This window comes from Kluyvera sichuanensis (genome assembly GCF_040930405.1).
In the GTDB taxonomy this organism is placed as follows: domain Bacteria; phylum Pseudomonadota; class Gammaproteobacteria; order Enterobacterales; family Enterobacteriaceae; genus Kluyvera; species Kluyvera sichuanensis.
Genome location: NZ_CP162271.1, coordinates 2,619,538 through 2,677,208 on the forward strand (window position 1 = coordinate 2,619,538; position 57,671 = coordinate 2,677,208).

53 protein-coding genes, 5 tRNA genes and 1 pseudogene (2 of these 59 only partly in view) are annotated in these 57,671 nt (G+C 57.3%); 23 read left to right on the forward strand and 36 right to left on the reverse strand.

The annotated features are described in order from the left end of the window. The 6 genes from proW to emrB all read left to right on the forward strand — a co-directional run. Positions 1-584, forward strand: the 3' portion of a protein-coding gene (gene proW / locus AB2B48_RS12715) for a glycine betaine/L-proline ABC transporter permease ProW (protein ID WP_368299321.1). Its footprint begins 478 nt before the window's first position; the window shows 584 of its 1,062 coding nt (coding positions 479-1,062); its start codon lies off the left edge, out of view; it ends in the stop codon at positions 582-584. A 65-nt stretch (positions 585-649) separates the two neighbouring features. Continuing rightward, the gene (proX, locus tag AB2B48_RS12720; RefSeq protein ID WP_368299322.1) at positions 650-1,645 is read left to right on the forward strand and encodes a glycine betaine/L-proline ABC transporter substrate-binding protein ProX; all 996 of its coding nucleotides are present in this window, start codon (positions 650-652) and stop codon (positions 1,643-1,645) included. 171 nt (positions 1,646-1,816) lie between these two features. Beyond that, positions 1,817-2,998 (forward strand): MFS transporter, encoded by a 1,182-nt coding sequence (locus tag AB2B48_RS12725; RefSeq protein ID WP_368299323.1) that lies wholly within the window; start codon positions 1,817-1,819, stop codon positions 2,996-2,998. A gap of 135 nt (positions 2,999-3,133) precedes the next feature. After that, positions 3,134-3,664: a transcriptional repressor MprA gene (gene mprA, locus AB2B48_RS12730; RefSeq protein WP_185668712.1), complete on the forward strand. Its 531-nt coding sequence runs from the start codon at positions 3,134-3,136 to the stop codon at positions 3,662-3,664. 114 nt (positions 3,665-3,778) lie between these two features. Then, entirely contained in the window at positions 3,779-4,951 is a 1,173-nt protein-coding gene (emrA, locus tag AB2B48_RS12735; RefSeq protein ID WP_220440946.1) for a multidrug efflux MFS transporter periplasmic adaptor subunit EmrA, read from the forward strand. Between the two features lie 16 nt (positions 4,952-4,967). Then, complete coding sequence (gene emrB, locus AB2B48_RS12740) at positions 4,968-6,506, forward strand: multidrug efflux MFS transporter permease subunit EmrB (protein WP_185668710.1); 1,539 nt, start codon at positions 4,968-4,970, stop codon at positions 6,504-6,506. Between the two features lie 83 nt (positions 6,507-6,589). Here emrB and AB2B48_RS12745 read toward each other — a convergent pair whose 3' ends face one another. From AB2B48_RS12745 to mltB, 21 genes are all read right to left on the reverse strand, one after another. Further along, on the reverse strand, positions 6,590-9,409 hold the full coding sequence (locus tag AB2B48_RS12745; RefSeq protein ID WP_368299324.1) for a glycoside hydrolase family 3 protein: 2,820 nt from the start codon (positions 9,407-9,409) through the stop codon (positions 6,590-6,592). Further along, entirely contained in the window at positions 9,409-10,773 is a 1,365-nt protein-coding gene (locus AB2B48_RS12750) for a glycoside-pentoside-hexuronide (GPH):cation symporter (protein ID WP_333012637.1), read from the reverse strand. Before AB2B48_RS12750 ends, AB2B48_RS12745 begins: the two co-directional genes overlap by 1 nt. A 312-nt stretch (positions 10,774-11,085) precedes the next feature. Further along, the gene (luxS, locus tag AB2B48_RS12755; RefSeq protein ID WP_185668708.1) at positions 11,086-11,601 is read right to left on the reverse strand and encodes an S-ribosylhomocysteine lyase; all 516 of its coding nucleotides are present in this window, start codon (positions 11,599-11,601) and stop codon (positions 11,086-11,088) included. A 260-nt stretch (positions 11,602-11,861) separates the two neighbouring features. Next, the gene (gshA, locus tag AB2B48_RS12760) at positions 11,862-13,406 is read right to left on the reverse strand and encodes a glutamate--cysteine ligase (protein WP_368299325.1); all 1,545 of its coding nucleotides are present in this window, start codon (positions 13,404-13,406) and stop codon (positions 11,862-11,864) included. Between the two features lie 79 nt (positions 13,407-13,485). Continuing rightward, positions 13,486-13,914 carry a YqaA family protein gene (locus AB2B48_RS12765; protein ID WP_185668706.1) on the reverse strand — a complete coding sequence of 143 codons (429 nt, stop codon included), beginning with the start codon at positions 13,912-13,914 and terminating at the stop codon, positions 13,486-13,488. Then, positions 13,911-14,477, reverse strand: coding sequence for a fructose-1-phosphate/6-phosphogluconate phosphatase (yqaB, locus tag AB2B48_RS12770; RefSeq protein WP_185668705.1), 567 nt, complete (start codon positions 14,475-14,477; stop codon positions 13,911-13,913). Before yqaB ends, AB2B48_RS12765 begins: the two co-directional genes overlap by 4 nt. A gap of 123 nt (positions 14,478-14,600) precedes the next feature. Further along, positions 14,601-14,915 (reverse strand): BON domain-containing protein, encoded by a 315-nt coding sequence (locus tag AB2B48_RS12775; protein WP_035897502.1) that lies wholly within the window; start codon positions 14,913-14,915, stop codon positions 14,601-14,603. A 166-nt stretch (positions 14,916-15,081) separates the two neighbouring features. Next, positions 15,082-15,158, reverse strand: a tRNA-Arg gene (locus AB2B48_RS12780). A gap of 91 nt (positions 15,159-15,249) precedes the next feature. Continuing rightward, positions 15,250-15,326 (reverse strand) — tRNA-Arg (locus AB2B48_RS12785). Between the two features lie 62 nt (positions 15,327-15,388). Next, positions 15,389-15,465 (reverse strand) — tRNA-Arg (locus AB2B48_RS12790). A 91-nt stretch (positions 15,466-15,556) separates the two neighbouring features. Continuing rightward, a tRNA-Arg gene (locus AB2B48_RS12795) sits at positions 15,557-15,633 on the reverse strand. A gap of 3 nt (positions 15,634-15,636) precedes the next feature. After that, positions 15,637-15,729, reverse strand: a tRNA-Ser gene (locus AB2B48_RS12800). Positions 15,730-16,047: 318 nt separating this feature from the next. Continuing rightward, positions 16,048-16,233, reverse strand: a complete 186-nt coding sequence (gene csrA, locus AB2B48_RS12805; protein ID WP_000906486.1) for a carbon storage regulator CsrA — start codon at positions 16,231-16,233, stop codon at positions 16,048-16,050. A 240-nt stretch (positions 16,234-16,473) separates the two neighbouring features. Continuing rightward, positions 16,474-19,101 carry an alanine--tRNA ligase gene (alaS, locus tag AB2B48_RS12810; RefSeq protein ID WP_368299326.1) on the reverse strand — a complete coding sequence of 876 codons (2,628 nt, stop codon included), beginning with the start codon at positions 19,099-19,101 and terminating at the stop codon, positions 16,474-16,476. Between the two features lie 250 nt (positions 19,102-19,351). Further along, positions 19,352-19,852, reverse strand: a complete 501-nt coding sequence (gene recX / locus AB2B48_RS12815) for a recombination regulator RecX (RefSeq protein WP_185668072.1) — start codon at positions 19,850-19,852, stop codon at positions 19,352-19,354. 69 nt (positions 19,853-19,921) lie between these two features. Beyond that, positions 19,922-20,980, reverse strand: a complete 1,059-nt coding sequence (recA, locus tag AB2B48_RS12820; protein ID WP_035892538.1) for a recombinase RecA — start codon at positions 20,978-20,980, stop codon at positions 19,922-19,924. 80 nt (positions 20,981-21,060) lie between these two features. Continuing rightward, positions 21,061-21,558, reverse strand: coding sequence for a nicotinamide-nucleotide amidase (gene pncC, locus AB2B48_RS12825; protein WP_368301961.1), 498 nt, complete (start codon positions 21,556-21,558; stop codon positions 21,061-21,063). 138 nt (positions 21,559-21,696) lie between these two features. Further along, a complete protein-coding gene (locus AB2B48_RS12830) occupies positions 21,697-22,575 on the reverse strand; it encodes a metal ABC transporter substrate-binding protein (RefSeq protein ID WP_368299327.1) in 879 nt (292 codons plus the stop codon). A 17-nt stretch (positions 22,576-22,592) separates the two neighbouring features. Then, a complete protein-coding gene (locus AB2B48_RS12835) occupies positions 22,593-23,447 on the reverse strand; it encodes a metal ABC transporter permease (RefSeq protein ID WP_185668070.1) in 855 nt (284 codons plus the stop codon). Further along, the gene (locus AB2B48_RS12840) at positions 23,444-24,154 is read right to left on the reverse strand and encodes a metal ABC transporter ATP-binding protein (RefSeq protein WP_185668069.1); all 711 of its coding nucleotides are present in this window, start codon (positions 24,152-24,154) and stop codon (positions 23,444-23,446) included. The genes AB2B48_RS12835 and AB2B48_RS12840 overlap by 4 nt, the downstream gene beginning before the upstream one ends. Positions 24,155-24,348: 194 nt before the next feature. Further along, positions 24,349-25,419, reverse strand: a complete 1,071-nt coding sequence (gene mltB / locus AB2B48_RS12845) for a lytic murein transglycosylase B (protein WP_185668068.1) — start codon at positions 25,417-25,419, stop codon at positions 24,349-24,351. A gap of 391 nt (positions 25,420-25,810) precedes the next feature. On the opposite strand from mltB, the gene AB2B48_RS12850 reads away from it, so the two are divergent. The 7 genes from AB2B48_RS12850 to gutQ all read left to right on the forward strand — a co-directional run bounded on the left by AB2B48_RS12850 (position 25,811) and on the right by gutQ (position 30,736). Next, the gene (locus AB2B48_RS12850; protein WP_368299328.1) at positions 25,811-26,374 is read left to right on the forward strand and encodes a PTS glucitol/sorbitol transporter subunit IIC; all 564 of its coding nucleotides are present in this window, start codon (positions 25,811-25,813) and stop codon (positions 26,372-26,374) included. After that, positions 26,371-27,357, forward strand: coding sequence for a PTS glucitol/sorbitol transporter subunit IIB (locus AB2B48_RS12855; RefSeq protein WP_185668066.1), 987 nt, complete (start codon positions 26,371-26,373; stop codon positions 27,355-27,357). Before AB2B48_RS12850 ends, AB2B48_RS12855 begins: the two co-directional genes overlap by 4 nt. Positions 27,358-27,367: 10 nt before the next feature. Next, the gene (srlB, locus tag AB2B48_RS12860) at positions 27,368-27,730 is read left to right on the forward strand and encodes a PTS glucitol/sorbitol transporter subunit IIA (protein ID WP_368299329.1); all 363 of its coding nucleotides are present in this window, start codon (positions 27,368-27,370) and stop codon (positions 27,728-27,730) included. A 17-nt stretch (positions 27,731-27,747) separates the two neighbouring features. Then, complete coding sequence (gene srlD, locus AB2B48_RS12865; protein WP_368299330.1) at positions 27,748-28,527, forward strand: sorbitol-6-phosphate dehydrogenase; 780 nt, start codon at positions 27,748-27,750, stop codon at positions 28,525-28,527. A gap of 49 nt (positions 28,528-28,576) precedes the next feature. Then, positions 28,577-28,936, forward strand: a complete 360-nt coding sequence (gene gutM, locus AB2B48_RS12870) for a transcriptional regulator GutM (protein ID WP_185668063.1) — start codon at positions 28,577-28,579, stop codon at positions 28,934-28,936. A 68-nt stretch (positions 28,937-29,004) separates the two neighbouring features. Continuing rightward, positions 29,005-29,778 (forward strand): glucitol operon DNA-binding transcriptional repressor SrlR, encoded by a 774-nt coding sequence (gene srlR / locus AB2B48_RS12875; RefSeq protein WP_185668062.1) that lies wholly within the window; start codon positions 29,005-29,007, stop codon positions 29,776-29,778. After that, entirely contained in the window at positions 29,771-30,736 is a 966-nt protein-coding gene (gutQ, locus tag AB2B48_RS12880) for an arabinose-5-phosphate isomerase GutQ (protein WP_368299331.1), read from the forward strand. The genes srlR and gutQ overlap by 8 nt, the downstream gene beginning before the upstream one ends. Here gutQ and norR read toward each other — a convergent pair. Further along, positions 30,733-32,256 (reverse strand): nitric oxide reductase transcriptional regulator NorR, encoded by a 1,524-nt coding sequence (norR, locus tag AB2B48_RS12885; protein WP_368299332.1) that lies wholly within the window; start codon positions 32,254-32,256, stop codon positions 30,733-30,735. The two genes, gutQ and norR, sit on opposite strands and share 4 nt — an antisense overlap. A gap of 191 nt (positions 32,257-32,447) precedes the next feature. Between norR and norV the strand changes: the two genes are divergently transcribed. Next, positions 32,448-33,896: an anaerobic nitric oxide reductase flavorubredoxin gene (gene norV / locus AB2B48_RS12890; protein ID WP_220439908.1), complete on the forward strand. Its 1,449-nt coding sequence runs from the start codon at positions 32,448-32,450 to the stop codon at positions 33,894-33,896. Then, positions 33,893-35,026: an NADH:flavorubredoxin reductase NorW gene (gene norW / locus AB2B48_RS12895; protein ID WP_368299333.1), complete on the forward strand. Its 1,134-nt coding sequence runs from the start codon at positions 33,893-33,895 to the stop codon at positions 35,024-35,026. The genes norV and norW overlap by 4 nt, the downstream gene beginning before the upstream one ends. Before the next feature lie 192 nt (positions 35,027-35,218). Here the strand turns inward: norW and AB2B48_RS12900 are convergent, their stop codons facing one another. The 5 genes and pseudogenes from AB2B48_RS12900 to AB2B48_RS12920 form a co-directional block, all read right to left on the reverse strand. Then, positions 35,219-36,235: a HoxN/HupN/NixA family nickel/cobalt transporter gene (locus AB2B48_RS12900; RefSeq protein ID WP_220439910.1), complete on the reverse strand. Its 1,017-nt coding sequence runs from the start codon at positions 36,233-36,235 to the stop codon at positions 35,219-35,221. A 10-nt stretch (positions 36,236-36,245) separates the two neighbouring features. After that, positions 36,246-38,471, reverse strand: a complete 2,226-nt coding sequence (hypF, locus tag AB2B48_RS12905) for a carbamoyltransferase HypF (RefSeq protein ID WP_368299334.1) — start codon at positions 38,469-38,471, stop codon at positions 36,246-36,248. 4 nt (positions 38,472-38,475) lie between these two features. Further along, positions 38,476-40,626: pseudogene (fdhF, locus tag AB2B48_RS12910) on the reverse strand (formate dehydrogenase subunit alpha). A gap of 35 nt (positions 40,627-40,661) precedes the next feature. Beyond that, positions 40,662-41,207 carry an electron transport protein HydN gene (gene hydN, locus AB2B48_RS12915; RefSeq protein ID WP_185668054.1) on the reverse strand — a complete coding sequence of 182 codons (546 nt, stop codon included), beginning with the start codon at positions 41,205-41,207 and terminating at the stop codon, positions 40,662-40,664. A gap of 144 nt (positions 41,208-41,351) precedes the next feature. Continuing rightward, entirely contained in the window at positions 41,352-42,365 is a 1,014-nt protein-coding gene (locus AB2B48_RS12920; protein ID WP_368299335.1) for a LacI family DNA-binding transcriptional regulator, read from the reverse strand. Between the two features lie 262 nt (positions 42,366-42,627). Between AB2B48_RS12920 and ascF the strand changes: the two genes are divergently transcribed. Further along, the gene (gene ascF / locus AB2B48_RS12925; protein WP_368299336.1) at positions 42,628-44,085 is read left to right on the forward strand and encodes a PTS cellobiose/arbutin/salicin transporter subunit IIBC; all 1,458 of its coding nucleotides are present in this window, start codon (positions 42,628-42,630) and stop codon (positions 44,083-44,085) included. Between the two features lie 19 nt (positions 44,086-44,104). Beyond that, positions 44,105-45,529 (forward strand): 6-phospho-beta-glucosidase, encoded by a 1,425-nt coding sequence (locus AB2B48_RS12930; RefSeq protein ID WP_368299337.1) that lies wholly within the window; start codon positions 44,105-44,107, stop codon positions 45,527-45,529. Positions 45,530-45,682: 153 nt separating this feature from the next. On the opposite strand, the gene hycI is transcribed toward AB2B48_RS12930, so the two are convergent. The 9 genes from hycI to hycA form a co-directional block, all read right to left on the reverse strand. Further along, entirely contained in the window at positions 45,683-46,156 is a 474-nt protein-coding gene (hycI, locus tag AB2B48_RS12935; RefSeq protein ID WP_185668050.1) for a hydrogenase maturation peptidase HycI, read from the reverse strand. A 21-nt stretch (positions 46,157-46,177) separates the two neighbouring features. Continuing rightward, positions 46,178-46,588, reverse strand: coding sequence for a formate hydrogenlyase maturation HycH family protein (locus tag AB2B48_RS12940; RefSeq protein ID WP_065357866.1), 411 nt, complete (start codon positions 46,586-46,588; stop codon positions 46,178-46,180). Continuing rightward, positions 46,585-47,352 carry an NADH-quinone oxidoreductase subunit B family protein gene (locus AB2B48_RS12945; RefSeq protein WP_035892565.1) on the reverse strand — a complete coding sequence of 256 codons (768 nt, stop codon included), beginning with the start codon at positions 47,350-47,352 and terminating at the stop codon, positions 46,585-46,587. Before AB2B48_RS12945 ends, AB2B48_RS12940 begins: the two co-directional genes overlap by 4 nt. Then, positions 47,352-47,894: a formate hydrogenlyase complex iron-sulfur subunit gene (locus AB2B48_RS12950; RefSeq protein ID WP_035892566.1), complete on the reverse strand. Its 543-nt coding sequence runs from the start codon at positions 47,892-47,894 to the stop codon at positions 47,352-47,354. Before AB2B48_RS12950 ends, AB2B48_RS12945 begins: the two co-directional genes overlap by 1 nt. Positions 47,895-47,903: 9 nt before the next feature. Next, positions 47,904-49,613, reverse strand: coding sequence for a formate hydrogenlyase subunit HycE (gene hycE, locus AB2B48_RS12955; RefSeq protein ID WP_185668049.1), 1,710 nt, complete (start codon positions 49,611-49,613; stop codon positions 47,904-47,906). Between the two features lie 16 nt (positions 49,614-49,629). Further along, positions 49,630-50,553 (reverse strand): respiratory chain complex I subunit 1 family protein, encoded by a 924-nt coding sequence (locus AB2B48_RS12960; RefSeq protein ID WP_368299338.1) that lies wholly within the window; start codon positions 50,551-50,553, stop codon positions 49,630-49,632. A gap of 2 nt (positions 50,554-50,555) precedes the next feature. Then, complete coding sequence (hycC, locus tag AB2B48_RS12965) at positions 50,556-52,382, reverse strand: formate hydrogenlyase subunit 3 (protein WP_220439919.1); 1,827 nt, start codon at positions 52,380-52,382, stop codon at positions 50,556-50,558. Beyond that, positions 52,379-52,987: a 4Fe-4S dicluster domain-containing protein gene (locus AB2B48_RS12970; RefSeq protein ID WP_185668046.1), complete on the reverse strand. Its 609-nt coding sequence runs from the start codon at positions 52,985-52,987 to the stop codon at positions 52,379-52,381. Before AB2B48_RS12970 ends, hycC begins: the two co-directional genes overlap by 4 nt. 82 nt (positions 52,988-53,069) lie before the next feature. Further along, positions 53,070-53,537 carry a formate hydrogenlyase regulator HycA gene (gene hycA, locus AB2B48_RS12975; protein WP_185668045.1) on the reverse strand — a complete coding sequence of 156 codons (468 nt, stop codon included), beginning with the start codon at positions 53,535-53,537 and terminating at the stop codon, positions 53,070-53,072. A 213-nt stretch (positions 53,538-53,750) separates the two neighbouring features. Here hycA and hypA point away from each other — a divergent pair, with 213 nt between their 5' ends. From hypA to flhA, 6 genes are all read left to right on the forward strand, one after another. Beyond that, a complete protein-coding gene (gene hypA / locus AB2B48_RS12980; RefSeq protein ID WP_185668044.1) occupies positions 53,751-54,101 on the forward strand; it encodes a hydrogenase maturation nickel metallochaperone HypA in 351 nt (116 codons plus the stop codon). 3 nt (positions 54,102-54,104) lie between these two features. Continuing rightward, positions 54,105-54,977 carry a hydrogenase nickel incorporation protein HypB gene (gene hypB / locus AB2B48_RS12985; protein ID WP_185668043.1) on the forward strand — a complete coding sequence of 291 codons (873 nt, stop codon included), beginning with the start codon at positions 54,105-54,107 and terminating at the stop codon, positions 54,975-54,977. Next, a complete protein-coding gene (locus AB2B48_RS12990; protein WP_035892574.1) occupies positions 54,968-55,240 on the forward strand; it encodes a HypC/HybG/HupF family hydrogenase formation chaperone in 273 nt (90 codons plus the stop codon). Before hypB ends, AB2B48_RS12990 begins: the two co-directional genes overlap by 10 nt. Then, a complete protein-coding gene (gene hypD / locus AB2B48_RS12995) occupies positions 55,240-56,361 on the forward strand; it encodes a hydrogenase formation protein HypD (protein ID WP_333012765.1) in 1,122 nt (373 codons plus the stop codon). The genes AB2B48_RS12990 and hypD overlap by 1 nt, the downstream gene beginning before the upstream one ends. Next, positions 56,358-57,368 carry a hydrogenase expression/formation protein HypE gene (gene hypE / locus AB2B48_RS13000; RefSeq protein ID WP_185668041.1) on the forward strand — a complete coding sequence of 337 codons (1,011 nt, stop codon included), beginning with the start codon at positions 56,358-56,360 and terminating at the stop codon, positions 57,366-57,368. The genes hypD and hypE overlap by 4 nt, the downstream gene beginning before the upstream one ends. A 116-nt stretch (positions 57,369-57,484) precedes the next feature. Continuing rightward, positions 57,485-57,671, forward strand: partial view of a formate hydrogenlyase transcriptional activator FlhA gene (gene flhA, locus AB2B48_RS13005; protein WP_368299340.1) — the start only. The gene runs 1,895 nt beyond the window's last position; 187 of the gene's 2,082 nt are visible here — the first part of the coding sequence; the start codon lies at positions 57,485-57,487; the stop codon falls past the right edge of the window.

Genomic DNA, 57,671 nt, shown 5'->3' on the forward strand with positions numbered 1-57,671 from the left:
TGATAGGCCTGCCGCTCGGCATATGGCTGGCGCGCAGCCCACGGGCGTCAAAGATTATCCGGCCGCTGCTCGATGCGATGCAGACCACGCCAGCGTTCGTTTATCTGGTGCCGATCGTCATGCTGTTCGGTATCGGTAACGTACCGGGCGTGGTGGTGACCATTATCTTTGCCCTGCCGCCGATTGTGCGTCTGACCATTCTCGGGATTAACCAGGTACCGGCCGACCTTATCGAAGCGTCGCGCTCCTTTGGTGCCAGCCCGCGCCAGATGCTGTTCAAAGTGCAGTTGCCGCTGGCGATGCCGACCATTATGGCCGGTGTGAACCAGACGCTGATGCTGGCGCTGTCGATGGTGGTTATCGCCTCGATGATCGCCGTTGGCGGTCTGGGCCAGATGGTACTGCGCGGTATCGGTCGTCTGGATATGGGCCTTGCCACCGTGGGCGGCGTCGGGATCGTGATCCTCGCGATTATTCTCGACCGCCTGACCCAGGCCGTAGGCCGCGATTCTCGCAGCAAAGGCAACCGTCGCTGGTTCAATACCGGCCCGGTTGGCCTCCTGATGCGCCCCTTCTCTAAGTAACCATCGTATTGGCCCGGCAGCCGTCGGGCCAATGCTCCGCAACAATCACTATTAAAGGAACAACGATGCGACACTCATTCGTCTTAGCTACCGCTTTCACTACGCTGGTTTCAGCCAGCACCTTCGCCGCCGACCTCCCAGGGAAAGGCATTACCGTTCAGCCGGTACAGAGTACCCTCTCCGAAGAGACCTTCCAGACGCTGCTGGTCAGCCGCGCGCTGGAAAAACTGGGCTACACCGTCGATAAGCCAAACGAAGTCGACTACAACGTGGCTTACACCTCACTGGCTGCGGGTGATGCCACCTTCACCGCCGTCAACTGGATCCCATTGCATGATGATATGTACGCTGCCGCCGGTGGTGACAAGAAATTCTATCGTGAAGGCACGCTGGTTAACGGCGCGGCGCAGGGTTATCTGATTGATAAAAAAACCGCCGACCAATACCACATCACCAATATTGAGCAGCTGAAAGATCCTAAGATTGCCAAGCTGTTTGACACCAACGGTAACGGCAAAGCCGACCTCACCGGCTGTAACCCTGGCTGGGGCTGTGAAGCGGTGATTAACCACCAGATGGACGCCTATGAGCTGACGAAAACCGTCGAGCACAACCAGGGTAACTATGCGGCAATGATGGCCGATACCATTACCCGCTTCAAAGAAGGTAAGCCGATTCTGTACTACACCTGGACGCCTTACTGGGTAAGCGATGTGCTGAAACCGGGTAAAGATGTCGTCTGGCTGCAGGTGCCGTTCTCTTCCCTGCCGGGCGTGCAGAAAAATATCGATACTAAGCTCGCGAACGGCGCAAACTACGGCTTCCCGGTCAGCACCATGCACATTGTGGCCAACAAAGCCTGGGCCGAGAAAAACCCGGCGGCGGCGAAGTTGTTTGCCATCATGAAGCTGCCGCTGTCCGACATCAACGCACAGAACGCCATGATGCATGACGGCAAAGCATCAGAAGCCGACGTGCAGGGTCAGGTCGACGGTTGGATCAAAGCCCACCAGCAGGTATTTGATGGTTGGGTGAAAGAGGCGCTGGCCGCGCAGAAATAAATAAATCGTTGCACCGACGCCGGGCTACATCATATTAGTAGCCCGGCCGAGCAACGCGACGCCGGGAAGGCTCGGCGTCCACCAAAAAGCACAATCCGCTACGCATCATTTCCCCCCTCCCCCGCACCTTTCGTTATTATCGACCCTATCTTTCCTTACTTTCTCAATACCATGACTAAACCTGCTCACGGGCTTAGCCCGGCTTTGATCGTTTTAATGTCGGTCGCCACCGGCCTTGCCGTAGCCAGTAACTACTACGCGCAGCCGCTGCTGGAGACCATCGCCCGCCACTTCTCGCTTAGCGCTGGACAGGCCGGTTTTATCGTCACCGCCGCCCAGCTCGGTTATGCCGCCGGGCTGCTGTTCCTGGTACCGCTTGGCGATATGTTCGAGCGCCGTTCGCTTATCGTTTTCATGACCCTGCTGGCCGCAGGCGGCATGCTGATCACCGCCAGCAGCAGCTCGCTCGGCATGATGATCCTCGGCACCGCGCTGACCGGGCTGTTCTCCGTTGTCGCCCAGTTGCTGGTGCCGATGGCTGCCACTCTCGCCGCGCCGGAAAAACGCGGCAAAGTCGTCGGCACAGTGATGAGCGGGTTGCTGCTGGGGATACTGCTGGCGCGCACCGTTGCCGGGCTGCTGGCAAGCCTCGGCGGCTGGCGCACCGTTTACTGGGTGGCCTCCGCGCTGATGGTACTGCTGGCCTTCGCGCTGTGGCGCGGGCTGCCGAAGCTCAAGCAGGAGACGCATCTTAACTATCCACAGCTGCTCGGTTCTATCTTTAGCCTCTTCGCCAATGACAAGCTGCTGCGCACCCGCGCGCTACTCGGCTGCCTGACCTTTGCCAACTTCAGCATTCTGTGGACGTCGATGGCATTTCTGCTCTCCGGCGCGCCGTTTAACTATTCTGAAGGTACTATCGGCCTGTTTGGCCTTGCAGGTGCCGCTGGTGCGCTGGGCGCACGTCCGGTCGGCGGGCTGGCGGATAAAGGTAAAGCGCATCTGACCACCACCTGGGGTCTGGTGTTGCTGCTGCTATCCTGGGTGGCTATCTGGTACGGACATACGTCCGCTATTGCGCTGATAATCGGGATTCTGGTGCTCGACCTGATGGTGCAAGGCGTGCATATCACCAACCAGACGGTGATTTACCGCGTACAGCCGGATGCCCGTAATCGCCTCACCGCAGGCTATATGACCAGCTACTTTATCGGCGGCGCGGCGGGCTCGCTGCTCTCGGCCTCCGCCTGGCAGCATGCAGGATGGCTGGGCGTGTGCCTCGCAGGCAGCCTGATGGCCGTCGCTAACCTGTTAGTCTGGTGGCAGGGTTATCATCGTCAGGAAGCGGAATAGCGGCGCTGCTGCCGGGTATACGTATCCGGCAGCGTTATGTCATAGACTAACCACATAAATTACGGACAATAATTCATTTACTTTATTTGTCACTATCGTTACTATATCGACTGTAACTAATGAGGTAATGCCCAGATGGATAGTTCGTTTACGCCCATTGAACAAATGCTGAAATTCCGCGCCAGCCGCAGTGAAGAGTTCCCTTTCCAGGAGATCCTTCTCACCCGCCTTTGCATGCACATGCAGGGCAAGCTGCTGGACAATCGTAATAAAATGCTGAAGGCTCAGGGGATTAACGAGACGTTGTTTATGGCGCTAATCACGCTGGAGTCTCAAGAAAATCACAGTATTCAGCCTTCCGAGCTCAGCTGTGCGCTGGGTTCATCACGCACCAACGCCACACGTATTGCCGATGAACTGGAAAAACGCGGCTGGATTGAACGTCGTGAAAGCGACAATGACCGCCGTTGTCTGCACCTGCAGTTGACCGAAAAAGGTCATGAGTTCCTGCGCGAGGTGCTGCCTCCTCAGCATCACTGTCTGCATCAGCTTTGGTCTTCACTGAGCCTGGCTGAAAAAGACCAGCTCGAACATATCACCCGCAAGCTTCTCACCCGTCTGGATCAGATGGAAGAAGACGGTTCCGTACTGGATGCCCTGCGCTGATACCACCGCGTTAAAAAAGTAGATGAAAGGCCAGCAGATAACTTCTGCTGGCCTTTCTGGTAGGAAAAACAGGTCGGCTAAGCCGAAACAAATAATAAGAATGTGGAGAATCACATGAGCGCAAATGCGGAGACTCAAGCCCCGCAGCAAACCGCCAACAAGAAAGGCAAACGTAAACGCGCCCTCATCTTGTTGACCTTGCTCTTTGTTATTATTGCCGTAGCCTATGGGAGCTACTGGTTTTTGGTGTTGCGTCATTATGAAGAAACCGATGACGCTTACGTGGCAGGTAACCAGGTTCAAATCATGGCGCAGGTATCTGGCAGCGTGACCAAAGTCTGGGCTGATAACACCGACTATATTAAGCAGGGCGACGTGCTAGTCACCCTCGATCAGACCGATGCTCAACAGGCCTTTGAGAAAGCGCAGACTCAGCTTGCCTCAAGCGTCCGTCAGATGCGTCAGCTGATGATCAACAACAAGCAGCTGCAGGCGAATATCGATATTCGCAAAACCACGCTGGCTCAGGCGCAAACCGACCTTAACCGTCGAATTCCGCTGGGCAACGCCAACCTGATTGGCCGCGAAGAGCTGCAGCACGCCAAAGATGCCGTCACCAGCGCACAGGCCGCTCTGGACGTGGCGATTCAACAGTACAACGCTAACCAGGCGATGATCCTCGGCACTAAGCTTGAAGATCAGCCTACGGTTCGTCAGGCGGCGACCGAAGTCCGTAACGCATGGCTTGCCCTGCAGCGTACCAAAATCGTCAGCCCGATGAGCGGCTACGTTTCTCGTCGTTCCGTACAGCCGGGCGCGCAGATTAGCCCAACCACACCGCTGATGGCCGTTGTGCCTGCCAGCAACCTGTGGGTAGACGCGAACTTCAAAGAGACCCAGCTTGCGCATATGCGTATTGGCCAGCCGGTCACCGTCGTCAGCGATATTTACGGCGATGATGTGAAATACACCGGTAAAGTGGTCGGTCTGGATATGGGTACCGGTAGCGCCTTCTCCCTGCTGCCGGCACAGAACGCCACCGGCAACTGGATCAAAGTGGTACAGCGTCTGCCGGTGCGTATCGAACTGGATGAGAAACAGCTGGAACAACACCCGCTGCGTATTGGTCTGTCTACGCTGGTGAAAGTGGACACCTCCAACCGCGACGGTCAGATGCTGGCTAACCAGATCCGCACCAGCCCGGTTTACGAGAGTAACGCGCGTGAAATCAGCCTCGACCCGGTTAACAAGCTGATCAACGATATCGTCCAGGCCAACGCCAACTAATGCTGGGGTGCGCGTAATGCAACAGCAAAAACCGCTGGAAGGCGCGCAGCTGGTCATTATGACCATTGCGCTGTCGCTAGCCACCTTCATGCAGGTGCTGGACTCCACCATCGCCAACGTGGCGATTCCGACCATCGCCGGTAACCTTGGCTCATCGCTGAGCCAGGGGACATGGGTCATCACCTCGTTTGGGGTGGCGAACGCCATCTCCATTCCGATTACCGGCTGGCTGGCAAAACGCGTCGGCGAGGTGAAGCTGTTCCTGTGGTCAACCGTCGCCTTCGTCATTGCGTCGTGGGCGTGCGGGGTATCCAACAGCCTGGGCATGCTGATTTTCTTCCGCGTGATTCAGGGGGTGGTTGCCGGGCCGCTGATTCCACTGTCGCAAAGCCTGTTGCTTAACAACTACCCACCGGCCAAGCGCGCCGTTGCGCTGGCGCTGTGGTCAATGACGGTGATTGTGGCGCCAATTTGCGGGCCAATTCTGGGCGGCTATATCAGCGATAACTATCACTGGGGCTGGATCTTCTTCATCAACGTGCCCATCGGTGCCCTGGTCGTGCTGTTAAGCCTCCAGAGCCTGCGCGGTCGTGAGACGAAAACCGAGCAGCGGCGTATCGATGGTATTGGCCTGGCGCTTCTGGTGCTGGGTATTGGTAGCCTGCAGGTCATGCTCGACCAGGGTAAAGAGCTCGACTGGTTTAACTCAACGGAGATAGTCGTACTGACGGTGGTGGCGGTGGTATCGCTAAGCTTCCTGATTGTCTGGGAGTTAACCGACGATAACCCGATAGTCGATCTGTCGTTGTTTAAGTCGCGAAACTTTACCATCGGCTGTCTGTGTATCAGCCTTGCCTATATGCTCTACTTCGGCGCCATTGTTCTGTTGCCGCAGCTATTGCAGGAGGTCTACGGGTACACCGCAACCTGGGCAGGTCTGGCGTCCGCGCCGGTCGGGGTGATTCCGGTGCTGCTGTCGCCGATTATCGGTCGCTTTGCCCACAAGCTGGATATGCGCCGTCTGGTCACCTTCAGCTTTATTATGTATGCCGTCTGTTTCTACTGGCGTGCCTATACCTTCGAACCGGGGATGGACTTCGGCGCGTCGGCATGGCCGCAGTTTATTCAGGGCTTCGCCGTGGCGTGCTTCTTCATGCCGTTGACCACCATCACGCTCTCCGGGCTACCGCCTGAGCGTCTGGCGGCTGCCTCGAGCTTGTCGAACTTTACCCGTACGCTAGCCGGTTCTATCGGCACCTCGATAACCACCACGCTGTGGACCAACCGCGAGGCGTTGCACCATGCTCAGCTAACGGAGTCCGTGACGCCGTTCAACCCGAACGCCCAGCAGATGTACGATCAGCTGCAGGGTATGGGCATGACGCAGCAGCAGGCTTCCGGCTGGATAGCCCAGCAGATCACCAACCAGGGGCTGATTGTCTCCGCCAACGAAATCTTCTGGGTTTCGGCCGGGATATTCCTCGTCCTGTTGGGTCTGGTATGGTTCGCCAGACCGCCGTTTGGCGCGGGTGGCGGAGGCGGAGGCGCCCACTAATGAAAAGCCAGCTCGGTTGAGCTGGCTTTTTTTTGGCCTGAATGACCGTCTTATCTGGCCTACGAGTAGCCCGGACGAGGCGTTTACGCCGACTCCGGGGAAGCAACTCGGCGAAACTCCAGCCAGTCAATCGCCAGCCCAGGTTTAATCTCCTCGGTCTGCACCTGGTAATATCCCGGCAGCAACTGTACACGGCACAGCTTCTGAGTCACCGTCTTCCCCATCGTGCCACGGGTCTGTACGGTGGCGACAAACTTACCGTTGAACAACAAATTAGTCGCCGTCTGCGCCAGCGGCATTGCCGGGGAGTTAACGCTTACTAACAGGTCATAAACCCCTTCACGCTCGATATGGATAGCCAGCGTGTCGCTATAGCGTAGCCGCGATTCCGGCGCGATGTTGATGGCATCCTCGATGTACAGCGAGGCATCGGCCGCCATCGTTGGCACGTTCACCTTCGGCACCTCGCCGCGTTTCACCACCTGGGTATGCAGCATAAACGACAGAATATTACGCGCGCAGCGCTGCAGTTCGCCCAACGTTAGCGATCCCTCAGCCAGCGCGGACAGAGTGTTATCGTTCCCGGCGTTAATTTCCGCGCCGTTGTTGTTGATGACCATATAGAGATCGTTCTGCGCGCGGATCATCGCCGCCGTATTGTTGACCGTCGCTTCACCGCCGCCGATCGCATCGTTCATTTTGGCCCACCAGTCGGTCATCACGATGCCGTTAAAGCCCCAGTCATCGCGCAGTATCGTGGTGTTCAGGCAGTAGTTTGATGCCGACCAATGGCCGTTAACCGGGTTATAGGCCGTCATCACCGCCATCGCACCGCCCTGCTTCACCGCGTACTCAAACCCCTTGAGATAGATTTCACGCAGTGCACGCGCGGACACCACTGCATCGGCCTGAGCCCGCGCATGCTCCTGGCTATTGCAGGCAAAATGCTTCAGCGTAGCGATCCCGCCGCCGCTGCGTATTCCTCTGACCATCGCCGCAGCCATCATGCCGGTCAGCAGCGGGTCTTCGGAGAAGTACTCAAAGTTACGCCCGTTGAGCGGGTGACGATGAATATTCATCCCCGGCCCCAGCAGCAGGTCTATCTGGTTTTGCTGTAGCTCCTTGCCTTCCATCACATACAGACGCTCTACCAACACCGGGTCCCAGGTGGAAGCCAGCAGCGTACCGCTGGGCATCAGCGTGGCGTGGGCGCCGTTATCCATGCGGATCCCCGACGGGCCATCCGCCGTGGCCGCCAGCGGAATCCCCTTTTCCAGCAGGCTATCGCCGGTACCGCCAAACGCGGAAGCGACGCCCGGCGTCACCTTATGGCTGCACATCCCCTCGCCGCGCACCAGGCACGCCAGCTCCTCTGCGCTTAGCTGAGCGATAAACGCCTCCATGCTGACGCGACCATCAACCACATCAACCAGCTTAAAGCCTTTATCGCCGGTGATGGCGAGCGCTGGCGGAAGGCGATCGTGAATACGCTCGCGCAGAGAGATTTTACGCCGGGGCACCTCTTCCCACTCCGCCTGCCAGACACCGGGCTGCGCGCGTTTACCCGGACGCAGTCGCGAAAAGGAGACCGTCGGTGCCAGCGCCTGTTCGTGACAGGAGAGTACCCGTAGCAGCGGCTGGGTATAGCCCTCTTCCCCCTGCACGCGAACCGCCTGTAGTTGATTCACACAGTTGCCTCCCCAGAACCGATACAACCCTGGCTCCAGCACCCAGCAGTGAGGATTGCCGGTCACACCGCTGTCGTCCCAGGATGCCAACCGCTCCAGCGGCACGGTCAGGGTCAACGTTTCGCTCTCTCCTGGCTGCAAGATCCGGGTTTTGGCAAACGCCACCAACGCACGCGTCGGCTTGCCCAGCGCCCCCTGCGGCGCTTCGAGATAGATTTGCACCACTTCACTGCCCGCAAATCGTTCGCCAACGTTATCAACCTTCGCCGTTATCTGGAAAAACAGTGGGTTATCTACCATGCGCTCGGCATGCAGCGAATGAATAGCAAATCGGGTATAGGAGAGCCCAAAACCAAAGGGATAAAGCACCTGCTGCGGGCAAAAGGTTTCAAAGTAGCGATAGCCAACGTAGATATCTTCCTGATAGATATTCTGCTCGCTATTGCCCCAGCAGGCCGAAGAAGGATAGTCATCCAGCGAACGGGCGATCGTATCCGTCAGCTTACCGGAGGGCGTCACCTCGCCGCAGAGCAAAGCAGCAACGGCCCGACCGCCATCCGGTCCGCCGTGCCAGGCGTACAGAATTGCGCCGAGATGCGGGCGCAGCAGCGGGTCTTCCGCCCACGACATATCCATGATGGAGGAGACGTTCAGCACCACGATAACGTTGCTGAAGTAGCGGCATACCGTGCGCAGCATGGCATACTCCAGCTCGGTTAAGCGATAGCCCCCCGGTACGTCGGCGTTGTCTTTATCTTCACCTGCGGTACGCCCAATCACCACCATTGCTTTATTCGAGACCCGCTTCGCCTGGGCCACGACATCATCATCAAGCGGCATCTCCTGTTGATGCCAGGGCTCCTGTGCCCACCCGCCGCCGCCGTTATCAAACGGATGCGTCATCACCCATTGTTCATAGCGCTGTGCCAGCAGGCCATTGACTCGCGCGCCGCAGCGCTCGCGCATCGCCTCCAGCAGGTTGCAGGTGGCGATCACATTGACCGCGCCCCCCGATCCGGTACCGCTGCGGTAGTAGTTGATTTGCGTGCGGCCAAAAATGGCGACACGGTCCAGGTCCTCCAGAGGCAAGGTCTCCGGCCTGTTTTTGAGCAGCACGGCACCCTGTGCCGCCACGTTCATTGAGAATTCGGCAAACCCCTCCAGGGGCTTGCCTGGCAGACGCTGATGCATACGGGTGGATTCCTTGATTGCCATTACGCTTCTGAATGCGCGAAGGTGCCGTTTTTCAGATCATCAACAACATGGTTCATCCGGTCTTCATTTAAGCGGTAGAACTTAATTGAGAATGCCGTTAGCACATAAAACAGTGCCGGAACCAGCGTGAATAACAACATGACACCCTGCGCCGCCGAATCTGATTGTGAGGTCACGCCTGATTCGTAATGGAAATAAGCCAATACCCAGCCAAGAATCGCGCCCCCCACGGCAACGCCCAGCTTAATTACAAATATATTAGCGGCCACATTCATACCGGTAATTCTACGACGCGTTTTCCATTCGCCGTAATTATTGGAATCGGTAATCATTGACCATTGCAGCGCACCGTTGCCACCCTGAATAATAGAAATAATGATATGAATGGCGAATATAGCGATCCACATTTGCGGTGGCACGAAGAAACAGATAACGCCAAATCCAGCGGTGATTAAATTCACCCAGAATGAGAGTTTCACTTTACAAAAACGGGTGCCAAACGGTTTAGCCAGCACCGAACCCGCCATCGAGGCAAACATCCCGCCCAGCATAAACAGCGTGATGATATCAGCCCCTTTATTGAGCACGGTATTGATGTAGTAAACCACCGCGCCGCCGCGCAGCACCACGGCAACCAGCATCATAAAGTTGTACACCGAGAGGACCAGCCACTGATCGTTTTTGAACAGGATCTTCACATCGCGGGCAATATTGAGGTTCTCTTCTTTAATCGGCTGGACGCGTTCTTTGGTGGTAAAGAAGCAGACAATAAACATCAGGCAGCCAATCACGCCAAACAGCGCCATTGATACCTGAATGCCGGTAGCCCGGTCGCCAGGATAGAGGAAATCCGCCAGCGGCAGGATAAACGCCGTTCCCAGCGCACCGCCGATAGGGGTGATGGCAAAACGCCAGGACTGCAGCGACAGGCTCTCACGCGGGTCGGAGGTTAGCGCTGCCCCCAATGAGCAATACGGGATGTTAATCGCGGTGTACATCAGTGTCATAAATATATAGGCCACAACCGCGTAAACGACTTTACCGCTATCAGAGAACGAAGGGATGGAATAAACCAGCACGCAGCTCACCGCGAACGGAACGCAAATCGCCAGTAGCCACGGACGAAAGCGCCCCCAGCGCGTTGCGGTGGCGTCAGCAATCGCCCCCATAATCGGGTCAGTAATAGCGTCCAACAGTCGAACCAGCAGGAACATCGTCCCCATGACCGCCGGCGGCAGACCATAAATATCGGTATAAAAATAAGCAAGAATGGCAACCGAAGAGTCGAACACAATATGGCTGGCGGCATCCCCAAGGCTATAGCCAATCTTCTCTTTGATAGAAATCCTATCCCCTGTAGACATATAAACTCCCGTTTTTGGTTTTACGTTATGAAACCGGTTTCTGCGGGAGCTATTTTTTACAGTTCTCAGGTTGGGATCTATTATGTTTTTCAGCTATCTCATTATGTTTTTCGCTTTATGTGATCGCGAAACGGATCTAATAAATAGGGAAAAGGTTTTTTGTTTTATGGCTCACAAATTAAAAATCGTCACACTTATTTTAATTATGAATTACTTTGTTGCAGAGAAACCACAAATATAACAATGGTGGGGAATAAAAAACCCGGAGCGTTCCGGGTTTTATCAGTCTGCTGAATACACAAACGACACAAACTAGATGTGCAGTTCTTTCAGCGTCTCTTTTGGCAGCGCCAGTTCATCATTGCTATTGATGCGTACACCACGGTCGATAATGTGGCGCGCAATCTCCTGCGCTTCGCTGAGGGAGTGCATCTCATAAGTCCCGCACTGGTATACGTTCAGCTCAGGGATCTGATTTTGATCCTGCACTTTCAGCACGTCTGCCATTGCCGCTTTCCAGGCATCGGCTACGCGCTGCTCGTCCGGCGTACCAATCAGGCTCATGTAGAAACCAGTACGGCAGCCCATTGGCGAGATATCGATAATCTCAACGCCGTTACCGTTCAGATGGTCACGCATAAAGCCAGCAAACAGGTGCTCCAGGGTGTGGATCCCTCTTTCTGGCATCACTTCCTTGTTCGGAATGCAAAAACGCAGGTCAAAAACCGTGATCGCGTCGCCGTGCGGGGTGTTCATTTTCTTCGCCACGCGAACGGCAGGGGCTTCCATACGGGTATGATCGACTGTGAAGCTATCTAACAACGGCATTTCGTAACCTCCGATATCACCTTCATGCTCACGCGTGCTGCACTTTTTTTCTATCCACCAAATAACCTAACCACTTGAATAGATACAACTTTATGCAATTCACCGCGCTCCGCTTCAGGATAATGTGATTTTTTTAAAAATAAACTGAACTCTTTGTTCCCATGCCAGTCTTAGTATATGAAAGACGCGCATTTGTTATCATCATCCCTGATTCAGAGATGTATATTTTGGCCACAGTGATGTGGCCTTTTTCTTTTGTATCAGGCGTGTCTCGCCAGCAGTGCTTCAAACGGTTCGTTATCCGCCTCTTCAATCTGCTGCTGACGTGCTCGGGAGGCATCGCGCTCCTTCGCAAAATCCTCTTCGCTCAGAATCTCCAGCGGCTCCTCACGCAGCATCGTACGATACTGTTCGGCCAGCGCCTTGCCCGTACCGCCAATGCCCTCATCAAGCATAGAACGCAGAATACGCGCCGAGAAGGTTAAATCTGGATTATCAAAGCAGGCGACCAGCTCATCACATACCTTCTGGTATGCCGTTCCGCCGTTGATGCCGTCCAGCGTCTGCGCCACGCGCTTAAGATCGTGGAACAGATCTTTACCCACTTTCGTCAGCGGGAACTGCGCCGTTTCACAGCCAATGCCCAGCGTCAGGCCAGGCTTACGCCCTTCCAGAATCACGCGATTCCAGTTCGTGCGCGTACACAGCAGCTCATCGCTGCTCATCTCTGGCGCATCCGCCAGCACGCACCAGACCATAAACAGGTCAAGGAAGCGAATCTGCTGCTCGTCGACGCCAACTGGCGAGAACGGGTTGATATCGAGTGAGCGAACTTCAATGTACTCGATACCACCGCGCAGCAGCGCATCGGAAGGCGTTTCGCCGTCGCGCGTAACGCGCTTAGGACGAATTGGCGCGTACAGCTCGTTTTCAATCTGCAGAATGTTGCTGTTGATCTGCAGGTGCTTACCGTCCTTCTCAAGGCCGATACGGGCATACTCTTCCGACGGGGTTTTAATCGCGCGCTTTAATCCTGCCACATATTCGTGCAGTTCGTTAAACGTAATTCCGAGATTGCTTTGCGATTTATTGGTATAGCCAAGGTCGCTAAGGCGCAGAGAGGTGGCGTACGGCAGGTAGTACATGCCGCATTCCGTTTTCTCAAACGGCAGCGTGGTCGGTTTGCCCTGCAGGAACGAAGAGCAAATTGCCGGTGACGCCCCGAACAGATACGGGATCACCCAGCCAAAGCGGTAGTAGTTGCGAATCAGACGGAAATAGCCGGCTGAAATCGCCTCTTTATCGTCTGTGCCACACTTCGCCTGCCAGAATGCCATTGGCAGCGAGAAGTTGTAGTGTACGCCAGAGATGGTCTGCATCAACGCGCCGTAGCGGTTCTTCAGACCTTCACGATACAGCGTTTTCAAGCGGCCGATATTCGACGTGCCGTACTGCGCCAGCTCAATCTCCTGACCCGGTGCAATGTAGCAAGGCATGCTCAGCGGCCACATGCGTTCGTCGCCCAGCTGACGTGCGGTGTAGCGATGCACGTCACGCAGCAGCGTCAGCATATGGTCGATGTCGCCGTCGACCGGAGTAATAAACTCCAGCAAGGCTTCTGCAAAGTCCGTGGTGATCCATTTGTGGGTCAGGGTTGCGCCAAGCGCTTCCGGGTGACCGGTTGTTGCCAGAGAACCATCTGCATTAACACGCAGCGTTTCGCGCTCAAGTCCGCGGTGGATCCCCTGAAGAGCCTGAGGATGTTTTTCCAGCCAGGACAGCGCCTGTGATACGTCCGGGATCAAATTGACCTCCCGCCTGTCGAATTCATTTTATTAAGCATAATTGTCATCGTGGAGATGCGATATTCCACCTGCCATCCAATTAGTGCCACCACGTCATGCCCTGAAGCGTCAGCGCCGCGACTGCGACGTAACGTAACGCTTTCCCCAGGCATAAAAAAAAGAGTACTGGTCCCCAGGAAATACGCATCCACCCTGCCAACAGGCACAGCAAATCGCCGATAACCGGCATCCAGCTCAGCAGTAGCGTCGCCGCGCCGTAGCGTCGGAGCCAACCCACTGCCTTTTCCTGCCATCGCGATGTTTTGCGTAATGGAAAAAAACGACCAAGAATAACGTTAGTAGCCCCGCCAAGGCTATTACCCATTGTTGCTATTACTACCAGAAGCCAGGGCTTACTCGCGCCAGAAAGCAGCAGCGCGACCAGCACGGCTTCGGAGTTACCCGGCAGCAGCGTTGCACTGAGGAAGCTGCTTGCAAACAGCGACCCCAGCGCCAGAAATTCACTCACAGCAGACGTACGTCAACGGCGTCCATTCCTGCCGCCGCAGCGGCCTGAAGCCCAAAATCGGCATCTTCAAACACCACGCAACGCTCAGGCGGCACGCCGATCAACTCGGCGCACAATAAGAACGTATCCGGCGCGGGCTTATGCTGTTTAACATGATCGGCGGCGACAACGGCCGCAAAATAGTGACGCAGTCCCAGATGCGCAAGCAGCGCTTCAGCCACGGCGCTTTCGCTACCGGTGCCGACCGCCATAGGACGACGGCCATGCCACTCCTTCACCACCTCAATAAGCGGTAATGGCGTGACCGAATCCAGCAGCATCGATTTTACCGCCGCGGTTTTTTCACGTGCGAGAAGATGGGGATCTAAATCGGCCTCATGGCTTTCAATAATCGCCTGGGCAATGCGCCAGGTCGGAGAGCCATTCAGGGCAACCATCGCCTGTTCGTCGAACTGCATTCCATATCGTCCCAGCACGTCACGCCACGCTTTACGATGCGTAGGTTCCGTATCAAGAATGGTGCCATCCATATCAAAAATCAATCCAGCATAGCGTTCGTACATTGTCTTCTCACCCTTCGCCAACGTAGTGTTACTTTATCGTAAAAGGGGCTGATTGTCGCTGCCCGCCGCAGAGACGACAAAGGCACCGATAGGGTGCCTTTTTGCATGTTACTAGCTGAGGGGTTATTTAATCTGCATATCGTTTTCAACAACCCGCACGCCCTGTACCTGGCGCGTTACTTCTACCGCACGTTTTGCATCAGCTGCCGACGACACAAAGCCGCTCAGCTGCACGCGACCTTTAAAGGTCTGTACGTTTATTTCGCTGGATTTTATCTGCTTATCGCTGAACAGCGCGGTTTTCACCTTAGTGGTTACGACCGTATCATCGATATAACCACCGGTACTTTCCTTGGTTGAAGAACCCGCACAACCAGACAGCGAGATAGCTACCAGAAGCGCTGCACAAGACGCAGCCATTGCTTTGAACCATTTCATGGATTTCTCTCCTTGCACTCAGGTCACCAGAATAAGGGTGTCACAGAGATAAATTATAGTGGAAAGAATGAGTTGCCAATCAGAAAAGTGTGAAGAAGATTTTTTTGAGTAAAAAGAGAAAGATTAACTGGGGGAGAAATTTGAGAGAATGGATATTTCGAGATAATGGTGCATCCGGGAGGATTCGAACCTCCGACCGCTCGGTTCGTAGCCGAGTACTCTATCCAGCTGAGCTACGGATGCATCGGGAAACTTACTTTACTGCAGATTTGATATCGCTGCTAAGGCGCTATCGATTTTCTGTAACAACGCTAATGCGTTATCTCAGAGAAGATGGTGCATCCGGGAGGATTCGAACCTCCGACCGCTCGGTTCGTAGCCGAGTACTCTATCCAGCTGAGCTACGGATGCATCGGGAAATTTGCTTTACTGCCGATATTGATACCGCTATAAAAACGATATCAAGTAAGAGATGGTGCATCCGGGAGGATTCGAACCTCCGACCGCTCGGTTCGTAGCCGAGTACTCTATCCAGCTGAGCTACGGATGCATCGGGAAACTTACTTTACTGCAGATTTGATATCGCTGCTAAAGCAATATCGATTTTCTGTAACAACGCTAATGCGTTATCTCAGAGAAGATGGTGCATCCGGGAGGATTCGAACCTCCGACCGCTCGGTTCGTAGCCGAGTACTCTATCCAGCTGAGCTACGGATGCAAATGGCGGTGAGGCGGGGATTCGAACCCCGGATGCAGCTTTTGACCGCATACTCCCTTAGCAGGGGAGCGCCTTCAGCCTCTCGGCCACCTCACCAACAACACCTCTTGCGAGTGCTTCGAAGAACTTGTTTCTGCTCATCGTCGCTGTGTGGCGCACATATTACTTTCTGGGACTTATAAGTCAAACAATTTTCCGCAGATTTTTTTCGTTTGCACATTTCACACGCAATAAGCTGTTAAAAAAGACAGAATGCACGTTTTATCAACAGATAAATTGCGTTTTTGCCGGTATAGCAGCAAAAAAGAAAATGGGCGCAGAAGAGCTGGGTTGAGGAAAAAAGGAAGAAAAACGAGAGTAAAACGAAGAAAACTGCGAGAGGTGCGTCTCACCCGCGGGGTGAGACGCGAGAACTTAGTAACTGGACTGCTGGGATTTTTCAGCCTGGATACGCTGGTAGATCTCTTCACGGTGAACAGAGACTTCTTTAGGGGCATTTACGCCGATGCGCACCTGGTTACCCTTCACCCCTAAAACTGTCACAGTGACCTCATCTCCAATCATGAGGGTCTCACCAACTCGACGAGTCAGAATCAGCATTCTTTGCTCCTTGAAAGATTAAAAGAGTCGGGTCTCTCTGTATCCCGGCATTCTCCATCATATAACGCCAAAAGGTCAGCTATGACAAACACCTTCGTGTAAGCGGTCACGGCATCACACTCTGTTAAATGTAAGTTTAGCCGATCTACATGACTTCAACCTGACTTTATCGTTATCAGTACCGCATATGCAAGGTGCCTTAACATTTAACGTTAAGGCACCCGCATGCGTTTATTGTTATTACAGTTTAGCGCTGACCCAGCCTTTCACACTGGACAGTGCAGCAGGGAGCGCAGCCGCGTCGGTACCACCAGCTTGCGCCATATCCGGACGACCGCCCCCTTTGCCGCCCACCTGCTGAGCGACCATGCCAACCAGCTCCCCTGCTTTCACACGGTCGGTCACATCCTTAGACACGCCTGCAATCAGAGAAACCTTACCTTCTGCGACCGTCGCCAGTACGATAACCGCAGAACCTAGCTGGTTCTTCAGATCGTCGACCATAGTACGCAGCATCTTCGGCTCAACGCCGGCAAGCTCGCTCACCAGAAGGTTAACGCCGTTAATATTCTCAGCTTTACTGGAAAGGTTTGCGCTTTCCTGTGCCGCGGCCTGCTCTTTCAGCTGCTGCAGCTCTTTTTCCAGCTGACGCGTACGTTCAATAACGGTACGCACTTTTTCGGTGACGTTGTGGCTGTCGCCTTTCAGCAGCTGCGCAATATCGCTCAGGCGATCGCTTTCAGCGTGCAGCGTGGCAATTGCACCTTCACCAGTGACAGCTTCGATACGACGAACGCCTGCCGCAGTGCCGGATTCAGACACAATGCGGAACAGACCGATATCACCGGTACGAGAAGCGTGAGTACCACCGCACAGCTCGGTAGAGAAGTCGCCCATGCTCAGAACGCGAACGTGGTCGTCATATTTCTCACCGAACAGCGCCATCGCGCCCTTCGCTTTCGCCGCTTCGAGATCCATGATGTTGGTTTCGATTGGCAGGTTGCGACGAATCTGGGCGTTGACCAGATCTTCAACCGCACGAATCTCTTCCGGCTTCATGGCTTCGAAATGAGAGAAGTCGAAGCGCAGAACCTTATCGTTCACCAGCGAGCCTTTCTGCGCAACGTGCGTGCCCAGAACCTGGCGCAGCGCCGCGTGCATCAAGTGCGTTGCAGAGTGGTTCAGACGGATGCGTGCACGGCGTGCAACATCAACGTCAGCCTGCACACCATCGCCCACTTTCAACGCGCCGGTAGCCAGCTTGCCGAGGTGACCAATTGCCTGGCCGTATTTCTGGGTGTCGCTGACCGCAAAGCTAAAGCCCGCGCCTTTCAGTTCGCCCTTATCGCCAACCTGACCGCCGGACTCTGCATAGAACGGAGTCTGATCAAGCACCACAACCGCTTCCTGGCCAGCAGCAATAGCGTCTACCGCTTTGCCGTCAACGAACAGCGCAGTCACTTTGCCGTTCAGTTCCAGGTGGTCATAGCCTTTAAATTCTGAAGCACCATCAACGCGAATCATCGCGTTGTAGTCTGCGCCAAAACCGCTGGACTCACGCGCACGACGGCGCTGCTCTTCCATCGCGGCTTCGAAGCCAGCTTCGTCAACCTTGATGTTGCGCTCACGGCAAACGTCTGCCGTCAGGTCAACCGGGAAGCCGTAGGTATCGTACAGACGGAAAGCGGTTTCGCCGTCCAGCGTATCGCCGGTCAGTTTTGCCAGCTCTTCGTCGAGCAGCGCCAGACCGCGCTCCAGCGTACGAGCAAACTGCTCTTCTTCGGTTTTCAGTACCTGCTCAACCTGCGCCTGCTGACGTTTCAGCTCTTCGCCTGCTGCACCCATCACTTCTACCAGCGGGCCAACCAGCTTGTAGAAGAAGGTGTCTTTCGCGCCCAGCATGTTGCCATGGCGGACGGCGCGACGAATGATGCGACGCAGCACGTAGCCGCGGCTTTCGTTAGACGGCATCACGCCATCGGCAATCAGGAACGCACAAGAACGAATGTGGTCCGCAATCACGCGCAGAGACTTGTTGCTCAGATCGGTCGCGCCGGTCGCTTTCGCCACCGCGTCGATCAGTTTACGGAACAGGTCGATGTCATAGTTGGAGTTCACGTGCTGCAGCACAGCGGTGATACGCTCCAGACCCATACCGGTGTCCACGGACGGCTTCGGCAGCGGTTCCATGGTGCCGTCAGCCTGACGGTTGAACTGCATGAAGACGATGTTCCAGATCTCAATGTAACGGTCACCGTCTTCTTCTGCGGAACCCGGAGGGCCACCCCAGATGTGGTCGCCGTGGTCATAGAAGATTTCGGTGCACGGGCCGCAAGGACCGGTATCGCCCATCTGCCAGAAGTTATCCGAAGCGTACGGCGCGCCTTTGTTGTCGCCGATACGGATGATGCGCTCACGCGGGATACCGACTTCTTTTTCCCAGATTTCGTAAGCTTCGTCATCGCTCTCATAGACGGTGACCCACAGACGCTCTTTCGGCAGGGCAAACCAGTTCTCACCGGTCAGCAGTTCCCACGCGTACTGAATAGCGTCGTGTTTAAAATAGTCGCCGAAGCTGAAGTTACCCAGCATTTCGAAGAAGGTGTGGTGACGTGCGGTGTAACCGACGTTTTCCAGGTCATTGTGTTTACCGCCCGCACGCACGCAACGCTGCGCGGTGGTCGCGCGAGAATAATTACGCTTGTCGAGACCGAGGAACACATCTTTGAACTGGTTCATCCCGGCATTGGTAAACAGCAACGTAGGGTCGTTATTCGGCACCAGGGAGCTGCTGGCAACTATCTGATGGCCTTTACTATGGAAAAAGTCGAGAAACGCCTGACGGATCTCAGCGGTGCTCTTGCTCATAATTATCCTGACATCAAGCTACACTTCATCCTTCAAACCGCGAGGCAACGGCTGTTTTCACCTCCGAACACGTACTGAAGTACCTGCCTGGAGCTTCTCTCGCCCATCGTTCTGATGCGGCTTGAATGATTTTGTGTATTAAGGAATATTCGTCACCGACGCGGATTGCTTTAAAAACAACCCGCCTCCGGACGGAAAAAGTGGGAATAAGATAAGTTTTCTTTAAAGGGAAGTAAAATCCCCAGTGCGGTCAATCAGCAAAATTTCGCCATATTTCCTGGATATCTTCCATCAGGTAGCCGCGATAGAGCAAAAAACGCTGGATTTTGACCTTTTCCGCAAAAGTGGTCGGCAACGGTTCACCGTATTTTCTTACCGCCTGATCGCGCGCCAGTAAAGCCCAATCAATGTCGCACTCGCGCATGGCCTGCTCGATGGCTTCGCGGGCAATGCCCTTCTGCCCCAGCTCCTGACGGATCCGCGCCGGGCCATATCCTTTGCGGCTGCGCCCGGCCATAAACTGCTGCACAAAGCGGCTATCGTCGAGGTAGCGGTTTTCAAAGCACCAGGCCACCACCTTTTCAACCTCTTCCGGCGGCGCGTCGATAGGCTCAGGACCATTTTTGCCCATCACTGGGGCGGTAAGTTTACGTCGCAGCTCCTGTTCGCTGTGATCACGCATTGCCAGAATGCGAATGGCGCGATCCAGCAGGCGAGCATAGGCGGAACGACGCGGTGAGTTTTCGGTCATGATGTTTTACCGTCGTAATAAATGCAAAAAGGGCTGCATAAGCAGCCCTTCGTCTCAGTTCAGAGATTATCAGAAGTCTTCGTTGGTTTCTTCGACGCTGTTGTTATCAACGGCGAAGTCCGGCGTAGAGTCCTGGTTGTTGAGCAGCAGCTCACGCACTTTCTTCTCAATTTCTTTCGCCGCAGCCGGGTTCTCTTTCAGCCAGGAGATAGCGTTCGCTTTACCCTGACCAATTTTGTCGCCGTTGTAGCTGTACCAGGCACCCGCTTTTTCGATCAGCTTCTCTTTCACGCCGAGGTCGACCAGCTCGCCGAAGAAGTTGATGCCTTCACCGTAAAGGATCTGGAATTCAGCCTGTTTAAACGGTGCAGCAATTTTGTTCTTCACGACCTTCACGCGGGTTTCGCTACCCACCACGTTGTCGCCCTCTTTTACCGCGCCGATACGGCGGATATCAAGACGTACGGAAGCGTAGAACTTCAGCGCGTTACCACCGGTAGTGGTTTCCGGGTTACCGAACATCACGCCGATTTTCATACGGATCTGGTTGATGAAGATCAGCAGGGTGTTGGACTGCTTCAGGTTACCGGCCAGTTTACGCATCGCCTGGCTCATCATACGTGCCGCGAGGCCCATGTGAGAGTCACCGATTTCGCCTTCGATTTCCGCTTTCGGCGTCAGCGCCGCAACGGAGTCAACGACGATAACGTCTACGGCACCGGAACGCGCCAGCGCGTCACAGATTTCCAGAGCCTGTTCGCCGGTGTCCGGCTGGGAGCACAGCAGGTTGTCGATATCAACGCCCAGCTTGCGAGCATAAACCGGGTCCAGCGCGTGTTCAGCATCGATAAACGCACAGGTTTTGCCTTCACGCTGTGCTGCGGCAATAACCTGCAGCGTCAGGGTAGTTTTACCGGAGGATTCTGGCCCGTAAATTTCGACGATACGGCCCATTGGCAGGCCGCCAGCGCCCAGCGCGATATCCAGTGAAAGCGAACCGGTAGAGATAGTTTCCACGTCCATGGAGCGGTCTTCACCCAGACGCATGATGGAGCCTTTACCGAATTGCTTTTCGATCTGGCCCAGCGCTGCAGCCAACGCTTTCTGTTTGTTTTCGTCGATAGCCATTATTACTCCTGTCATACCGGGTGTTACCGGATAGTGAATTCTGTTCTGTTGAGGCAATTATACTGTATGGTCATACAGTATCAAGTATTTTGTAGAAATTGTTGCCAGAGGAGATTGAGCGCATAAGCGGTCGCCTGTCGACGCACCGATTCACGGTCGCCGTCAAAGCATTCACGCTGGGTAACGCCTTGCCCGGTGGCGCTTGCTACGCCGAACCAGACCGTGCCAACCGGCTTTTCCACGCTGCCGCCGTCCGGCCCGGCAATGCCGCTAACCGAGACTGCAAAGTCAGCCCGCGCCGCGCGCAGTGCGCCAATAGCCATCTCAACGACCACCGGTTCACTCACCGCACCATGCTGTTCGAGCGTCACTTCACGCACGCCGATCATCTGCGATTTGGCCTCGTTGCTGTAGGTTACAAACCCACGCTCAAACCAGGCAGAACTGCCAGCGATATCGGTAATGGTTTTGGCTATCCAGCCGCCGGTACAGGACTCTGCGGTGGTCATCGTCGCCCCACGCGCTTTCAGCGCCAGGCCAACCTTTTCACTCAGCTGCATTAATTCTGAATCTGTCATCATCGCTCCGCTTCAGCCCGATAAAGAGGCCATCAAAGATAGCACTTTCAGAACAGATGTGGGGACGGGATGGTGATTTTACGAGGGGGATTCCGAAATTGAACGCCCCGGAAGAACCGGGGCGAGGAAGTGCCGGGTTTAGCGCATGCTGGCGGCGATAAGCTCCACGTTATGACGCAGCATTTTGACGTAGCTGTCCGCCACGCCGCCCGATTTCGACAGCGCTTCCGGATACAGTTCGCCGCCCGGCTGCGAGCCGGTAGCCGCGGCAATCTGTTTCACCAGGCGCGGATCGAGCTGGTTTTCCATAAACCAGGTGTGTACGCCATCGGCCTTAATTTGCTTAATCAACGCTGCCACCTGCGCCGCGCTGGCCTCGCTTTCTGAAGAGAGCCCTTGAGGTGCCAGGAAGGTGACGCCGTAGGCGCGAGAGAAGTAGCCAAAGGCATCGTGGCTGGTCAGCACCTTACGCTTCGCCTGCGGAATGGCGCTGAACTGCTGCTTCGTCCAGCGATGAATATCGTTAAGCTCGCCAATGTAGCGTTTGCCGGAAGCATTGAGCGCCGCGCTATCTTCCGGGTCAGCCTTCACCAGGCCAGTCAGGATATTCTGCGCGTACAGTGCGCCGTTTGCCGCGCTGTTCCAGGCGTGCGGGTCGGTCACCGTTTTGCCATCTTCATCTAGAGTGTGGGTTTTTACGCCCGTTGAAGCCACCACCAGTTCACCTTTAAAGCCCGATGCTTTGATAAGGCGGTCCATCCAACCTTCCAGCCCCAGACCGTTGACCACCACGACATCCGCTTTGCTGAGCAGCGCGCTGTCTTTCGGCGACGGTTCAAAAGTATGCGGGTCGCCGTCCGGGCCAACCAGCGTGTCGACGTGAACATGATCGCCACCCACCTGCTTCACCATATCGCCCAGCACTGAAAAGCTGCTGACCACGTTGAGCGTCTTTGCCATCGCCCCCTGCGCCGCCAGCCCTAACGCCAGCGCCATAATCACCCCAATACGTTTCATCTTGTCCCCTTTCCTCTTCATTTTAACCAGCTCACGGTCAGCCGGCTTCGCTTGCCAAACAACACAGAAATCAAAAAGATACCGCTCGCGGTTAGCACAATCGACGGTCCGGCGGGCAGATTCGCGGCCCACGACAGACTGAGCCCCATCCAGGCACATACGCCGCCTATCAGCGCCGCCAGCAGCAGAATTGACGGTAAGGTTTTCGCCCAGCAGCGCGCCGCAACGGCGGGCAGCATCATGACCCCCACCGCCATCAGCGTGCCCAGCACCTGAAAACCGGCCACCAGGTTGAGCACCAGCAGCGCCAGAAACAGCCCGTGCAGCAACACAGGCAGCCAGCGCGCATTCACCTGTAGCCAACTGCTATCAAACGCTTCGCTCACCAGTCCCCGGTAGAAAAGCGCAATGCAGAGCAGCGTCAGGCTGGCGACCCCCGCCACAAACAGTGCGGCATCGTTATCCACCGCCAGAATCGAGCCGAACAGCAGATGCAGCAGGTCAACGTTGGAGCCGCGCAGCGAGACCAACGTGACCCCCAGCGCCAACGACCCTAAGTAGAATCCGGCGAAGCTGGCATCCTCTTTCAGCGGCGTGCGTCGGCTAACCCAACCGGCCACCAGCGCCACCGTAATGCCAGCAATAAAGCCGCCTACGGTCATCGCCAGCAGTGACATGCCGTTGACCAGATAACCCACCGCCACGCCGGGAAGAATGGCGTGCGACAGCGCGTCCCCCATCAGGCTCATCCGCCGCAGCAGTAAAAAGACGCCAAGGATGGTGGTACTGAGCGACAGCGCGAGGCACACCACCAGCGCCCGGCGCATAAAGCCAAACTCGATAAAGGGTTGGAAGAAGGTGTGCCAGATCATGCGTGCCTCGCGGATTTGAATGCAGAAAGCACGTCGCGGGTATGCCCCCAGCAGGCGTTCTGCGGTGCCAGCAGCAGCGTTTCCGGGAAGTACTCCGCCACGCGTTGATTGTCATGCAGCACCGCCAGCACGGTTTGCCCCTGCTGGTGCATCTCCTGAATTACCCCCATCAGGTCATGACTGGTGGCTTCATCAATACCGGTAAAGGGCTCATCGAGCATCACCAGCGGCGCGCGTTGTACCAGCACGCGGGCAAAGAGCATGCGCTGGAACTGGCCGCCGGAAAGCGCGTCAATGGGTGTTTTCGCCATGCTTTCCAGACCGACTCGCGCCAGTGCAGCGGCAATGCGCTGGCGCGTGTCGCTACGCAGGCCACGCAGCAATGAAATTCGCGGCCACGCCCCCTGGCTCACCACGTCCAGCACGGTTAACGGAAACTGCGACTCCAGCGCATGACGCTGGGCCAGCCAACCGATCACCGGGCGTGAAGGTGCCCAGCGAATGACGCCGCTTACCGGCGGAATAAATCCCGCCAGCGTTTTCAGTAAAGTGGATTTTCCGCAGCCGTTCAGGCCGACAATCGCCGTCATGCTGCCTTTGTGAATGACGCCGCTCAGCGATGGCGTAATCGCCACGCCTTCATAGCCTGCCACCAGGTTGTCCAGTTCAATCATGGCAGCGACACCGCCCACCAGACCATCAGCCACAGCACGCTCAATAGCGCGCAGGCCAGCAAAACCCGCGTAACGCTGCTGGCCATAAAAACAGGAGTGAACATCTTCGCCTCATCATTTAATGTTATAACGTAACAATATTGAATTAACAGTAAGATGTAAACGGCAGAAAATGATGCGAAATGTAACAAGCCCCCCTCTGAACCGAGGGGAGCCAGAAGGAAGGATTACTGACCGCGCGCCTGAGAGACCGCCAGACCCAGCTGCCAGACGGCCATCGCATAGTGGGTGCTGTGGTTATAGCGGGTGATGGTGTAGAAGTTCGGCAGACCGTACCAATACTGATAGCCCGTGCCGATATCCAACCGCAGCAGGCTGGCCTGCTGATGATTACCCAGCGGCTGCATCGGCGTTAAGCCTGCCGCTGCCAGCTGCGAAACGCTGTATTTGGTTTTGAAGCCATTCTCCAGCCCCGGAGCCTGACCCATCGCCTGCACCGCCACCGCATCGCCGCTCACCCAACCGTGTTGTTTGAAGTAGTTCGCCACGCTGCCGATGGCATCTTCCGGATCCCACAGGTTGATATGACCATCACCATTGAAATCAACCGCATACTCTTTGTAGGAAGACGGCATAAACTGCCCGTAGCCCATCGCCCCGGCAAATGAGCCTTTCAGATCCAGCGGGTCATCCTGCTCATCACGCGCCATCAGCAGGAAGGTTTCCAGCTCGCCGGAGAAGTACGCCGCGCGGCGCGGATAGTTGAAGGAGAGCGTCGCCAGCGCATCGAGAATGCGCGTTTTACCCATCACGCGGCCCCAGCGAGTTTCCACACCGATAATCCCGACGATAATTTCCGGCGGCACGCCGTATACCTGCGAAGCGCGCTGCAGCGCGTCCTGATGCTGGTTCCAGAACACCACGCCATTCTGGACGTTATCCGGCGTAATGAACTGATTGCGATAGCGCAGCCACGCCCCGTTCGGGCCGGTTGGCGGCAGGCCGGTCGGTGCCTGCCTGTCCATCAGGCGCAGCACGTAGTCCAGGCGCTTGGCCTGAGAGAGGATTTCATGCAGCTGCTGTCGGTCAAAACCGTGCTTGCTCACCATCTTGTCAATGAACTGCTCTGCCGCCGGGTTGTTAGCAAAATCACCGGTCGGAATTAGCGCATTGTGCTGAGGTTCAAGGAGAAAACCGCCGGAAGTGGTTGCCGGAGATTCAGCCGTTTTAGGTTTGCTACTACAGGCAGCGAGCAGGACACACAGGGGGAGTAAAGCCAGAACACGACGCTTCAACATGGGACATCCGTTTAACAATATCAGCAAGAGTTAAATATGGTAAAGCATCCGCCACGCTGCAAGGAAGCGGTTGTCGCGCTCGCTCGCAGAATTTCTCATTCCGGCACTTCGTTTTCTCTTTTTCCTGCGGCCACCCTCGCAGTAACTTTCACAATAAAATATTTATCTTTCATTTTGCGATCAAAATAACACCTCAAAAGCTTTCGATCTGATTAAAATCACCCACCTTTTGGTCGTATACCCTAAATAATTCGAGTTGCAGGAAGGCGGCAAGGGAGTGAATCCCCAGGAGCTTACTCTAGTAAGTGACTGGGGTGAGCGAACGCAGCCAACGCACCTGCAACTTGAAGTATGACGGGTATAAAACGATAAATACCTACAGGAGATAACGATGGTCGACACCATTACCCTTGGTGCTGAATGGTTCATCGGGCTGTTTCAGAAAGGCGGAGAGGTCTTCACCGGCATGGTGACCGGCATTCTTCCGCTGCTGATTAGCCTGCTGGTTATCATGAATGCGCTCATTAACTTCATCGGTCAGCATCGCATTGAGCGGTTTGCTCAACGCTGTGCCGACAACCCCGTCTCTCGCTACCTGCTGCTGCCCTGCATTGGCACATTTGTGTTTTGTAACCCCATGACGCTGAGCCTCGGGCGCTTTATGCCCGAAAAGTACAAGCCCAGCTACTACGCCGCCGCTTCCTATAGCTGCCACTCGATGAACGGACTCTTCCCCCACATCAACCCCGGTGAACTGTTTGTCTATCTGGGCATAGCCAACGGCCTGACCACGCTCGGTCTGCCGCTCGGGCCGCTGGCGGTGAGCTACCTGATGCTCGGTCTGGTGACTAACTTCTTCCGCGGCTGGATTACAGACTTCACCACCGCCGTCTTTGAGAAAAAAATGGGCATCCAATTGGAACAGAACGTTCAACTGTCGGGAGCGGCATCATGACGCGTATTCGTATTGAAAGAGGAACCGGCGGCTGGGGTGGCCCGCTTGAACTGGACGCCGAACCCGGTAAGAAAATCGTCTACATCACGGCCGGAACCCGCCCGGCCATCGTTGACAAACTCGCCGAGCTCACCGGCTGGCAGGCCGTCGATGGATTTAAAGAGGGTGAACCGCCTGAGCAGGAGATTGGCGTGGCGATCATCGACTGTGGCGGTACGCTGCGCTGCGGTATCTACCCGAAGCGCCGGATTCCCACCATCAATATCCATGCCACCGGCAAATCTGGCCCGCTGGCGCAGTTTATTCTGGAGGATATTTACGTCTCCGGCGTCAGGGAAGAGCACATTCGCCTGGTTGGTAACGCGAGCGAAACCGCTGACGTCGCACCGTCCGCAAAGCCTAAGGCCGCCAGCGGGCGCGATTACGACACCAGCAAAAAGATCACCGAACAGAGCGACGGCCTGCTGGCCAAAGTCGGCATGGGAATGGGATCGGCAGTGGCGGTGCTGTTCCAGGCAGGTCGCGACACCATCGATACGGTGCTCAAGACCATTCTGCCGTTTATGGCGTTCGTGTCGGCGCTTATTGGCATCATCATGGCATCAGGCCTCGGCGACTGGATAGCCCACGGCCTGGCACCGCTTGCCAGCCACCCGCTTGGGCTGGTCACGCTGGCGCTGATCTGCTCCTTCCCGCTGCTATCCCCTTTCCTTGGGCCAGGCGCCGTTATCGCTCAGGTGATTGGCGTCCTGATAGGCGTGCAAATTGGGCTTGGCAATATCCCGCCGCACCTGGCGCTGCCCGCCCTGTTCGCGATTAACGCCCAGGCCGCCTGCGATTTTATTCCGGTGGGGCTCTCGCTCGCCGAGGCCCGGCAGAACACCGTGCGCGTCGGCGTGCCTTCCGTACTGGTGAGCCGCTTTTTGACCGGCGCCCCAACCGTGCTGATTGCCTGGTTTGTATCCGGCTTTATCTATCAATAGGAAAAACACGATGGCCGTGATTTATCAGACCACCATTACCCGTATCGGCCAGAGCGCCGCAGAAGCGCTGGGCGAACAAATGCTGATCACCTTCCGGGAAGGCGCTCCGGCAGATATTGAAGAATTTTGCTACATCCACCGTCCCTCAGAACTGAGCGGCCCACTTCTGAGGGGCATGCAGTTTGAGATTGGCCCCCAGCGCTATCAGGTCACCGCGGTGGGCAGCGTCGCCGAACAAAACCTGCGCGAACTGGGACATATCACCCTGTGCTTCGACGGGCAAAACGAAGCGAAGTTTCCCGGCACGGTACACCTCGCCGGGCCTACGCCGGACGATATTGCACCGGGTACTATTTTGCAGTTTATCGATTGAGATTTAAGGAGAAAATCATGAAACAGGTTGCCATTGTTATTGGCGGAGGCCAGACCTTAGGGGCCTTCCTCTGCCGCGGGCTTGCCGCAGAGGGATACCGCATCGCCGTAGTCGATATTCAAAGCGATAAAGCCGCCAGCGTCGCGCAGGAGATTAACGCCGAATTTGGCGAGGGGATGGCCTGTGGCTTTGGAGCCGATGCCACCAGCGAACAGAGCGTGCTGGCGCTATCGCGCGGCGTGGATGACATTTTTGGCCGCGCGGATCTACTGGTCTACAGCGCCGGTATCGCGAAAGCTGCATTTATCAGCGACTTTGCGCTTGGCGATTTTGACCGCTCGCTCCAGGTCAACCTGGTGGGCTATTTCCTCTGCGCCCGCGAATTCTCCCGGCTGATGATCCGTGACGGCATTGCCGGGCGCATCATTCAAATTAACTCAAAATCCGGCAAGGTGGGCAGCAAGCACAACTCCGGCTACAGCGCGGCAAAGTTTGGCGGCGTAGGCTTAACGCAGTCGCTGGCGTTGGATTTGGCCGAGTACGGCATCACCGTGCACTCACTGATGCTTGGCAACCTGCTGAAATCTCCGATGTTTCAGTCACTGCTGCCGCAGTACGCCACCAAGCTTGGTATCGAACCGGGCGAGGTGGAGCAGTACTACATTGATAAAGTGCCGCTAAAACGTGGCTGCGACTACCAGGATGTGCTGAACATGCTGCTGTTCTATGCCAGCCAGAAAGCCTCCTACTGTACCGGCCAGTCAATCAACGTCACCGGCGGGCAGGTGATGTTCTAAACGTTTTGCCCGGTGGCGCTGCGCTTACCGGGCAACCAAGGAGCACGTCATGGTCTCAGCCCTGATTACCGTTGCCGTTATTGCCTGGTGCGCACAGCTTGCGCTGGGTGGCTGGCAAATCCACCGCTTCAACCGGGCGTTCGATAAGCTCTGCCAGCAGGGTCGAGTTGGCGTAGGGCGCTCCGGCGGGCGCTTTAAGCCGCGCGTGGTGGTCGCTATCGCGCTGGATGAACGCCTTCACGTTGTCGATTCGCTGTTTATGAAAGGGGTCACCGTATTCGCCAGGCCGGGGAAAATTGACGGGCTGAAAGGAAAACATCGTGATGAATTACAGCCTGATGTGATCTTTCCCCATGATCCCCTATCGCAGAATGCACTATCATTGGCGCTTAAACTGAAACATGGGTAATTTCGTTGTGAATGCTAATAGCTTGCGAAATTATCATTTCGCAAATTTATGTCAGGGTAATCACGCCTATGAAACCTCGTCAGCGTCAGGCCGCTATTCTTGAGCACCTGCAAAAGCAGGGAAAATGCTCGGTTGAAGAGTTGGCCCAGTACTTTGACACCACGGGAACCACCATTCGCAAGGATCTGGTCATTCTGGAAAACGCGGGAACCGTCATTCGAACCTACGGCGGAGTAGTGTTAAACAAGGACGAATCCGACCCGCCTATCGATCACAAAACGCTCATCAACACCCACCAAAAAGAGCGCATCGCAGAGGCCGCGGTTGCCTTTATCCACGACGGTGATTCCATCATTCTGGATGCGGGAAGCACCGTGTTACAGATGGTTCCCATGCTCGCCCGCTTTCGCAACATCACCGTGATGACCAACAGCCTGCACATCGTTAACGCGCTGTCGGAACTGGACAACGAGCAGACTATCCTGATGCCCGGCGGCACCTTCCGCAAAAAATCCGCCTCGTTCCACGGGCAACTGGCGGAAAATGCCTTTGAGCATTTCAGCTTTGATAAACTCTTTATGGGCACCGACGGCATCGATCTGAACGCCGGGGTGACCACCTTTAACGAGGTCTATACCGTCAGTAAAGCGATGTGCAACGCCGCACGCGAAGTGATTCTGATGGCAGACTCCTCAAAATTCGGACGAAAAAGCCCTAACGTGGTGTGCAGTCTGGAGAGCGTCGACAAGCTGATTACCGACGCGGGAATCGACCCGGCGTTTCGTCAAGCGCTGGAAGACAAAGGGATTGAAGTGATCATAACCGGAGAGAGCAATGAGTGATTTTTTGTTAGAGGCCGGGCGTAAGGCCCTGTTACTGGAACTGCAGGAAGCAAGCCGCCTACCCGACCGTCTTGACGAGACCTTTGTTCAGGCCGCCAACGCCATCCTGAACTGCAAAGGAAAACTGATTGTTTCCGGGATGGGCAAATCCGGCCATATCGGCAAAAAGCTGGCCGCCACCTTCGCCAGCACCGGCACCCCGGCGTTCTTCGTCCATCCGGCGGAAGCGCTGCACGGCGATTTGGGTATGGTGGAAAGCCGCGACGTGATGCTGTTTATCTCCTACTCCGGCAGCGCCAAAGAGCTCGACTACATTATTCCGCGTTTGAAAGAAAAATCCGTGGTGCTGCTGGCAATGACCGGCAAAGCCAACTCCGCGCTGGCGCAGGCAGCCGACGCCGTTATCGATATTTCCGTTGAACGTGAAGCCTGCCCGATGCACCTGGCGCCAACCTCCAGCACCGTCAACACGCTGATGATGGGCGACGCGCTGGCGATTGCCGTGATGCAGGCGCGCGGCTTTAATGAAGAAGATTTTGCGCGCTCTCACCCAGCAGGTGCGCTGGGCGCGCGCCTGCTCAACCGCGTTCACCACCTGATGCGTCAAGAGAGCGATGTCCCGCAGGTCACCGTTCACACAAGCGTAATGGATGCGATGCTGGAACTCAGCCGCACCGGCATGGGGATGGTGGCGGTCTGCAACGATCAATCACAGGTTCAGGGCGTGTTCACCGACGGCGATCTGCGTCGCTGGCTGGTGAGCGGCGGTTCGCTGGCGGATTGCGTTAACGACGCGATGACCAAGGGCGGCGTGACCCTGCACGATCAGGCCCGCGCCGTGGATGCTAAAGAACAGCTGATGAAGCAGAAAATCAGCGCCGCGCCGGTGGTAGATGACAACCATCGGCTGGTCGGTGCAATTAACCTGCAAAACTTCTACCAGGCCGGGATCCTTTAATCCTTCAGCCCCAGACGTTTCGCCAACCGGTGCAGGTTGGCGACGTCTGTCTCCAGCGCCCGGGCGCTTGCCGCCCAGTTATGTTGATGCGTCTCCAGCGCCTGACGAATCATCTGCCGCTGAAAATGCTCGGTGGCGTCGCGCAGGTTATTCACCGTAGCCAACGGGGCCGCAACCTCAGCAACCGCCGCCGTCGGCGTACTTTCCTGGAACGCAAAGTGCTGCGCTTCCAGTACCACCTCGCCGTTGCTGCGCGTGGTTGCCCGCGCCAGCACCACCGCACGGTGCACCGCATGTTCCAGTTCACGCACGTTACCCGGCCAGCCGTAGTTTTGCAGATGCGCCCGTGCGCCGCTGCTTAATACTACTCGAGACAATCCAAGCCGCAGCCGGCACTGCTCGCAGAAGTAGCCCGCCAGCAGCACCACGTCGTCACCCCGTTCCCGCAGCGGCGGCACGAACAGCGGAAATACGCTCAGGCGATGGAACAGGTCTGCACGAAAGTTGCCCGCCAGCACCTCTTCGCGCAGGTCGCGGTTGGTCGCAGCCAACACCCGCACATCAACACGCAGGCTGCGGTCATCACCGACGCGCTGAATATCGCCATACTGCAGCACGCGCAGCAGTTTGGCCTGCAGCGCCAGCGACAGCTCGCCAATTTCATCTAAGAACAGCGTGCCGTTGTCGGCCATCTCAAACTTGCCGCTGCGGTTGCTGATAGCCCCAGTAAACGCCCCTTTGACGTGGCCAAACAGCTCGCTCTCGGCCACGCTCTCCGGCAGCGCGGCGCAGTTCAGATACACCAGCGGGCTGACCGCGCGCGGCGAGCCCTCATGAATCGCCTTTGCCACCAGCTCTTTCCCGGTGCCGGTTTCGCCGCTTATCAGTACGTTCAGGTCAGAGGCGGCGACAATCTCAATCTCTTTTTTCAGCTGCGTCATGCCCGGCGACAGACCAATCATCTGCGTCTCTTTCACCTGCTCGAAATCGGTCGGCGCGCCCGGCAGCATGTTCTGGCTTTCAAGCTGCTCAATCAGCAGCGCGTTGCTGAGCGCCCCCGCCGCCAGCGCGGCAATCAGTCGCAGCTCTTCATCGCTGAAGACATCAAACTGGTCCGGCGACATACCGTCGAGAGTCAGTGCGCCAATCAGGTTTTGCCCGGCAAACAGCGGCAGCCCAATGCAGGCGTGGACCTTCAGGCTCTCCTGGCCAGGGATCAGGCCGTCGTACGGGTCCGGCAAATCGCTGTCGGCCGGGAAACGCACCACGTCGCCTGCGCGGGCAATCGCCTCCAGCCGCGGATGCCCTTCGAGGGTAAAACGCCTGCCGAGCACGTCTTTCGCCAGCCCATCAATCGCCAGCGGAATAAACTGCCGCGCGTCGTAGCGCAGCAGCGCGGAGGCATCACACTCCAGCACCTGGCGCAGCGTGGTGATCAGACGCTGAAATCGGTCCTGATGGCCGACGCCGCGCTGGAGTTCGATAGCAATACCAGCCAGCACATCAACGGAAAAGCTCATGGCGTACCTCTTACAGTCATTTTGACAATGCATAATGTCATATTGACAATATTAAGCATAGTCATTTTGACTAACAATAAAGAGGTATAAATTAATTAAACCAATAAAATCAATCAATTAAAAAGTTGGCACGCAACCTGCAATTAGCAATACATCTTTTTTGAAAAAACGCTGAATTAATTGAGGTTGCTATGTCTATTCTGGTTAAAAATAACATTCATTGGGTTGGTCAACGCGATTGGGAAGTACGTGATTTCCACGGTACCGAATACAAAACGCTGCGCGGCAGCAGCTACAACAGCTACCTTATCCGTGAAGAGAAAAACGTCCTGATTGATACCGTCGACCATAAATTCAGCCGTGAATTCGTACAGAACCTGCGCGGCGAAATCGACCTGGCCGACATCGACTACATCATCATTAACCACGCTGAAGAAGACCACGCCGGTGCGCTGACCGAGCTGATGTCGCAGATCCCGGACACCCCAATCTACTGCACCGCCAACGCCATTGACTCCATCAACGGCCACCACCATCACCCAGAGTGGAACTTCCACGTGGTGAAAACCGGCGACAGCCTGGACATCGGTAACGGCAAACAGCTGATCTTCGTTGAAACCCCGATGCTGCACTGGCCTGACAGCATGATGACCTACATGACCGGCGACGCGGTGCTGTTCAGTAACGATGCCTTCGGCCAGCACTACTGTGACGAACGCCTGTTCAACGACGAAGTTGACCAGACCGAACTGTTCGAACAGTGCCAGCGCTACTACGCCAACATCCTGACCCCGTTCAGCCGTCTGGTGACGCCAAAAATCACCGAGATCCTCGGCTTCAACCTGCCGGTCGATATGATTGCCACCTCCCACGGTGTGGTATGGCGCGAAAACCCAACCCAGATTGTGGAACTGTATCTGAAATGGGCGGCGGACTATCAGGAAGACCGTATCACTATCTTCTACGACACCATGTCCAACAACACCCGCATGATGGCGGATGCGATTGCCCAGGGGATCAACGAAGTTGACCCGAACGTGGCGGTGAAAATCTTCAACGTCGCCCGCAGCGATAAAAACGAAATTCTGACCAACGTCTTCCGTTCTAAAGGCGTGCTGGTGGGGACTTCAACCATGAACAACGTGATGATGCCGAAAATTGCTGGCCTGGTGGAAGAGATGACCGGCCTGCGCTTCCGTAACAAACGCGCCAGCGCCTTCGGTTCTCACGGCTGGAGCGGCGGCGCGGTTGACCGTCTGTCTACTCGTTTGCAGGATGCGGGCTTTGAAATGTCTCTGAGCCTGAAGGCGAAATGGCGCCCGGATATCGACGCGCTGGAAATCTGCCGTCAGCACGGCCGTGAAATTGCCCGTCAGTGGGCACTGGCTCCACTGCCAGAAGCCACGGCAAAACCAGACGCCGCGAAAGAGGCCTGCGCCTGTGCCGCCGCTGCCGCAGCCGACCTCGGCCCAAGCATGCAATGCAGCGTGTGTCAGTGGGTTTACGACCCGGCAAAAGGCGAACCAAACCAGGACGTCCAGCCAGGTACACCGTGGAGCGAAGTCCCGGATAACTTCCTGTGCCCGGAATGTTCATTAGGGAAAGATGTCTTTGACGTGATGGCGACGGAGGCAAAATGAATCATGGCATCGTGATCATCGGCTCGGGCTTCGCGGCCCGCCAGCTGGTGAAGAATATTCGTAAGCTCGACGCGAGCGTCAAACTGACGCTCATCGCCGCCGACAGCATCGACGAGTACAACAAACCGGACTTAAGCCACGTGGTGAGCCGGGGGCAAACCGCCGCCGACCTCACCCTGCAAACCGCAGGCGAGTTTGCCGAGCAGTACAACCTGAACCTGTTCCCGCAGACCTGGGTGACCGGCATTGACGCCAATACGCATGTGGTGAAAAGCCAGAATCATGAATGGCAGTACGACAAGTTGGTGCTGGCAACGGGCGCGTCAACCATCGTGCCGCCGGTGCCGGGCAAAGAGTTGATGCTGACCCTCAACAGTCAGCAGGAGTTCGGCGCCGCGCAAAGTACGCTGCGCGATGCCCAACGCGTGCTGATTATCGGCGGCGGCCTGATTGGCAGCGAGTTGGCGATGGACTTTAGCCGCGCCGGTAAAGCGGTCACCGTGGTCGATAACTCCGCCAGCGTGCTGGCCTCGCTGATGCCGCCGGAAGTGAGCAGCCGGTTGCAGCATCGTCTGACCGACATGGGTATTCATCTGCTGCTGAAATCCCAGCTGCAGTCGCTGGAGCAGACCGCCACCGGCATTCGCGCCACCTTTGACCGCGACCGCCACGTGGAAGTTGATGCGGTGGTGGCCGCCACCGGCCTGCGTCCGGAAACGGCGCTGGCACGCATGGCGGGCCTTGAAATTAACCGCGGCGTGAAGGTCGATAGCACCCTGCGTACCAGCAACCCGGATATCTATGCGCTGGGCGACTGCGCGGAGATCAACGGTACCGTGCTGCCGTTCCTGCAGCCGATTCTGATGAGCGCGATGTGTCTGGCGAAGAATATTCTCGGCCAGTCCGGCGAGCTGAAGCTGCCAAACATGCTGGTGAAGGTGAAAACGCCGGATCTGCCGCTGCATCTGGCCGGTGAAACCCGCCGTCAGGATTTGAACTGGAAGATTGAAACCCGCGCCGACGGTATGCTGGCGCAAGGCTACGACGAAGGCCAGCAGCTGCGGGCATTCGTGGTTAGCGAGGAGCGAATGAAAGAGGCCTTTGGTCTGTTGAAGTCGCTCGCGAGTTAAGAAGTCAACGCACTGTCCGCTGTATCACTTAACCTCAAGCGCAAGGACGCGCGAATGTCTGATTTTAGCCCCGCTGCCCCGGGGCTTTTTTTGTTTTTGCGCCCGGCGTTTCCCCGGCGGCGCTACGCTTGGCCGGGCTACAGATCGAATGTAGCCCGGCCAAGCGTAGCGCCGCCAGGAACGGCTCAAATCTTAACGCACCACCAGCGCGTCATAGTTGCGCCAGCGGTAGTTGACCATCGACACCAGCCAGCACAGCGCGAACAGGCCAATCACCACAAAGCCCGCGTTGCCGAGGTTGTCGCTGAGCATCGACACCCCGCTCCAGATGCCGCCGGTCAGGTCGAACTTATCGATAATCAGCCCCAGCGCTTCCAGCCCACCAATAAACAGCGCGACCACCACGGAGGCACCGGTAATGGTCATGTTGTAGTAAAGCTTACGCTGCGGCTTGTTGAAGGCCCAACCGTACGCGCCCACCATCAGAATGTTATCCAGGGTGTCAACCAGCGCCATGCCGCTCGCGAACAGCGCCGGGAAGACCATAATCGACCACATCGACATCCCGCTGGATGCGCTGGCGGCAGAGATGCCCAGCACGCCAATTTCGGTGGCAGTATCAAAACCAAGGCCAAACAGGAAGCCGACCAGATACATATGCCAGCTCTTGCCAATCAGGCGGAAAGTACGGCTGAACAGCGCGCTCATCATGCCGCCGGTCACCGGCAGGTCGGCCGAGACCGACTCGCCTTTTTTCAGCGCCTGGAAGCTGCGCCACACGCCGCGCAGAATAATCAGGTTGACCAGCGCCATCGCCAGCAGGAACACCGCCGACACGGTGGTGCCGATGATGCTGCCGGTGTCGTGGAACCAGCTCATCTTATGCTGGAACGCGGTCGCCGTGGCGGCAATCGCCACCGATGCCAGCACCACGATGGAGGAGTGGCCGAGTGAGAACCAGGCACCGACGCCGAACGGGCGCTTACCCTGCTGCATCATTTTACGGGTGACGTTATCAATCGCCGCAATGTGGTCAGCATCCACCGCATGACGCAGGCCGTAGCCCCACGCCAGCAGACTGGCGGCCATCAGCGCACCGTTATGACCAAATGCCTGCCATGCCCAACCCCAGGCCAGTAAATTCGCCAACACGAGAACCATAACCAGCAGCGTTGCGCGCGGCTGTTGACGAAGAACATTCCACAACATGAGTAACTCCTTAAACCAGATGGCGAGCTGCAGCAATCACAGACTGCCCGTATGAAATTGCCCCATCCCCCGCGGGTAAACGCTTTGGAAAGAGCAAAGTGAAATCGTGTAGATAGTGCGTAAGGCGACTGCGCAGCAGCGCGTTGTGCAGCACGCCGCCGCCGAAAGCCAGCGTCGAGAGCGACAGACGCTCTGCATGCTGACGCATTAAGGCAGCAATGCCCTGCGCCAGCGCATCGTGAAACGCCCACGCTTTTTGCGCTGGCGTTGCCTGCCAGCTCAGCCATGCCTGCCAGAAGGTGGCGAGATCCAGCTGATCATCAACAACCGGCATCGTCACTGGATGTCTCACGCCCGCACAGCCCGACGCCAGCGCTTCCAGCCGACAGGCGGCCTCGCCTTCGTAGCTCAGCGCCAGCGGCGCGCAGCCGACCGCACAGGCCACCGCGTCAAACAGGCGGCCGCAGGAAGACGCCACCGGGCTGTTGATCCCGCGCTGAATCGCCTGCGCCAGCAGCGGCCAATTCTGCTGCTGCACGGTCTGCGTAGCATCAAACGTTTCCCAGCCGGGCACGAACGCCAGGCAGTGCGCTAGCAGGTTACGCCACGGCTGACGCGCCGCCAGGTCACCGCCCGGCAGCGCCACGGCGGGTAGGCCGCCAAGATGTTCACACTTGCGGTAGCTCACGCGCAGACACTCACCGCCCCACAGCGCGCCGTGTTCGCCCATGCCGATACCGTCGAGCGCCATCGCAATCACCTCACCGCCGTCAAGCGGCCAGTCGTGCTCGGCAAGGCAGGCGGCAATGTGCGCGTGATGATGCAGCACCTGATGCTGCGGCAGCGCCAGTTCAGCCGCCCACTGGGACGAACGATAGGCCGCATGGTAATCCGCCACCACCGCCTGCGGCGCAAAGTCATAAATGGACTGCATCAGCGCCAGCGCCTGCCGCCACTGGGCTTCCACGCCGTCGTCGGTCAGGTCGCCAAAGTGCTGGCTGAGTACCGCCCGGTCGCCGCGCACCAGGCAGAAGGTATTTTTCATGTCCGCGCCGAGGCAGAGCATCGGCGGCACATCGCGAAAGCCCGGCGGCAGGGTCAATGCATCCGGCACATAGCCGCGCGAACGGCGCAGCATCTCACCGCTCTGACGCACCACCGAATCGTCCATACGCTGCACGATATCGCGGTTGTGCAGCAGGAAGCCGTCGGCAATATCGGCCAGATCGGTCAGTGCATCATCGTTGGTCAGCGCCGGTGGCTTACCGCTCAGATTACCGGAGGTCATCACCAGCGGGCGCGCCAGCGCCTGCATTAGCAGATGCTGTAGCGGGTTGGCGGGCAGCATCACGCCAACCTCCGCAAGATCCGGCGCAATCTCCGGGCAGACCCCAGGAATCAGATATTTATCCACCAGCACAATCGGTGCGGCGGGGGTTTTCAGCAGCGAGCGCGCGTCAATTGACAGCGCGTCGGCGTTTGCCACCATCACCGCTAGCGGTTTTGCCGGGCGATGTTTGCGCGCACGAAGCGTCGCCACCGCCGCAGAATTTCCGGCATCGCAGGCCAGATGGAAGCCGCCAATGCCCTTCACTGCCACAATGCCACCGGCATCAATCATGGCGATAGCGGCGGCAAGCGCCGCCTCTTTTTCCGCGCGTTGTTCGCCGCTTTGCCACATCAACCACGGCCCGCACTCGGCGCAGGCCACCGGCTGGGCGTGAAAACGGCGGTCATAAGGATTACGGTACTCCGCCTCGCACTGCGGGCAGAGCGGAAACGCCGCCATCACCGTCAGCGGGCGGTCATAGGGCATGGCGTGAATAATGGTAAAGCGCGGCCCACAGTGGGTGCAGTTGATAAACGGGTAGCGATAGCGCCGCTCCTGCGGGTCGTTCATTTCTGCCAGGCACGCCGGGCAGGTTGCCGCATCCGGGACAATCTGGGTGCTCATCGCCCCGGCACCGCTCTGGCGGATGGTGAAATCGGTTGGCAGCGTCGGCCACTCAAAGGGCTCGACGTGGGTACTATCAATGCGCGCAAGCGGCGGGCAGTACTGGTACAGCGCGGCGATAAAGTCCGCTTCGTCACCGTACAGGCGCAGCAGTACCCCGGCGCTGTCGTTGCAGACATCACCGAGGCAGCCGCGCTGTTTGGCGAGCTGCCAGACGAAAGGACGGAAGCCCACCCCCTGTACTTTTCCGCAGATGCGGATCTGCACGCCGTTTGCGTTCATCTGATTACCCGTTAAGCGCCGCGTTGAGGCGCGTTTTCATCGACTGATAGCTGTCCAGCGCGAAGATTTCGGCCCAGTTCTGATCCTCAATCGCCTCGATTTTCACCGCGCAATACTTGGTTTCCGGCGTTTTCGAGATAGGGTCGAGGTTGTCCTGGGTCAGTTCGTTGCAGGCACCCACCCACCATTGATAGGTCATGTAGACGCTACCGTGGTTGATGCGTTCGCTGACGCTGGCGCGGCTAATCACTTTGCCGCGGCGGGAGGAGACCCACACCAGCTGCTTATCATGCACGCCAAGCAGGTTGGCATCCTGCGGGTTCATCTGCACAAAGCCTGGCTCATCAGCGAGCGATTGCAGCGCCGCGCAGTTGCCGGTCATCGAGCGACAGGAGTAGTGCCCGACCTCGCGTACGGTGCAGAGCACCAGCGGGAAGTCGGCGTCCGGCGTTTCGGCTGGTGCACGCCACGGTGCCGCAAACAGGTGGCCTTTACCATCAGGCGTGGCAAACTGATTGCCTTCGTACAAATACGGCGTCCCCGGATGGTCAAGGGTCGGGCACGGCCACTGTACGTGCCCCATCTCACCCATTTTCTCGTAGGTGACGCCGTAGAACAGCGGGCACAGCTCGCGCATTTCGTCCCAGATTTGCTGGTTATCGTCGTAATGCATCGGGTAGCCCATTTCGCTTGCCAGCAGGCTGATAATTTCCCAGTCGCGCTTGACGTTATAGGTCGGTTCGATGGCTTTTTCGAAGCGCTGAAAGCCGCGGTCGGCGCAGGTGAAGACGCCGCCGTGTTCGCCCCATGAGGTCGCGGGCAGCAGCACGTCCGCCTGCTCGGCGGTCTTGGTCATAAAGATGTCCTGCACCACCACAAAGTCGAGCGCTTCAAACCCTTTGCGCACCAGACCTAAATCCGCCTCGGTTTGCAGCGGGTCTTCGCCCATGATGTAGTAGGCTTTCACCTTCCCTTCGATGGCCAGATGCGGCACTTCGGTAATGCGCACGCCCACTTTGTCGTCCATCAGGCTGGCATCGATGCCCCAGGCTTTGGCGAACTTCTCGCGCACGGCGGCGTCCACCACATCCTGATAGCCAGGGAACTGGTTTGGCAGCACGCCCATGTCGCACGCGCCCTGCACGTTGTTCTGCCCACGCACCGGGCCAACACCGACCGCTTCTCGCCCGAGGTTACCGGTCAGCAGCGCCAGGCTTGCCAACCCTTTCACCACGTCAACCGCCTGGCCAAACTGGGTGACACCCATGCCCCACATAATGGTCGCCGACGGCGCGGCCGCATAGGTACGCATCGCCTGGCGCACCTGCATGGCCGGAATACCGGTCAGGGACTCTACCGCTTCCGGCGCGTAGTCTTTGACCACTTCACGCAATTCATCAAGCCCGGTGGTATAGCGAGAAACGTACTCGTGGTCGTACAGGTCTTCTTCCAGCAGCACGTGGGCGAAAGCGTTCACCAGCGCCATATTGCTGCCGTTACGCATCTGCAGATGCTAGTCGGCGATGCGCGCGGTTTCAATACGACGCGGATCGCAGACGATAATTTTGGCCCCTTTGTCTTTCGCCTTAATCACGCGACGCGCCACAATCGGGTGCGAGTCCGCGCAGTTGTAGCCAAAAACCAGCAGGCAGCGGGAGTTTTCGATATCGCCGATGCTGTTGCTCATCGCGCCGTTGCCCAGCACGTCCTGAAGCCCGGCCACTGAAGGGCCGTGACAGACGCGCGCGCAGCAGTCGACGTTATTGGTGTACAGCACGCCGCGGGCGAATTTCTGCATCACATAGTTGGTTTCATTGCCGGTGCCGCGCGATGACCCAGTGGTCATAATGGCGCGCGGCCCGAATTTGGCTTTGATATCGCCAAGACGCTTCGCGGTATAGCGAATTGCCTCATCCCAGCTCACGGGAGTGAACTTGCCGCCTTTTTCATAGCGGATCATCGGCTGCGTTAATCGGGGGGTCAGCAGCTTGGTGTCGTTCAGAAAATCCCAGCCGTAATAGCCCTTCAGGCACAGCTCATTCTGGTTGGTTTTACCGTCGGCGGCCTCGGCGCGGATAATTTTACCGTTGTCGACAACCAGCTTCAGTTTGCAACCAGCCCCACAGTAAGGGCACACACTCGTGATTTTTTTCATCAGTAACAGACCTGTTAAAAGAGAAATAAGGATGATTAAAGAGAGATAGACGCGGCGCTATCGAGCGCGGCGCGACGACGTTTTTCCGCGCTCAGCTGTTCAAGCTTGCTGCGGTCGACGCAAAACAGCGCGTGAGTCGGGCAGGCTTCCATACAGGCTGGGCCAGCTTCACGGTGGTAGCAGAGGTCACACTTGTTGGCTTCCGCTTTCTCCGCACGCACCTTCAGGCCCGCGCCGCTGTTACGAACCACCGGACGCACCACCACTTCCATCGCACCGTATGGGCACGCCACCACGCAGGTTTTGCAGCCGATGCAGCGTTCCTGCATCACATGGATAAAACCTTTATCGCGGCTGATTGCGCCGTTCGGGCAGACGTTAGCGCACGGCGCGTCTTCGCACTGGCGGCAGGCGGTGGCGGTAGAGACATCTACGCCTTTAATAACGTGAATACGGGGCAGGAAAGATTGCGGCGTCAGCGCGGCGCAGTCCTGATCTTCCTGGTGGGAAACCACGCATGCGACTTCGCATGTCCGGCAGCCAATACATTTACTCGCATCAGCAATGATGAAACGGTTCATCAACTTCTCCAGCAATGACAGTGAATTCGCGGGAGAATGCATTATTCGAGCCAACTTTTAGTTAGCTGTTTTTTAAGGAGATTTTATTGCTGATGATGAGAGATAAGCTGTCATCGTCACTTATGACGATGACAGATGACGACGCTAAGCGTGCGGACCGGGGACGATGGATTCACGCTCAATCAGTTCACCAGGGAAGGTTTGCTGATATTTAAAATCCCCGCCGTCGAGCATGAAAATAAGGCGGTGGATGGTCTCTTTGATCATTTCCGTGACCGGAATTCGCACGCTGGAGAGCGACGGCACCATATACGGTGCGAGAGTAATATCATCAAAGCCCAGCACCGAAACCTGCCGCGGTACGTTTATTCCGCGCGCATGCAGACGTTTAATCGCCCCGACCGCCATATCGTCATTACTGGCGACCAGCGCGCTAAAGTTCACCTTACTGTCCAGCAGCGCATCCACTCCGGCGGCACCGGTCGCGGGCGTCCACTTTCCTTGTACAATCAGCTCCTTACGCACGGCAATGCCGTGCTTCGTCAGCGCGTCTTTATAGCCGGACAGGCGTTCAATACCGGTAGGAGAATCCAGCGAGCCGGTAATAAACGCAATATCGCGATGGCCAAGGAGAATTAACCGCTCCACCGCATTCTGACTGGCGGATTTTTGATCGCAATACACGCAGTGGCTGCTATTTCGCCGCAGCCGACGGTTAATCACTAATATCGGCTGCTGTTGCTGCTGAATAATCTCGTCAATATCGTCGACGCTCAGAAAACGGGGATAAATAATAATGCCGTCACAGCGCAGGTCGAGCAGGTACTGAATGGCATCTCGCTCCTCCTCGGCGCTGTGCTTACCGTCCGCCAGAATCAGCCGCCGCCCGTGATCTTCGGTCATGCTCGCCGCGTGGAACAGCAGCTCGCTGAAATAGACCCCGTGATAGAGCGTATTGGTGACCACCAGCCCCAGCGTCTGCGTCTTTTTGGTCGCCAGGTTACGTGCCAGAAGATTAGGCCGATAGCCACTCTCTTCAATGGCCAGAAACACCCGGTCTTTCGTCTCCTGACTGACATAACCGTTGCCCGATAGCACCCGGGATACGGTGGCTTTCGACACGCCCGCCCGTCGCGCCACCTCCAGCATTGTCGTCATAATCATACCTTTGAGAAATCATTTGCCAGCAGTGTACTTCACCGTTTCGCTATTTTCAGCATCCACCGATCTGCGCGCTTTTTGCCCAACGCTGGTTCATGTGATCGGTTTCACGAATTAATCAAAAACAAAAATTAGATCTTGATGTAACAAAAATAACACATGAATATTATGTGGAACCGGTTTCCTATGCAACGTTTCATCACCCCGCCACACCGGGCGATGAGCGATAAGTACCCTACTGATAAAACAGGATTTTCCGATGTCTAAAAACTATGCGGCTCTGGCGCAATCCGTGGTGGGCGCGCTTGGCGGCGTGGAGAACATCTCCGCCGTCACGCACTGCATGACTCGCCTGCGCTTTGTACTGAAAGATGAAACGCAGGTCGACAGCGCCAGCCTCAAGGGCATCAGCGGCGTGCTGGGCGTGGTGCGTAATGACAACCAGTGCCAGGTGATTATCGGCAACACCGTCTCCCAGGCCTACCGTGAGGTGGTGAACCTGCTGCCGAGCAACCTGCAGCCTGCCGCCCCGGTCGGAAAACCGAAACTCACCTTACGCCGTATCGGCGCGGGGATCCTCGACGCGCTGATCGGCACCATGTCGCCGCTGATCCCGGCAATTATCGGCGGATCGATGGTTAAGCTGCTGGCGATGATCCTCGAGATGACCAGCGTGCTGCCAAAAGGCGCACCGACGCTCACTATTCTGACGGTGATCGGCGACGGCGCGTTCTTCTTCCTACCGCTGATGGTCGCCGCCTCTGCGGCGGTGAAGTTCAAAACCAATATGTCACTGGCGATTGCTATTGCCGGGGTGCTGGTGCATCCGAGCTTTATTGAGCTGATGGCGAAAGCGGCTCAGGGCGAGCACGTCGAATTCGCCTTTATCCCGGTAACGGCGGTGAAGTACACCTATACCGTGATCCCGGCGCTGGTGATGACCTGGTGCCTCTCCTACATTGAACGCTGGGTCGATAAGATCACCCCGGCGGTCACTAAAAACTTCCTTAAACCGATGCTGATCGTGTTGATCGCCGCACCGCTGGCGATCCTGCTGATTGGCCCGATTGGCATCTGGATCGGTAGCGCCATCTCCGCATTGGTGTACACCATTCACGGCTACCTCGGCTGGCTGTCGGTCGCCATTATGGGCGCACTGTGGCCGCTGCTGGTGATGACCGGGATGCACCGCGTCTTTACGCCCACCATCATTCAGACCATCGCCGAGACCGGCAAAGAGGGCATGGTGATGCCGTCGGAAATTGGCGCCAACCTGTCGCTCGGCGGTTCGTCGCTGGCGGTGGCATGGAAAACCAAAAACCCGGAGTTGCGTCAGACCGCGCTGGCGGCGGCCGCTTCCGCCATTCTGGCCGGCATTTCCGAGCCCGCGCTGTACGGCGTCGCCATCCGTCTGAAACGCCCGCTGATCGCCAGCCTGATAAGCGGCTTTATCTGCGGCGGCATTGCCGGTGCCGTCGGGCTTGCCAGCCACTCCATGGCCGCGCCAGGCCTGTTCACCAGCGTGCAGTTCTTCGACCCGGCTAACCCGATGACGATCGTCTGGGTATTTGGGGTGATGGCGCTGGCGGTGGTGCTCTCCTTTGTGCTGACGTTGATTCTTGGTTTTGAAGATATTCCCGTCGAAGAGGCCGCCGCTGAGGCGCGCAAGCGTCAGGCCAACGCGCCTGCCGGTGCGGCGGCGGCACGAATTTCATAATTTTTTAGCGAGGTAACGCATGTCGACATTTCCGCAAGGGTTTCTCTGGGGCGGCGCCATTGCCGCCAACCAGGCCGAAGGGGCTTATCTTGAGGGCGGCAAAGGGCTGACCACCGTGGATATGATCCCGCACGGCGTAAACCGCCTGCCGGTGAAGCTGGGGCAAGAGAAGCGCTTTACGCTGCGCGACGATGAGTTCTACCCGAGCCATCAGGCGATCGATTTTTATCATCGCTACAAAGAAGATATCGCGCTGATGGCGGAGATGGGCTTTACCGTGTTCCGTACCTCGATTGCCTGGAGCCGTCTCTATCCAAATGGTGACGAGCTGGAACCTAACGAAGCGGGCATCGCCTTCTACCGCGACCTGTTCCGCGAGTGCCAGAAGTACGGCATTGAGCCGCTGGTCACCCTGTGCCACTTCGACGTGCCGATGCATCTGGTCACCGAGTATGGTTCATGGCGCAACCGCAAAATGGTCGATTTTTTCGCCCGCTATGCCCGCACCTGCTTTGAGGCGTTCGACGGGCTGGTGAAGTACTGGCTAACCTTCAACGAAATCAACATTATGTTGCACAGCCCGTTCTCCGGCGCGGGGCTGGTGTTTGAAGAGGGTGAAAATCAGGATCAGGTGAAATACCAGGCCGCGCACCACGAGCTGGTCGCCAGCGCACTGGCCACCAAAATCGCCCATGAGGTGAACCCGCAAAACCAGGTCGGCTGCATGCTGGCGGGCGGTAATTTCTACCCTTACTCCTGCAAGCCGGAAGACGTGTGGACGGCGCTGGAGAAAGACCGCGAGAACCTGTTCTTTATCGACGTGCAGGCGCGCGGCCGCTATCCAGCCTACTCGGCGCGGGTGTTCCGCGAGAAAGGCGTGACGATCGCTAAAGAAGCGGGCGATGACGAGATCCTCAAGCACACCGTCGATTTTGTTTCGTTCAGCTACTACGCCTCGCGCTGCGCGTCGGCGGAGATGAATGCCAACAATACCAACGCGGCGAACATCGTGAAGTCGCTGAAAAACCCGTATATCGAAGCCAGCGAATGGGGCTGGGGCATCGACCCGCTCGGTCTGCGCATCACCATGAACATGATGTACGACCGCTACCAGAAGCCGCTGTTCCTGGTGGAAAACGGCCTCGGCGCGAAAGACGTGGTTAACGCTGACGGGCAGATTGATGACGATTACCGCATCAGCTATCTGCGTGAACATATTCGGGCGATGGGGGAAGCGATTGAGGACGGGATTCCGGTGATGGGTTACACCACCTGGGGCTGTATTGATCTCGTGGCAGCCTCCACCGGTGAAATGAGCAAGCGCTATGGGTTTGTCTACGTTGACCGTGATGATGCGGGGAATGGGACGCTGGCGCGGACGCGTAAGAAGTCGTTCTGGTGGTATAAGAAGGTGATTGCCAGCAACGGGGAAGATTTGGCGTAGGTGCCAGGTTTCCCCTCACCCTAACCCTCTCCCCAAAGGGGCGAGGGGACCGTCAGGTGCGGTTTGGGGATATGAACTCATTGCGTTAAAGCGGCACGGGTTTTCTCCCTCTCCCTTCCAGGGAGAGGGCCGGGGTGAGGGTACAAACGACGACTACTCTTCGTCCTCAGCTTCCAACTGCGCAAACCCGCCGTTCCCCTGCCACCCTTCAAGACGCTGATAAACCACTTCAACCGCGTCTTTGATCGCCTGGGTCATTGGATAGTAAAACCCAACGATATCCGGCTGAATACCGAGGAAAATCACCTCACCCACGTCGTCTTTCAGCTGATCCACCAGGTAGTTCAGCGGCATATTGTGGGTAGTCATCATAAACATCTCGGCGATGTCGTCCGGGTCGATAATGCGAATCTCGCCCGGGTTCAGCCCCATATCGGTGGCATCAACAATCAGCAGGCGAGCCGGGTTCAACTCGCGGATCGCCACAATATCGTTTTCCGGCGCGCTGCCGCCGTCAATCACAACCCACGCCCCTTTCGGCTGGGCTGCGCACATTTCTGCCAGCAGAGGGCCAGCGCCATCGTCGCCCATCATGCTATTGCCGACACAGAGTAAAACGTCAGTCATGGTCACTCCTCAATCGTAAAATCAGTCGCGCAGGCGACGCACCATCAGATAGATGGCGCTCTCCTGATGAATGGCGTGCAGCATATTGAGCATCGCCTGGCTCCACTCTTTTTGCTGCGGGGTTTGTGACGCCCGCGCCTTATCAAACGCGTTCGCCAGCATCGACACGTGGTTGCTGTCGATGACAATCTCGCCGTACTTCGGCACGCCTTCCATCTTGCGCCGCGCCGTGCTGTCCGCTTCAAGCGTAGCAATCCACGCCAGATATTCATCCCACGGGCAGGTCAGCGCGGCTTCGAGGCAGTCGATGACCCCGAGGTGGTGGCCAATCGCCAGGCTGTAATAGACAACCTGCTGCGCCTCGGAAGGCGTGGCATCGTTCTCATCAATAAATTTACGGCTCAGTTGACTGAACACCACCTGTTCGCTCATCGAATACGTGCCTCTTCTACTACGTGGTTAAGCTGTGTGACGATTTCCGTCAGACGCGGATCGTTTTCTGTGGCCAGCCACTGCTGAACCTGAGTGTCACCCTGGCCCAGATGCAGCATATAGTCGTCGGCAATCTGGCGACCATAACGATAGCCCGCCAGACGGCGCGCGGCACGGTCAACCTGCACGCGCAGCGGCTGGACCATGTCCGGATGCAGAATTTCGGCCGGCTGTGCGTCCAGTTCACTTGGCGCACGCGCGTGGATTTTCTGCTCCAGCAGACCCAGCGCCATGGCAAAGCCGTACAGCGTTGCCGCAGGCGTTGGCGGGCAGCCAGGAATGTACACGTCTACAGGTACAATTTTATCGGTGCCGCCCCAGACGCAGTACAGGTCGTGGAAGATACCGCCGCTGTTGCCGCAAGCGCCGTAGGAGATACAGATTTTCGGGTCCGGCGCGGACTGCCAGGCGCGCAGCGCCGGCGAACGCATGGCGCGGGTGACCGCACCGGTAAACAGCAGAATGTCGGCATGACGCGGTGACGGCACCACTTTAATACCAAAACGTTCGGCATCGAACAGCGGTGAAAGCGTGGCAAAGATTTCGATTTCGCAGCCGTTACAGCCGCCGCAGTCCACGCGGTACACGTAGGCGGAACGCTTGATGTTTTTCAGCAGCGACGCTTTCATGCTGGCGATAGATTCTTCTACCGTCATCGGCACCGGCATGCCGTTGTCGTCGCGTGGCCCTATTAAGTTGCTCATCAGATGGCCTCTTTCATGTGGCGAGTCAGGTCAATACGGTCGGAAGGCACCAAACATTTCTGACGCTTACATTCCGGGCAGGTCTCAAAGCTTTCGCGGTGATTTTCCGCGCGGCTGTCGCCGTTGTGCTTGAGCAGCGCAATGGCGTAATCAATCTCTTTTTGCACTGCAAACGGACGGTTGCAGACGCGGCAGTTGCAGATATCAAAACGGGACTGCTGCAAGAAATCTTCTTTCTTCCACACCGCCAGTTCGTACTCCTGCGACAGCTTGATCGCCGCCGTCGGGCACACTTCTTCGCAGCGACCGCAGAAGATGCAGCGGCCGAGGTTGAACTGCCACGCCAGTTGATTGCTGACGCGGTCGGTTTCCACCGTCAGGGCGTTCGACGGGCAGGCGTTCACGCACGCCGCGCAGCCGATACACTGCTGCGGATTGTGTTCCGGCTTGCCGCGGAAGTTTTTATCAACCGGCATCGGTTCCAGCGGATAGGACGATGTCGTAGTGCCGGTTTTGATGACTTTTTTGATAAAGGTAAACATGACGATTCCTTATTTCAGCGGCGAGTTCTTACGCTCGATGCTGTAGCGCTCAAGCTCTTTGTACGGCACGACCTTGCTCTTCTTCTTACGCACGTCAACCACGGTCATACGGTCGGTACAGGAGTAGCAAGGATCGAGGCTACCGATAATCAGCGGCGCATCGGAAACGGTGTTGCCGCGCAGCATGTAGCGCAGGGTTGGCCAGTTGGCGTAGGTCGCCGCGCGGCAGCGCCAGCGGTACAGCTTCTGGTTGTCGCCGGTCATGCTCCAGTGAATATCATCGCCACGAGGCGCTTCTGAGAAGCCCAGCGCGAAACGGTTAGGAATGTAGGTGAACCCTTCCACCGCCAGCGGGCCGCCTGGCAGGTTATCGAGGCCGTAATCAATCATGTTCAGCGCGGTGAACACTTCGTTGATACGCACTTTCAGACGGGAGATAACGTCACAACCCTGCTCGCTGTGCACTTCCATCGGCAGCAGACCGTAGCCCACGAACGGGTGATCGGCACGAGTATCACGGGCATGGCCGCTGGCGCGAACCATCGGGCCAACGTTACTGAAGTCACGGGCGATTTCCGGATCCAGGCGGCCGATACCGACGGTGCGCTGTTCCATGTTCGGGGTGCTCAGCAGAATATCCACCAGATCCTGCACGTCGCGACGCATCTGCTGCGCCAGCTGACGGGTCTGGATCATGTCGTCTTTCAGGAAGTCACGACGGATGCCGCCAATCAGGTTCAGACCGTAGGTTTTACGCGCGCCGGTGAGGATTTCCGCCATTTTCATGGAGGCTTCACGAACGCGGAAGAACTGCATAAAGCCGGAGTCAAAGCCGGTGAAGTGGCACGCCAGGCCGAGGTTCAGCAGGTGCGAGTGCAGACGCTCAACTTCCAGCAGAATGGCGCGGATCATCTGCGCACGTTCCGGCACCACGATGCCCATCGCATTTTCGACGGAGGTGGTGTAGGCGGTGCTGTGGGCAAAGCCGCAGATGCCGCACACGCGGTCAGACAAGAAGGTGACTTCGTTGTAACCCATGCGGGTTTCCGCCAGTTTTTCCATGCCACGGTGGACATAGAACAGACGGTAATCGGCGTCGATAATGTTCTCGCCGTCAACGAACAGGCGGAAGTGGCCCGGTTCATCGGAGGTCACGTGCAGCGGGCCAATGGGCACCACGTTGTTTTTCTTGCTGCCCAGCTCGTTGATGAACTCGTAGGTTTCGGCATCGGTGGTCGGTGCCGGGCGCTGACGGTAGTCCATGCTGTCTTTACGCAGCGGGTACAGCTCGTCTGGCCAATCATCCGGCAGCACCAGACGACGTTCGTCAGGCAGGCCCACCGGGCGCAGGCCGTACATGTCGCGCACTTCGCGCTCGCCCCAGACTGCCGCCGGAACGCGTGGCGTGACGGACGGGTATTCGAGGGTGTTCGGATCGACTTCGACGCGCACGGTAATCCAGCACTTGGTGCCTTTTTCCATCGACAGCACGTAGTAGACCGCATAGTGTCCGTTCAGTTTACGTTCGTCGTTGCCGAACAGCACCGACAGCCAGCCGCCCTGCTGGTAGTAAAGAAACTCGACGACTTCCGGCAGGTAGTTCACCTTCACGGTAATCGTTAACTGGTCTTTGGTCTGCCAGGCTTCGTCCAGCACCACGCCCGGGAAGGACTGGTGCAGCGCAGCGAGGTAGTGTTGACCCACTTTTTCTTCAGACATGCTCAAAACTCTCTTATCACGCCACCAGCAAGGAGACGAAGGCTAAAAAGGCTAAACCGAACCCGGTCCAGGTGATACGACCGGTAATATCCAGACGCAGACGCGCCATGCTGTTTTCGAACAGCGCGATAATCAGCACGCCAACCACCAGCTTGACGATGGCGGCAATCACGGCAACCACCAGACCACCAACGCTAAAGCTGGTCATCTGTCCCCACGGGATGAAGACGCCAACGAACATCTGCAGCACCACCAGCTGTTTCAGGCTGATGCCCCACTTCAGCACGCCGAAGCCGCTGCCACTGTATTCAGACAGTGGGCCTTCCTGCAGCTCCTGCTCCGCTTCCGCTAAGTCGAACGGCAGTTTGCCCATTTCGATAAAGGTGGCGAAGGCGCAGGCGCAGAAGGCCAGCGCCAGCGGAAGGCTGCGGCTGACCGGCCAGTGGTAAACCGTGGCAGTGATGTTACTGATATGGGTAGAGCCTGCGACCAGCGCAGCGACCCACAGACCCAGCAGCAGAATCGGCTCCACCAGCACGCCGAGCATCGCTTCACGGCTTGCGCCGATGGCGGTGAACGGGCTACCGGTGTCGAGACCGGCAATGGCGAAGAAGAAACGCGCGACGGCAAACAGGTAGATAAGGGTAATCAAGTCGCCCAGACCCGGCAGCGGGGATGCGACGGTCACCACCGGCAGCGCGGTCGCAATCGTCAGCATCACGCCAACCATCACAAACGGCGTCAGGCGGAACACCCAGCCGGAAGCGTCCGGGCCAATGCTCTGACGGCCCAGCAGTTTGATGATGTCGCGATACTCCTGCATCACGCCCGGCCCGCGACGGTTATGCAACCGTGCGCGCAGCACGCGGGTGATACCAGACAGCAGCGGCGCGACGGCAAACAGCACCAGCGCCTGCAGTACAGCAAATAGGAACGTCATGTTCAGGCTCCTCGAGAGATGACAATCACGACCAGCACCGCCAGTTCAACCAGCGCCAGGCGTTGCAGCAGCAGCGGCGCCGCCGCGTTCTGCCAGCCCGGAACCAGAGAGACCGGGTTAAGCCATTTGCGCAGTTTCAGTACCGGGGCAAAGGCCTGTTTCACCGGCATCGCAAAACCGTGCGCGGTGATCACCATGGATTGTTCGTGGTCGTAACCACAGACCCACGCCGCGCCGCGAGAACGGCTTGGCAGGCGGTTGCCTTTGAGCAGCGCCAGAATGATGAACGGCAGCAGCGGACAGGCAATCAGCAGCAGGGTAATCATCGGCTGGGAGACCACGGTGTGCGCGGTAGCCATCGGCAGCGGCACGGCGGCGCTCAGCATTGGCAGCAGCCACGGCGCGGCAACGCCGCCAACGATGCACAGCAGCGCCATCACCACGGTGCTGATCGCCATCAGCAGCGGTGCGCAGCAGGCGTTTTCCGCCTCTTTAGTGCGCGGTGCGCCAAGGAAGGTAACGCCGTAGACTTTCGCCATACACATCACCGCCAGTGCGCCGGTGATCGCCAGGCCAACGGCCAGCAACGGCCCCAGCAGACGACCAATAAACGCTCCGCTGGTGCTCAGCTTGAAGAAGGACTGGTAGATAACCCATTCGCCAGCAAAGCCGTTCAGCGGCGGCAGCGCAGCCATCGCCATCAGGCCGACCAGCATCGCCAGGGAGATCATCGGCATACGTTTACCGATACCGCCCAGCTTCTCGATGTCGCGGTGGCCGGTACGGAACCAAACCGAGCCCGCGCCGAGGAACAGCGTGGTTTTGAACAGGCTATGGTTAAGCAGATGGTACAGACCACCGGTCAGACCCAGCGCCACCATCACCGGCTCCTGCAGTGCCAGGCCGGTCACGCCGACGCCTAAACCGAGCAGGATGATGCCGATGTTTTCCAGCGTGTGGTACGCCAACAGACGCTGAATATTATGTTCCATCAGCGCGTACAGACCGCCGACAAACGCGGTGATCATGCCCAGCACCAGCAGCGCAATGCCCCACCACAGCGGCTGAACGTCACCCAGCAGCGACACGGTGAGAATGCCGAGCAGACCCACTTTCATCACCACGGTAGAGAACAGCGCGGCGGCCGGTGCGCTCGCGTTGGCGTGCGCCTGCGGCACCCAACCGTGCAGCGGGATAATCCCTGCCAGCAGGCCGAAGCCCATCACGCAAAGTACCCAGATGTCAGAACCGATTGGCAGCATCTGCGCACGTTCGTTCAGCAGCACCAGATCCAGCGTGCCGTAGCGCTGCCACAGCAGCAGGCAGGCAATCGCCAGCAGAATAGTGCCCAGACGGCCCAGCGCAAACCACAGCTTGCCGGAGGAGGCGCAGCCGGTGAGGAACGCGCCGCACAGCGCCATGATTTCCGCCATCACCACCAGCGAACCGAAGCTGCTCGCCACGATCGCGAAGACGGCAGCCGCCAGCAGGATGTTAATCAGCAGGCCGTTGCTTTTGACGTTCGGATGACGATGCCAGTCAATGTTGTAGAGGCTGACAAACAGGCCGCACAGGCCGAGCGCAATCAGCCATACCGCGTTCAGCGGGGAGACCAGCACGCTGTAGTGCACCAGCGACAGGCTGCCCATCACCGGGTAACCGTGAACCAGCACCTGAACGCCCGCCAGGCCCGCGCACAGGCTGCCCAGCGCGCCGCCGATACCGGCAACAAAACCGCTCAGGGATTTATTAAACGACAGCACAAAGGACAGCACGGCGGCGGCGGCAAACCAGGCCACTGCGCTATTAATCAACGTCATGACGCTCATTTCGCCTCTCCTTGTTGCGCCTGGAACAGCGTCAAATCGCCTAAGTCGGTATGGAAGGTCAGCTCACGTTTGCGTTTGCTGACGCGGGCGATGTCCATGTTGTTCACCAGATGCAGCGCTTTGGTCGGGCAGGTACGCACGCAGGCCGGGCCTTCTTCGTCGAAGTGGCACAGGTCGCATTTCACCGCGATAGCACGGATACCAGGCACCCAGTCCAGCAGCGTACTGACGCGAGCCGGAGCCGGCGGCGCAGGCAGCGCTTTCGGCGAGTTAGCGTTGGCCGGGATATCCAGCGGACGGCTACCGGAAAATTCAATCGCCCCAAACGGGCAGGCAATGCCGCACAGTTTGCAGCTCACGCACAGGCTTTCGTTCAGCTGTACGGCGCCATCGACGCGGGTAATCGCATTTACCGGGCAAACCCCGGCGCACGGCGCGTCTTCACAGTGGTGACACATCTGTGGCGCGGATTCTTTTTCATTAAGCATTACTCTAAGCCGCGGCATAGATTGCAGGCCGTGGTGGCGATGCGTTTCCGCACAGGCCGCTTCACAGGTACGGCAACCGATACAAACGGTAGAGTCAGCAATTACAAAACGATTCACCAGGTCTTCCTCAGGTGACAGTCATTTTTGACGAAATCATGCAGAGCAAGTGTCATTTCGACACCCGTCGACACACCGATAATCAAGCGTGAGAAGCCCGTTGAGGCTCTTGTGCCAGCTGGCTGAAACTCACCGGGCTGTCGCTTTCAAGCGCCGCATACAGGGTGTCGTATACCGGCGAAATTTTTTCCAGGTAATGCTCCAGCACCTGCTCGCGGTCGCGGATATTGACGGTGCCGTCAATAAAGCCGTTCATGCTCATCTCGGCGCTGCCCACGCACTGTTTATTCAGGCCGTCGCGGGTTTCAACAACGTACTCAACGGTGTGGCTGTTAAAGCCGCTGGCCAGGCTCACGGAAACCACGAAGTGTTCGAACAGCACGAAGCTCAGCTCTTTCTCTGGGGCGCAGTTCATGGCGTGATGCAGACGCGCTTTGGACAACGTAATCCCTTGAACCAGAGAGTTGCAGTAGACACGCCATTGATCCTGATGGCGGCGGTGACGATCGGCGATATAGTCGGCCTTCTCGCTAATTTCCCAAATAGTCATGTCGGTTACCCGGTTAATAGAAACAAGCCTCCTAAGCACTTTTCATGCCATGTTTTTAACATACTGATTTAATTTAATTTTAGTGAAATGACACTACCGGAGTGACATGTCATTTCGTCAGTGCGACATCGTCATCGACAGTCTTTACGCCCCATATTTCATCTCTGGCATCGTTATTGCATTACTCCTGCGAGTGATGTACCAGGAGGCGTTATGCACGAAATCACGCTCTGCCAGCGAGCGCTGGAAATTGTCGAACAACAGGCGATACAAAACGGCGCGAAACGCGTCACCGGCGTCTGGATGAAGGTCGGCGCTTTTTCTTGTGTAGAGACGAGCGCAATGACCTTTTGTTTTGATCTGGTGTGCCGCGGCACGCTGGCTGAAGGCTGTACACTGCACGTCGAAGAACAGGAGGCGGAATGCTGGTGTGAATCCTGCCAGCAGTATGTTCAGCTCGTGTCAGTTCACGTGCGCCGTTGTCCGCAATGCCATAGCGACAACCTGCGCATCGTCGCCGACGACGGTTTACAGATTCAGCGAATTGAAATTGATCAGGAGTAAAGTATGTGTACCACCTGTGGTTGTGCCGATGGCAACCTCTATATAGAGGGCGATGAACGTAACCCGCACTCGCTGTTCCGCAGCGCGCCTTTCGCCCCGGCAGGCCGTCCGGCAATCTCCATTACCGGCGTCAGAACCCGAGAATTTGAACCGCAGGCCGCGGATAACGGCGACCTGCACTACGGCCACGGCGAAGCGGGCACTCACGCGCCGGGCATGAGCCAGCGCCGGATGCTGGAAGTCGAAATAGATGTGCTGGATAAAAACAACCAGATTGCCGCCCGCAACCGCGCACGCTTTGCCGCCCGCGAACAGCTGGTGCTGAATCTGGTCTCCAGCCCTGGCTCCGGTAAAACTACCCTGCTCACCGAAACCCTGATGCGTCTGAAAGACCGCGTCTCCTGCGCCGTTATCGAAGGCGACCAGCAGACGGTGAACGACGCCGCGCGTATCCGCGCCACCGGCACCCCGGCGATTCAGGTCAACACCGGTAAGGGCTGCCACCTTGATGCGCAGATGATTGCCGACGCCGCCCCGCGCCTGCCGCTTGAGAGCAACGGGATCCTGTTTATTGAGAACGTCGGCAACCTGGTCTGCCCGGCGAGCTTTGATCTGGGCGAACGCCACAAAGTTGCCGTGCTGTCGGTCACCGAAGGTGAAGACAAGCCGCTGAAGTACCCGCATATGTTTGCCGCCGCGTCGGTCATGCTGCTCAACAAAGTTGACCTGCTGCCGTACCTCAACTTCGACGTTGAGAAGTGCCTTGCCTGCGCGCGCGAAGTGAACCCGAATATTGAAATCATCCTGCTCTCCGCCACCAGCGGCGAAGGCATGGATAGCTGGCTGAACTGGCTGGAGACGCAGCGATGTGCATAGGCATTCCGGGACAAATTTCTGCCATTGATGGCGTACAGGCGAAGGTGGATGTTTGTGGGATTAAGCGCGACGTCGACCTGACGCTGGTCGGCGCGGTGGACGAAAACGGTCAGTCGCGCATCGGCCAGTGGGTGCTGGTGCACGTGGGTTTTGCCATGAGCATCATCAACGAAGAAGAGGCGCGCGATACCCTCGCGGCGCTGGAAAATATGTTTGAAGTCGAGCCGGACGTTGGCGCGCTGCTTTTTGGCGAGGAACGGTAATGCGTTTTGTTGATGAGTACCGCGCGCCCGAGCAGGTGATGCAGCTGATTGCCCACCTGAAAAGCCGGGCGCAGCATCTGGCCTATACAGCTGAACGCCCACTGCGCATCATGGAAGTGTGCGGCGGCCACACGCACGCGATTTTCAAATTCGGTCTCGACCAGCTGCTGCCGGAGAACATCGAATTTATCCACGGGCCGGGCTGCCCGGTGTGCGTACTACCGATGGGGCGCATCGACACCTGTATTGAAATCGCCAGCCATAAAGAGGTGATTTTCTGCACCTTCGGCGACGCCATGCGCGTGCCGGGGAAAAACGGCTCGCTGATGCAGGCGAAATCGCGCGGGGCGGATATCCGCATTGTCTATTCGCCGATGGATGCCCTGAAGCTGGCGCAGCAGAATCCGGATCGTAAAGTGGTGTTCTTCGGCTTAGGCTTTGAAACCACCATGCCGACCACCGCGATTACCCTGCAGCAGGCGAAGGCGCAGAAGGTCAGTAACTTCTTCTTTTTCTGTCAGCACATTACGCTTATTCCCACGCTGCGCAGTCTGCTCGACCAGCCGGACAACGGTATCGATGCGTTTCTGGCGCCGGGCCACGTCAGCATGGTCATTGGCACCCACGCCTACGGCTTTATCGCCAGCGACTATCAGCGTCCGCTGGTGGTGGCAGGTTTTGAGCCGGTTGACCTGCTGCAGGGCGTGAACATGCTGGTGGAGCAGAAAATTGCCGCCTCGCCTTGCGTCGAAAACCAGTACCGCCGCGTGGTGCCGGACGATGGCAACCTGCTTGCGCAAAACGCCATTGCCGAGGTGTTTGCGGTCAAGGGCGACAGCGAATGGCGCGGCCTGGGGCTAATCAACGACTCCGGTGTACAACTGACGCCAGACTATCAAGCATTCGACGCGGAAGCGCACTTCAAACCGCAGCCACAGCGCGTCTGTGACGATCCGCGCGCCCGCTGCGGCGACGTGCTGACCGGCCGCTGCAAACCGCATCAGTGCCCGCTGTTTGGCGCCACCTGCAACCCGCAGAGCGCGTTTGGCGCGCTGATGGTGTCTTCAGAAGGCGCCTGCGCCGCCTGGTATCAATATCGTAGTCAGGAGGCAGAAGCATGAAAAGTATTCAGTTAGCGCACGGGAGCGGCGGTCTGGCGATGCAGCAGCTGATCGACAGCCTGTTTATGAAAGCCTTTGCCAACCCCTGGCTGGCAGAGCAGGAAGATCAGGCGCGTCTGTCGCTGGCCTCGCTGACCGCCCACGGCGATCGCCTCGCCTTCTCCACCGACAGCTACGTGATTGACCCGCTGTTCTTCCCCGGCGGCAATATCGGCAAGCTGGCGATTTGCGGCACCGCCAACGATGTGGCGGTAAGCGGCGCGGTGCCACGCTACCTCTCCTGCGGCTTTATTATTGAAGAAGGGCTGCCGATGGAGACGCTGGAGGCGGTAGTCAACAGCATGGCGGAGACGGCCAAAGCAGCGGATATCGCCATCGTCACCGGCGACACCAAGGTCGTGGGTCGTGGCGCGGCGGATAAGCTATTTATCAATACCGCCGGAATGGGCGCTATCCCGTCCGATATTCACTGGGGCGCGGCAACGCTCACCCCGGGGGATCTGCTGATGGTCAGCGGCACGCTCGGCGACCACGGCGCGACCATCCTCAACCTACGCGAACAGCTCGGTCTTGACGGCGAACTGCAAAGCGACTGCGCGGTGCTGACGCCGCTTATCCAGAGCCTGCGCCCGATTGCCGGGGTGAAAGCGTTGCGTGATGCCACTCGCGGCGGCGTCAACGCGGTGGCCCATGAGTTTGCCGCCACCAGCGGCCACGGTGTTGAAATTCATGAACAACATATTCCGCTGAAAGACGCGGTGCGCGGCGTGTGCGAATTATTAGGGCTTGACGCGCTTAACTTCGCAAATGAAGGTAAACTGGTGATCGGCGTGACCCGCGAAGCAGCCGATGAGGTGCTCGCCGCACTGCGCGCCCATCCGCTGGGGCGTGATGCCGCTATCATTGGCGAAGTCACGGAACGCCGCGGGGTTCGCGTTGCCGGGCTGTACGGCGTGAAACGCACGCTGGATCTTCCTCACGCCGAACCGCTGCCACGAATCTGTTAACAGGCCGCTCAAGGTCTGAAATTTATTATTATTATTAGAGCTTATCCCCGTCAGTATGGTGACGGGATAGGCTTTTGGCGATCGCACCCACCGCGGTGCATTTATGGGCAAGCTACATGTCGTATACACCGATGGGCGATCTCGGCCAGCAAGGGCTGTTTGATATCACCCGGACTCTTCTCCAACAACCCGATCTGGCCGCACTCAGCGAAACGCTGGCGCAGCTGGCAAAACAATCTGCGCTAGCGGACAGCGCGGCGATCATCCTGCTGCAGCCGGGAAACCACCGCGCGGGCTACCACG

Bases quoted from the DNA above. Each gene is read 5' to 3' on its own strand.
- proX (WP_368299322.1), top strand. From the start codon at position 650: ATGCGACACTCATTCGTCTTAGCTACCGCTTTCACTACGCTGGTTTCA.
- AB2B48_RS12725 (WP_368299323.1), top strand. From the start codon at position 1,817: ATGACTAAACCTGCTCACGGGCTTAGCCCGGCTTTGATCGTTTTAATG.
- mprA (WP_185668712.1), top strand. From the start codon at position 3,134: ATGGATAGTTCGTTTACGCCCATTGAACAAATGCTGAAATTCCGCGCC.
- emrA (WP_220440946.1), top strand. From the start codon at position 3,779: ATGAGCGCAAATGCGGAGACTCAAGCCCCGCAGCAAACCGCCAACAAG.
- emrB (WP_185668710.1), top strand. From the start codon at position 4,968: ATGCAACAGCAAAAACCGCTGGAAGGCGCGCAGCTGGTCATTATGACC.
- AB2B48_RS12745 (WP_368299324.1), bottom strand. From the start codon at position 9,409: ATGGCAATCAAGGAATCCACCCGTATGCATCAGCGTCTGCCAGGCAAG.
- AB2B48_RS12750 (WP_333012637.1), bottom strand. From the start codon at position 10,773: ATGTCTACAGGGGATAGGATTTCTATCAAAGAGAAGATTGGCTATAGC.
- luxS (WP_185668708.1), bottom strand. From the start codon at position 11,601: ATGCCGTTGTTAGATAGCTTCACAGTCGATCATACCCGTATGGAAGCC.
- yqaB (WP_185668705.1), bottom strand. From the start codon at position 14,477: ATGTACGAACGCTATGCTGGATTGATTTTTGATATGGATGGCACCATT.
- AB2B48_RS12775 (WP_035897502.1), bottom strand. From the start codon at position 14,915: ATGAAATGGTTCAAAGCAATGGCTGCGTCTTGTGCAGCGCTTCTGGTA.
- csrA (WP_000906486.1), bottom strand. From the start codon at position 16,233: ATGCTGATTCTGACTCGTCGAGTTGGTGAGACCCTCATGATTGGAGAT.
- alaS (WP_368299326.1), bottom strand. From the start codon at position 19,101: ATGAGCAAGAGCACCGCTGAGATCCGTCAGGCGTTTCTCGACTTTTTC.
- recX (WP_185668072.1), bottom strand. From the start codon at position 19,852: ATGACCGAAAACTCACCGCGTCGTTCCGCCTATGCTCGCCTGCTGGAT.
- recA (WP_035892538.1), bottom strand. From the start codon at position 20,980: ATGGCTATCGACGAAAACAAACAGAAAGCGTTGGCTGCAGCGCTGGGC.
- pncC (WP_368301961.1), bottom strand. From the start codon at position 21,558: ATGACAGATTCAGAATTAATGCAGCTGAGTGAAAAGGTTGGCCTGGCG.
- AB2B48_RS12830 (WP_368299327.1), bottom strand. From the start codon at position 22,575: ATGAAACGTATTGGGGTGATTATGGCGCTGGCGTTAGGGCTGGCGGCG.
- AB2B48_RS12835 (WP_185668070.1), bottom strand. From the start codon at position 23,447: ATGATCTGGCACACCTTCTTCCAACCCTTTATCGAGTTTGGCTTTATG.
- mltB (WP_185668068.1), bottom strand. From the start codon at position 25,419: ATGTTGAAGCGTCGTGTTCTGGCTTTACTCCCCCTGTGTGTCCTGCTC.
- AB2B48_RS12850 (WP_368299328.1), top strand. From the start codon at position 25,811: ATGGTCGACACCATTACCCTTGGTGCTGAATGGTTCATCGGGCTGTTT.
- AB2B48_RS12855 (WP_185668066.1), top strand. From the start codon at position 26,371: ATGACGCGTATTCGTATTGAAAGAGGAACCGGCGGCTGGGGTGGCCCG.
- srlB (WP_368299329.1), top strand. From the start codon at position 27,368: ATGGCCGTGATTTATCAGACCACCATTACCCGTATCGGCCAGAGCGCC.
- srlD (WP_368299330.1), top strand. From the start codon at position 27,748: ATGAAACAGGTTGCCATTGTTATTGGCGGAGGCCAGACCTTAGGGGCC.
- gutM (WP_185668063.1), top strand. From the start codon at position 28,577: ATGGTCTCAGCCCTGATTACCGTTGCCGTTATTGCCTGGTGCGCACAG.
- srlR (WP_185668062.1), top strand. From the start codon at position 29,005: ATGAAACCTCGTCAGCGTCAGGCCGCTATTCTTGAGCACCTGCAAAAG.
- gutQ (WP_368299331.1), top strand. From the start codon at position 29,771: ATGAGTGATTTTTTGTTAGAGGCCGGGCGTAAGGCCCTGTTACTGGAA.
- norR (WP_368299332.1), bottom strand. From the start codon at position 32,256: ATGAGCTTTTCCGTTGATGTGCTGGCTGGTATTGCTATCGAACTCCAG.
- norV (WP_220439908.1), top strand. From the start codon at position 32,448: ATGTCTATTCTGGTTAAAAATAACATTCATTGGGTTGGTCAACGCGAT.
- norW (WP_368299333.1), top strand. From the start codon at position 33,893: ATGAATCATGGCATCGTGATCATCGGCTCGGGCTTCGCGGCCCGCCAG.
- AB2B48_RS12900 (WP_220439910.1), bottom strand. From the start codon at position 36,235: ATGTTGTGGAATGTTCTTCGTCAACAGCCGCGCGCAACGCTGCTGGTT.
- hypF (WP_368299334.1), bottom strand. From the start codon at position 38,471: ATGAACGCAAACGGCGTGCAGATCCGCATCTGCGGAAAAGTACAGGGG.
- hydN (WP_185668054.1), bottom strand. From the start codon at position 41,207: ATGAACCGTTTCATCATTGCTGATGCGAGTAAATGTATTGGCTGCCGG.
- AB2B48_RS12920 (WP_368299335.1), bottom strand. From the start codon at position 42,365: ATGACGACAATGCTGGAGGTGGCGCGACGGGCGGGCGTGTCGAAAGCC.
- ascF (WP_368299336.1), top strand. From the start codon at position 42,628: ATGTCTAAAAACTATGCGGCTCTGGCGCAATCCGTGGTGGGCGCGCTT.
- AB2B48_RS12930 (WP_368299337.1), top strand. From the start codon at position 44,105: ATGTCGACATTTCCGCAAGGGTTTCTCTGGGGCGGCGCCATTGCCGCC.
- hycI (WP_185668050.1), bottom strand. From the start codon at position 46,156: ATGACTGACGTTTTACTCTGTGTCGGCAATAGCATGATGGGCGACGAT.
- AB2B48_RS12940 (WP_065357866.1), bottom strand. From the start codon at position 46,588: ATGAGCGAACAGGTGGTGTTCAGTCAACTGAGCCGTAAATTTATTGAT.
- AB2B48_RS12945 (WP_035892565.1), bottom strand. From the start codon at position 47,352: ATGAGCAACTTAATAGGGCCACGCGACGACAACGGCATGCCGGTGCCG.
- AB2B48_RS12950 (WP_035892566.1), bottom strand. From the start codon at position 47,894: ATGTTTACCTTTATCAAAAAAGTCATCAAAACCGGCACTACGACATCG.
- hycE (WP_185668049.1), bottom strand. From the start codon at position 49,613: ATGTCTGAAGAAAAAGTGGGTCAACACTACCTCGCTGCGCTGCACCAG.
- AB2B48_RS12960 (WP_368299338.1), bottom strand. From the start codon at position 50,553: ATGACGTTCCTATTTGCTGTACTGCAGGCGCTGGTGCTGTTTGCCGTC.
- hycC (WP_220439919.1), bottom strand. From the start codon at position 52,382: ATGAGCGTCATGACGTTGATTAATAGCGCAGTGGCCTGGTTTGCCGCC.
- hycA (WP_185668045.1), bottom strand. From the start codon at position 53,537: ATGACTATTTGGGAAATTAGCGAGAAGGCCGACTATATCGCCGATCGT.
- hypA (WP_185668044.1), top strand. From the start codon at position 53,751: ATGCACGAAATCACGCTCTGCCAGCGAGCGCTGGAAATTGTCGAACAA.
- hypB (WP_185668043.1), top strand. From the start codon at position 54,105: ATGTGTACCACCTGTGGTTGTGCCGATGGCAACCTCTATATAGAGGGC.
- AB2B48_RS12990 (WP_035892574.1), top strand. From the start codon at position 54,968: ATGTGCATAGGCATTCCGGGACAAATTTCTGCCATTGATGGCGTACAG.
- hypD (WP_333012765.1), top strand. From the start codon at position 55,240: ATGCGTTTTGTTGATGAGTACCGCGCGCCCGAGCAGGTGATGCAGCTG.
- hypE (WP_185668041.1), top strand. From the start codon at position 56,358: ATGAAAAGTATTCAGTTAGCGCACGGGAGCGGCGGTCTGGCGATGCAG.